The organism is Pseudomonas sp. GM79 (genome assembly GCF_000282495.1).
Taxonomy (GTDB): Bacteria; Pseudomonadota; Gammaproteobacteria; order Pseudomonadales; family Pseudomonadaceae; genus Aquipseudomonas.
In genome coordinates this window covers 1-45,762 of sequence record NZ_AKJE01000060.1, presented here as the reverse complement: position 1 = coordinate 45,762, position 45,762 = coordinate 1, and the positions used below count along the sequence as shown (strand labels likewise).

The following is a 45,762-nucleotide window of genomic DNA, read 5'->3' as shown; positions in this document are numbered from 1 at the left end:
CCTTCGGCAGCTCCTACGGGATCGCGTTTATCCCTGAGGGACGGGTGTACGCTGTCGGTGTAGGAGCCGCCGAAAACTGCGATCTTTTAAAAAGCGCCGCTTACACAGAAACCTGCCGCACCTGCTTCTCAAGCTCGGCCTTCAACCCCGGTTCCAGCTTCAACTGCCGCGCCAATTCATCGAGGTAGGACTTTTCCATGAAGCTCTCTTCGTCCACCAGCATCACACTGGCGATGTACATTTCAGCCGCCATTTCCGGCGTACTCGCAGCGCGGGCGACGTCGGTCGGGTCCAGCGGTTTGTTGAGCTCAGCGTGCAACCACTGCTGCAGTTCCTGATCGTTGTCGAGCTTGGTGAACTCGCCTTCGATCAACGCACGCTCGCGTTCATCCACATGACCATCGGCTTTGGCCGCCGCCACCAGCGCCTTGAGAATCGCCTGGCTGTGTTGCTCGACTTGCGCCGCCGGCACGCGGTCGAGGGTTTGTGGTTCGGTCTTCGGCGCGCTGCCTTGCTGGGCCTGCCAATTTCCGTAAGCCTTATAGGCAATGACCCCCAGCGCGGCGAGGCCGCCATAAGTCAGGGCCTTGCCGCCCACACTGCGAGCCTTCTTGCTGCCCAGCAACAGACCCATGGCCCCAGCCGCCAAAGCACCGCCGCCGGCGCCCGAAAGCAGGCTGCCGAGCCCGCCAGCCCCACCACTACCGCCGAGCAGGCCGCCCAGCCCACCGCCAGCCGATTTGTTCTGCGTCCCGCCAGCCTTGTTCTGCAACAGATCCTGACCGGACTTGAGTAACTGATCGAGCAATCCACGGGTGTTCATTTGCTGCCTCCACGAATTCGGGTTAACCGGATCATTAAGGCCATCAGCCTGAACCGAAAGTGCCCGGTGTCGTGGGCGAGAGTGCTTCAGGATGTTGCTTGCTACGCGTGGCTGCTGATTTCAAATAAAAAACGGGATGGATTTATAAATGAAATAAATCCATCCCGTTTATTCTTTATTGCTTTGCCTATTACAGGTTCTCTCCTTAGAACCCTTAAACTATTAGTTGCTGCTTAAGCGCCTCAAGCGCCTTTCCCTTATCAAACGGCGCAATTCCCGCAAGTTCCTCAAGAGCTTTAAGTCTTTCAAGCTCGCCTAACCCCTTAAGTTCTTCAAGCATCCCAGGCTCCACAAACCCCTCAAGTTTTTTAAGTCTCTCAGCATCCGTAAGCCCGTCGAATGCCTTAAGTCTCTCAAGCCTCTCAGTTTCCATACGATCCACAATCTCTTCAGGACTTTCAGGCGCGTCAAACCCTCTCACTGCCACCGCTTCTTCCATTGTAATATTGTTGAACCTGAAGTCATTTCCGTAGTGTTGAGCGATATGATTGTAGAATTTCAGCATGACTGAGCCGGTGGCTGATGCTGTGTATTGACCGGAACCAGACACCGGCCCGATGATGTTATAGTTCACACCGACCGGTGACCCAACTGCTGCAGCTCCGACATACAGGGTCACTGTAGTGCCATTCACGTTCGCGTTCCCGGTGCGAACAAAGCGAAGTTGATAAGTAAATTTGTATCTTTTACCAGCCTCCACCTGAATTGGACAAGCCATGATCATGCCCTGCCAAATGTTTTGTGGCGTACTAGTGTTTGATCCGACCCCCCCATGATTATTATTTAGAGTTCCTGCATAGTTACCTTGAGCAACCCAACCTTGAAATGAGCCATTAACGAAATTCCACAGAGCCTTTTGATTGAAAGTCCTAGGAGTGGATACTGAGTTATCACCATATTTCGCTTTGGCTGTAAAACTGTGCAGGCCTACCTTCACCGCCACTGATTTACTCCAGACTTTATTGGCCCCAACCGGAACTATTCCCTTCGATACGCCGTTATCAAAAAGCTCGATTTCAAGATTCTCGGTCGCGGTGCCGGTCACTGTTACCGAGGTATCGGTGCCGCCGATAACTTCAAGGGTTACGCCAACCTCCGTACTGCCGTTTTTTATCGAAGTGATTACTGGCTTAAGCAAGACAATCGACTTGATGGTATAGGTGCGCTCCGGGAAAAACAGCGGCTTGCTCACGTCCAGGCCCAAAGCAGCCTTGAACACCATTTTCAACGTACTGTCGTTTTTCAGGTTTTGCAATTCGGCGAGAGGAATACCGGTATACGCGGCAAAACCGTCGCGGACCCATGCTTGACTGACCTTACTGCCGGGTGGCGCCCACATTGGTTTGATGTAAGGCTTGCCGTCAGCTTTTGTACCCTCCAAATGCATCCACACGAACTGACCTACGGCAATCAGCGGCCAATCGCTCATTCTCATGGTGCCATTGCCCGTCAGTTTGGTAACGTCCAGTTCCGGACCTTCGCCATTGTTATCGGCTTGCGTGATCGTCGGGCGGTTCAATGCCGACTGCGGTAATGCCTGCACAGCCAACGTAAACGTCTGCGACGGTATTGGATCGCCGTTACCTCGGGTGATGGTATAGGACACCGTCACACTCAAGCCCAGGTTGAACGCCACCACACTGTTGGGGATAGGGAATTCGAAGTTTAGGCCCAACTCTCTTGGCACCGACGTATGCGAACCAGCAGCCGGGGTACCGGGCGCCCCGGTCCATTTGACGATCACTCGGTCAGTTGGTAACAAGACAGCATTGGCGGGCACGACTACCGTCAAAACGTCTTTCGCGGCAACCGGATTCAGGGTGGAACCATTGGCCTCTTTGATCGAAGGTTTCAGGAATTCGGCAATCTGCTTCACTTCCAGTCGCAGTGGTTCTGACTCACCGATCGATTTTCCGTCGCGAATCAATTGCCAGCGCAACTCGAAACCCGTGCCGTGCCGTGCCCTAAGAAACTCCGGACTAAGGGTAAAGTTGGCCCGGTTATTACTGTTGAACGGATGTTGCCGAAACGGCACTGAACCGGGCAGTGGGTTGCTTTCGATCAACTGAGCCTTATCGCCCGTCTGCGCCGACAAAAACTCGACGCGTACGATAACGCCGTTCGGATACCCCAGCGAATCAATAGGGCTGGTGGCCGGCGACACCAGAAACGGAGCCTTCAGGTCAAGTCGGGCAAGGTGAACATCGATGTAAGTGGGAGCAGATAGAACTGAGGTGTTGCTCAACTGATCAATGATCAGATATTCAAAGCGTGTTTTATCATTATCGCCGGCGGCTTCGAAGGTCGGGGTGAAAAGCGTCGTTGTAATAGGGCTTGCTTCGTTGGGTTCGACACGACGGTCGATGTAAGTCCTGCCAACATTCAAACGAATGAGGTCGTATGCCCGTCTGAAGGGGTAGTCGAATCCGACCACTACACCCCGCTCCGCCATCGCTTTATCGATGCCCTTGTTCACCACCTCGGGGGGTAACTGGACCGTACGTTGCGAATGATCGGGCTCACCAGGAGTGAAACGATGGTACAGCACCTTCAATTTCCGAGAGTCCCGAGAGGAGTTCTCGCTGGGGCGGGTAACCTTGTAGTAAATCTCGTTAACCCCCTCTCTCAGACGGTCTTTGGGTATGTGCAGTGCAATCCGCTGATCTACATCAGCCGGCTGAATGGTTTTGCCGGCCACCGCTGCTGGCCAGCTGTCGATATATAAATCAACGCGATCATTGAGGGCCAGGGGTTCGATCCCCCGGGTTCTGAACTCGATCCATGGATCAATCAAGCATTCAAGGCCTTCGGGTGCTTCGTCGTAGATCCTCTTGGGAATACCACCATCAGCAATCCCGGCAGGTTGGACCGGGGTAACCCATCCCGGAATCATCACCGGATAAAGCACAAAAACGTTGCTGTCATCTGGACTATTCGATTGACCATCCATCATCCGTCTCCTTGAGTGTGATACGCCCGTACCGAGTGTCCCGGCGCATGGGGGCTATCAAACAGCCGATCCGGTAAGCTGGCTACTGTCATAAATAACAGGTAGATGGGGCTTTAAGACGAACGGTAAGGGATTCCTGGCTCGAACATCGAAGCACTCGACGGCAGCATTTAAGCGACTTGCCGTCCCGCCCCGCACAAACCAATCCATCGATTAAAAAGATATACACTCGGGTAAATCGATAAAAACCGCCCACCCGGTAATGCCTCCATGATGACCCTGCGTCAGATCCGCCACTTCATCGCCGTGGCCGAGACCGGTTCGATCTCCGCCGCCGCGCAAACCGCCTTCATTTCTCAATCCACCCTGACCCTGGCCATCCAGCAACTGGAGCAGGAAATCGGTGTCGGCCTGTTCAATCGCCACGCCAAGGGCATGACCCTGACCCACCAGGGGCATCAATTCCTGCGTCAGGCACACCTGATTCTGGCCACGGTGGACAATGCCAAGCGCAGCCTGCAACAGAGCACCGATCAGGTTGCCGGGCAGTTGATCATCGGCGTGACCAGTCTGGTCGCCGGTTATTACCTGGCGGATTTGCTCACTCGGTTCCAGCGCGCCTACCCCAACGTTGAAATACGCGTGATGGAAGACGAGCGGCCGTACATCGAGCATTTGCTGGTCAGCGGTGAAATTGATGTGGGCGTGCTGATCCTCTCCAATCTGGAAGACCGCCACGCCTTGCAGACCGAAGTGCTGACTCACTCGCCCCACCGACTGTGGCTGCCGGCCCAGCATCCGCTGCTGGAACACGACAGCATCAACCTCGCCGATGTCGCTCGCGAGCCGCTGATTCAGCTGAACGTCGATGAAATGGACCGCAACGCCCAGCGCATGTGGTCGGCGGCCTCGCTGCAACCGCGCATCACCTTGCGAACAGCCTCGACGGAAGCGGTACGAAGCCTGGTCGCCGCGGGCTTGGGCGTTTCCATTCAGCCGGACATGACTTACCGCCCGTGGTCCCTGGAGGGCGACATCATCGAAGCGCGGCCGATCGCCGACCTGAGCCAGACCCTCGATGTCGGTCTGGCGTGGCGTCGCGGCACCGCCCGGCCCGCGCTGGTGGACCCGTTCCTGACCGTCGCTCGCGAACAACCCCACGGCGGGCGCAAGCCATCTATTTAATCGAACGCCACCTTCAGTATTTAGTATTTGTCGACCACAAGCCCGGCCACTAGTCTTGAGGCATCTATAAGACGGCCGGGCCCAGTCACAGAGAATCCCATGGCCACACAAGAAAAGAGAACCCGAAAAATGGCTGGCGCGCAGACTCCGTTGTTCACCGCGTTGTTGATCGATGGCGAGTTGGTCGCGGGCCAGGGTTTCGTCGAACCCATCCTCAACCCGGCCACCGGAGAAGTGCTGACGCACATTGCCGAAGCCAGCACCGAGCAGGTCGAAACCGCGATCCTCGCCGCCCACCGCGCCTTTGCCAGTTGGTCGCGGACCACGCCGCAGCAGCGCTCGAACCTGCTGCTGGACATCGCCAACGCCATTGAAAAAAACGCCGACCTGCTCGCCCGCCTCGAATCGCTGAACTGCGGCAAGCCGTTGCACCTGGCGCGTCAGGACGATTTGAGCGCCACGGTCGATGTGTTCCGTTTCTTCGCGGGTGCCGTGCGTTGCCAGACCGGCCAACTCAGCGGCGAATACTTGCCGGGTTACACCAGCATGGTCCGTCGCGATCCGATTGGTGTGGTCGCATCGATTGCGCCGTGGAACTACCCGATCATGATGGCCGCCTGGAAAATCGCCCCCGCCCTCGCCGCTGGCAACACGCTGGTGTTCAAACCGTCGGAACACACGCCACTGTCGATTCTGGCGTTGGCACCGGCGCTCGCCGAGATCCTGCCGCGCGGGGTGATCAACATTATTTGCGGTGGCGGTGAAGGCGTCGGCAGCCATTTGGTCAGCCACCCGAAAGTGCGCATGGTGTCGCTGACTGGCGATATCGTCACCGGGCAAAAAATCCTCCAGGCCGCGGCGAAAACCCTGAAGCGCACCCACCTCGAACTCGGCGGCAAGGCGCCGGTGATCGTCTGCAACGACGCGGATATTCAAGCGGTGGTAGAGGGTGTGCGCACCTACGGCTATTACAACGCCGGCCAGGACTGCACCGCCGCCTGCCGGATTTATGCCCAGGCCGGGATTCATGACCGCTTGGTGGCGGAACTCGGCGCAGCGGTCGGCAGCCTGCGTTTTGCCGGTAAACGTGATGCCGACAACGAGATCGGCCCGCTGATCAGCACTCGCCAACGCGACCGCGTGGCCAGTTTCGTCGAGCGTGCCCTCGGCCAGCCACATATCGAACGCGTGACCGGCGCGGCGGTGCATTCCGGTGCCGGCTTCTATTACCAGCCGACCTTGCTGGCCGGTTGCAAACAGAGCGATGAAATCGTTCAGCGCGAAGTGTTCGGGCCGGTGGTCACCGTGACCCGCTTCAATGAGCTCGAACAAGCGGTGGACTGGGCCAACGACTCGGAATACGGCCTCGCCTCCTCGGTCTGGACCCAGAATCTCGACAAAGCCATGCAGGTCGCAGCGCGTTTGCAGTACGGCTGCACCTGGATCAACAGCCATTTCATGCTGGTCAGCGAAATGCCCCATGGCGGCCTGAAGCGCTCGGGCTATGGCAAAGACTTATCCAGTGATTCGCTGCAGGACTACAGCGTGGTGCGCCACATCATGGCCCGTCACGGACAGCATTTATAAAAGCGCACTACGCTAACAATTAGCCATAACGGCATTGGCTTCACCCCGTTCAGAACTGCCCCGACCATAATTTAAAGAAGAGGGTTCACCATGCTTGTGCACAAGACCGCACTGCTCAGTGCAATCACCACGGCACTGCTGGCCAGCGCCAGCCTGCAGGCCGCCGAGCCGCTGAAAGCCGTCGGTGCCGGCGAAGGTCAGCTGGATATCGTCGCCTGGCCCGGCTATATCGAACGGGGCGAAACCGACAAGACCTACGACTGGGTGACCGGCTTCGAGAAGGAAACCGGCTGCAAGGTCAACGTCAAGACGGCCGGCACCTCCGATGAAATGGTCAGCCTGATGGCCAAGGGCGGTTATGACCTGGTGACCGCATCGGGTGATGCCTCCCTGCGGTTGATCGCTGGCAAACGTGTACAGCCGATCAACACCGCACTGATCCCCAACTGGAAGAATCTCGATCCACGCCTCAAGGATGCACCGTGGTATGTGGTCAACAACCAGACTTACGGCACCCCTTATCAATGGGGCCCGAACGTGTTGATGTACAACACCAAGGTGTTCACGCAGCCACCTACCAGTTGGGGGGTGCTGTTCGAAGAGCAGAAGCTGTCCGACGGCAAATCCAACAAGGGCCGCGTGCAAGCGTATGACGGCCCGATCTACATCGCCGACGCGGCGCTGTACCTGAAAACCGCCAAGCCGGAACTGGGCATCACGGATCCTTACCTGCTCGACGAAAAACAGTACAAGGCCGTTCTCGACCTGCTGCGCGCCCAGCAAAAGTTGATCCATCGCTACTGGCACGACACCACCGTGCAGATGAGTGACTTCAAGAACGAAGGCGTGGTGGCTGCCAGCGCCTGGCCCTATCAGGTCAACGGCCTGATGAACGAGAAACAGCCGATCGCCTCGACCATCCCCAAAGAAGGCGCCACCGGGTGGGCCGATACCACCATGCTGCACGCCGAGGCCAAGCACCCGAACTGCGCGTACAAGTGGATGGACTGGTCGCTCACGCCGAAGGTCCAGGGCGATGTGTCCGCCTGGTTCGGCTCTCTGCCGGCGGTTCCGGCGGGGTGTAAGGCAAGCGAACTGCTGGGCGCCGAGGGTTGCAAGACCAACGGTTTCGACCAGTTCGAAAAAATCGCCTTCTGGAAAACCCCGCAGGCTGAAGGCGGCAAGTTTGTGCCTTATAGCCGCTGGACCCAGGATTACATTGCGATTATGGGCGGCAGGTAACACTCGGTACATAGTTGGCGAGGAACCCTTGTGGCGAGGGAGCTTGCTCCCGCTGGGTGGCGAAGCCGCCCCAAAAACCAGTCACTGCGGTCTACCAGGTAAACCGCATTAACCCTTTTTTGGGAGTGCTGCGCACTCCAGCGGGAGCAAGCTCCCTCGCCACAAAAGCCCATCGATCACGATTCAGATTTTTCAGAAGTCCAGGCAAGGTCACTGTGACAATCCTCGCCTTTTTGGAGCACCGCACCATGACGCTTGCAGTCCAGTTCACCAACGTTTCCCGTCAGTTCGGCGAGGTGAAGGCCGTTGACCGGGTTTCCATCGATATCCAGGACGGCGAGTTCTTTTCCATGCTGGGCCCCTCCGGTTCGGGCAAAACCACCTGCCTGCGCCTGATCGCCGGTTTCGAACAACCGAGCGCTGGTTCCATCCGCATTCACGGCGCCGAAGCTGCGGGGTTACCGCCGTATCAGCGTGACGTGAATACTGTGTTCCAGGACTACGCGCTGTTCCCGCACATGAACGTACTCGACAACGTCGCCTACGGTTTGAAAGTCAAAGGTGTCGGCAAGACCGAACGCCAGAAACGCGCCGAAGAAGCCCTCGATATGGTCGCCCTCGGCGGCTACGGCGAGCGTAAACCGGTGCAACTCTCCGGTGGCCAGCGTCAGCGCGTGGCTCTGGCCCGCGCGTTGGTCAATCGCCCGCGTGTGTTGTTGCTCGACGAACCCTTGGGCGCGCTCGATTTGAAACTGCGCGAGCAAATGCAAGGCGAGCTGAAGAAGCTGCAACGCCAGCTCGGCATCACCTTCATCTTCGTTACCCACGACCAGACCGAAGCGCTGTCGATGTCCGACCGTGTGGCGGTGTTCAACAAGGGCCGCATCGAACAGGTCGACACACCGCGCAACCTGTACATGAAACCGGCAACCACGTTCGTCGCCGAATTCGTCGGCACGTCCAACGTGATTCGCGGCGATCTGGCGCAGCAGTTGAGCGGCAATCCACAGCCGTTTTCGATTCGCCCGGAACACGTGCGTTTCGCCGAAGGCCCGCTGGCCAGCCATGAAATCGAAGTCAGTGGCCTGCTGCACGACATCCAGTACCAAGGCAGCGCCACCCGCTATGAACTGAAACTGGAAAACGGCCAGACGTTGAACATCAGCCAGGCCAACGTTCAGTGGCTGGACGTCAGCACGCAACATCAGACCGGGCAACGCATCAGCGCTCGTTGGGCGCGCGAGGCGATGATCCCGTTGCACGACAATGTTGTGGGCGGGGTGTGAGATGAACAGCGTGGCCGCTCCTCAAACCCCTGCCAGCGGTTCGCCGTTGCGCCGGTTTTCGAACGTGCTGTACCGCCGGCCGAACCTGTATCTGTCGCTGCTGCTGGTACCGCCGCTGCTGTGGTTCGGTGCGATCTACCTCGGTTCGCTGTTGACGTTGCTGTGGCAAGGCTTCTACACCTTCGATGACTTCACCATGACGGTCACGCCCGACCTGACCCTGGCGAATTTCACCGCACTGTTCCAGCCGTCGAACTTCGACATCATCCTGCGCACCCTGAGCATGGCCGTCGTCGTGTCGATCGCCAGTGCGGTCGTGGCGTTCCCGATCGCCTACTACATGGCGCGCTACACCAGCGGCAAGACCAAGGCGTTTTTCTACATCGCGGTGATGATGCCAATGTGGGCCAGTTACATCGTCAAGGCCTATGCCTGGACTTTGCTGTTGGCCAAGGGCGGCGTGGCCCAGTGGTTTGTTCAGCACCTGGGGCTGGAACCGGTTTTGCAGTTCGTGCTCGGGATTCCGGGGGTCGGCGGCAGCACCTTGTCGACCTCGCACCTGGGGCGGTTCATGGTGTTCGTCTACATCTGGCTGCCGTTCATGATCCTGCCGATCCAGGCCTCACTGGAACGCCTGCCGCCGTCGCTTTTACAAGCTTCGGCCGACCTCGGTGCCAAACCGCGTCAGACCTTCATGCAAGTGATTCTGCCGCTGTCGATTCCAGGCATCGCCGCCGGTTCGATCTTCACCTTTTCGTTGACCCTGGGCGATTTCATCGTGCCGCAACTGGTGGGCCCGCCGGGCTACTTCATCGGCAGCATGGTCTACGCCCAGCAAGGAGCGATCGGCAATAGGCCGATGGCGGCGGCCTTCACGCTGGTGCCGATCGTGCTGATCGCCATTTACCTGTCCATCGTCAAACGTCTGGGGGCTTTCGATGCGCTCTGATACTTCATCTCAAGATCGGGCATCCCTGGGCCTGCGCATCGCTGCCTGGGGCGGGTTGGTGTTCTTGCACTTCCCGATCCTGATCATCTTCCTTTACGCCTTCAACACTGAAGACGCGGCGTTCAGCTTTCCGCCCAAGGGCTTTACCCTGAAGTGGATCGGCGTGGCGTTCTCCCGGCCCGACGTGCTGGAAGCGATCAAGCTGTCGTTACAAATCGCGGCCGTCGCCACATTGATTGCGCTGATCCTGGGCACCCTCGCGTCGGCGGCGTTGTACCGGCGGGACTTCTTCGGCAAGCAAGGCATCTCGCTGATGCTGATCCTGCCGATTGCCCTGCCGGGGATCATCACCGGGATCGCGCTGCTGGCGACCTTCAAGACTTTGGGGATTGAGCCGGGAATGTTCACCATCATCGTCGGCCACGCGACCTTCTGCGTGGTGATTGTCTACAACAACGTCATCGCCCGCTTGCGCCGCACTTCATACAGTTTGATTGAGGCCTCGATGGACCTCGGCGCCGACGGCTGGCAGACCTTCCGCTACATCGTCCTGCCGAACCTCGGCTCGGCGATGCTGGCCGGTGGCATGCTGGCGTTTGCGCTGTCGTTCGACGAAATCATCGTCACCACCTTCACCGCCGGCCATGAACGCACCTTGCCACTGTGGCTGCTCAACCAGCTCAGCCGCCCACGGGACGTGCCGGTAACCAACGTCGTCGCGATGCTGGTGATGATGGTGACCATGTTGCCGATCCTCGGCGCTTATTACCTGACCCGGGGCGGGGAAAGCGTTGCGGGCAGTGGCGGGAAATAACGGACAACGACCAACCCTCTGTTGGAACGGAAATCTAATGTGGGAGCGGGCTTGCTCGCGAAGGCGGTGGGTTAGCCAACATCAATGTTGAATGTGATGGCCTCTTCGCGAGCAAGCCCGCTCCCACATTAGATCCGGTTCCCATAGAGGAAATACAATCGCTTCGATGAGGACATAGCCATGCAAACAAAACTCTTGATCAACGGCCAACTCGTCAATGGCGACGGCCCCGCCCAAGCCGTGTTCAACCCGGCTCTGGGCCGTGTGATGGTAGAAATCAACGAAGCCAGCGAAGCCCAGGTCGACGCCGCCGTGCGGGCCGCCGACAACGCCTTCCAAGCCTGGTCGCAAACCACGCCGAAAGAACGCTCGTTGCTGCTGCTCAAACTCGCCGACATCATCGAAGCCCATGGCGAAGAGCTGGCCAAACTGGAGTCGGACAATTGCGGCAAACCCTACAGCGCCGCGCTGAACGACGAGATTCCGGCGATTGCCGACGTGTTCCGTTTCTTCGCCGGCGCCAACCGTTGCATGAGCGGCGCGCTGGGAGGGGAATACCTGCCCGGCCACACCTCAATGATCCGCCGCGACCCGGTGGGCGTCATTGCCTCCATCGCGCCGTGGAACTACCCGCTGATGATGGTCGCCTGGAAAATCGCCCCAGCCCTGGCCGCCGGTAATACCGTGGTGCTCAAACCGTCGGAGCAAACCCCTCTGACCGCCCTGCGCCTGGCAGAACTGGCGTCGGACATCTTCCCGGCTGGTGTACTTAATCTGGTGTACGGCCGTGGTTCTGCGGTCGGTACCGCACTGGTCAATCATCCGAAAGTGCGCATGGTGTCGCTGACCGGCTCGATCGCCACTGGCTCGAACATCATTTCCAGCACCGCCGGCAACGTCAAACGCCTGCACATGGAACTGGGCGGCAAGGCACCGGTGATCATCTTCGACGATGCGGACATCGACGCCGCCGTGGAAGGCATTCGCACCTTCGGTTTCTACAACGCTGGTCAGGATTGCACCGCCGCCTGCCGCATTTACGCGCAAGCAGGCATCTACGACCAGTTCGTCGAGAAGCTCGGTGCGGCCGTCAGCAGTATCAAGTACGGCTTGCAGGACGATCCCTCGACGGAGCTTGGCCCGTTGATCAGCGCACAACATCGCGACCGAGTGACCGCGTTGGTCGAACGTGCCATGGCGCAACCACACATCCGTTTGATCACTGGCGGCAAAGCGGTGGAAGGCAATGGCTTCTTCTTTGAGCCAACGGTGCTGGCCGACGTGCAACAGGACGACGAGATCGTGCGCCGCGAAGTATTCGGGCCGGTAGTGTCGGTCACCAGGTTCACCGATGAAGCACAGGCACTGGCCTGGGCCAACGATTCAGACTACGGCCTGGCGTCATCGGTCTGGACCACGGACGTCGGCCGCGCCCATCGCCTGTCTGCACGCTTGCAGTACGGCTGCACGTGGGTGAATACCCACTTCATGCTGGTCAGCGAAATGCCGCATGGCGGTCAGAAACTGTCTGGTTATGGGAAAGACATGTCGATGTATGGGCTGGAGGATTACACCGTTGTTCGGCATGTGATGTTCAAGCATTAAAAGTGGAAAGATCGCAGCCTGCGGCAGCTCCTACAGGATTTGCGCCTGCCGCAGTATCTGCGGCGCATGCAATCGACGTAGGAGCTGCCGCAGGCTGCGATCTTTTCCAACAGACGCACAGATGGCAAGGGATCCGACCGCAACACGGTCACGGCCGAATCCTTTAACATCAAAACCGCGAAACACTGCGCATCGCATCCACCAGATACCGCATCGCAATCCGGTCATTCTCCGACAGCTCGCGATACCGCTCCACCAGCTTCAACTCCTCCGAACTGAGCCGACGCCTTCGCCGACCGGTGGTCAGCCAGGGAAAGAGTCCTAACATTTCAGTGATGCCTTGTACTTTCGACATGGACGATGTCCTTCTATACGTCAGAGAAAACTGCAAAACCGCATCGCCCTATCACTTTCAGCGGCCGTCTTGTACGCGCTGAACCCACCGGCCTGAAGGGCCGAAACCGGTCATGCCCATAGAATAGAAATTAAATCGGCGCTGAAAAGCGGTTTTTAGAGTAATTAGTCGAAAAAAGCAGATATGCCCTATAAATCAGAAAGTGTTGTGAGAAACGTTACCTGACATGTCTTGTTTCATTGCCGCGCTGTCGCGGTGCCATCAATCATTTTTGCTCTGCAACTGAACGGTTTAAGCTTATTGGCATCTGCTCTAAAGTCCGTTGCGTTTGGCCAAGGCATGTCCGAACCGTTATTTTTGATCCAGCACGTGCCAGGAACGGCGCGGGATTGTTCACGACAGGTTGTACTTATGCACCGCAGGAATTTGCTCAAAGCCTCCATGGCCATCGCGGCTTACACTGGTCTTTCGGCCACCGGCCTATTGACCGCACGCGCCTGGGCTGGCAGCAGCGCGGCTGATGGCGACGCTGTGGCGTTCGACTTCGAAGCGCTGAAGAGCCAGGCCAAACAGCTCGCCGGCAAGCCTTATCAGGACACCAAACAGGTGCTGCCGCCGACGCTGGCGACCATGACACCGCAGAACTTCAACGCGATCCGCTACGACGGCAATCACTCGCTGTGGAAGGACTTGAAAGGTCAGCTGGACGTGCAGTTTTTCCACGTCGGCATGGGTTTCAAGCAACCGGTGCGCATGTACAGCGTCGATCCCAAGACTCGACTGGCGCGCGAGGTGCATTTCCGCCCGTCGCTGTTCAACTACGAAAAAACTACCGTCGACACTAAACAGCTCAAAGGCGACCTGGGTTTTTCCGGGTTCAAGCTGTTCAAAGCCCCGGAACTGGATAAGCACGACGTGTTGTCGTTCCTCGGCGCCAGCTATTTCCGCGCGGTAGATGCCACCGGCCAGTACGGGTTGTCGGCCCGCGGCCTGGCGATCGATACGTACGCCAAGAAGCGTGAAGAGTTTCCGGACTTCACCAAGTTCTGGTTCGAGACACCAGACAAGGACAGCACCCGTTTCGTGGTTTACGCCCTGCTCGATTCGCCGAGCGCCACTGGCGCCTACCGTTTTGACATCGATTGCCAGGCCGAGCGTGTGGTGATGGAGGTCGACGCCCACGTCAATGCCCGCACCGCCATCGAGCAATTGGGCCTCGCACCGATGACCAGCATGTTCAGCTGCGGCACTCACGAACGGCGCATGTGCGACACCATTCACCCGCAAATCCACGACTCTGATCGCCTGGCGATGTGGCGCGGTAATGGCGAATGGATCTGCCGCCCACTGAACAACCCGGCCACCCTGCAATTCAATGCCTTTGCCGACACCGACCCTAAAGGTTTCGGCCTGGTGCAGACCGATCACGAGTTTGCCAATTATCAAGACACCGTCGACTGGTACAGCAAGCGCCCGAGTCTGTGGGTAGAACCTACAACCGCGTGGGGCGAAGGCTCTATCGATTTGCTGGAAATTCCTACAACCGGCGAAACCCTGGATAACATCGTTGCATTCTGGACGCCGAAAAAACCGGTCGCGGCCGGGGACTCCCTCAATTACGGCTACAAGCTCTATTGGAGCTCCCTGCCACCGGTGAGCACGCCTCTGGCGCGGGTCAACGCGACCCGTTCGGGCATGGGCGGTTTCATTGAAGGCTGGGCGCCGGGCGAGCATTACCCGGAGGTCTGGGCACGACGCTTTGCCGTGGACTTCACCGGCGGCGGTCTGGACCGCTTGCCCGAAGGCGCGGGGATCGAGCCGGTGGTGACCTGCTCGAATGGCCAAGTGAAGGACTTCAACGTGTTGGTGCTGGATGACATCAAGGGCTACCGCATTACCTTCGACTGGTACCCGACCAATGACAGCGTGGCCCCGGTGGAGCTGCGGTTGTTCATTCGCACCAATGACCGGACGTTGAGTGAAACCTGGTTGTACCAGTATTTCCCGCCTGCGCCGCAGAAGCGTAAGTACACCTGAGAGTTAGTCGGGGTCTGAAATGGCCCCTTCGCGAGCAAGCCCGCTCCCACATTGGATCTCCATGAGACATATATTTTGTGTACGACAAAGATCAACTGTGGGAGCGGGCTTGCTCGCGAAGACGGCCGAACCGCCGACCAATATCTCGAACCAGAAATCAAAAAGCCCCGGTCAACACGACCGGGGCTTTTTGGTTTTTACAGCGGCCTTCTAGTCACGCAAATCCGATTCATGAATCGGCTGGTCACGATGGGTAGCCCGCTGGTATTGCGCCGGCCAGACAGCCTTGTGCCCGCCCAGATCGTCATCGGCATGCAGCGCCCAATACGGATCACGCAACAGTTCCCGGGCGAGAAAGATGATGTCGGCCTGACAGGTACGCAGAATGTGCTCGGCCTGAGCCGGTTCGGTGATCATTCCTACAGTGCCAGTGGCAATGCCTGACTCCTTGCGTACGCGCTCGGCGAAACGGGTCTGATAACCGGGGCCTGTAGGAATCTCGGCGTTTACCGCCGTCCCGCCCGATGAGACATCGATCAGGTCCACGCCCAGATCTTTGAGGCGTCGCGCCAGCTCCACGGTTTCGTCGGGGTTCCAGCCATCTTCCACCCAATCGGTGGCCGACACTCGCACAAACACCGGTAACTCCTCAGGCCACACCGCACGCACCGCTTCGGTGACTTGCAGCACCAGCCGAATCCGATTCTCGAACGAGCCGCCGTACTGATCGCGTCGCTGATTGCTCAGGGGCGAAAGAAACTGGTGCAACAGGTAACCGTGGGCGGCGTGTACTTCGACCACTTTGAAACCGGCGGTCAGCGCCCGTTTGGCCGAATCGACGAAGGCCTGAATGACGTCAGCGATCTCGCCCTCATCGAGCTGCTTGGGTGGTGTGTGCTGGGGGTCAAAAGCGATCGGCGAAGGGCCGACCGGGGTCCAGCCGCCGTCTTCCGGCTTGACGCTGCCATGCTTGCCGAGCCACGGCCGATGCGTACTGGCCTTGCGCCCGGCGTGCGCCAACTGGATGCCGGCAACGGCACCCTGGGCAGCGATGAAGCGCGTAATACGTTGCAAGGGTTCGATCTGTTGATCATTCCAGAGACCGAGGTCCTGGGCGGTAATCCGCCCATCAGCGGTGACCGCCGTGGCTTCGGTGAATACCAGACCAGCGCCGCCGATAGCACGGCTGCCGAGGTGGACCAGATGCCAGTCATTGGCCAGCCCATCGACGCTGGAGTACTGGCACATCGGGGATACCGCGATGCGGTTAAGCAGGGTCAATTGACGAAGAGTATAGGGTTCAAGCAGCAGACTCATGGGGCACCTCTCGAATCAGTGGGCAGGCTCCAGGGTTCTGTTTGAATAGTCGACGAGTGACAGGAAAAAGGGTGCAGCACCCGCCCCCGCGGGCAAAAAATTCGACAAGACGTCACAAGGATAATCAAGCAGTGCTTAGAGACTAGTCGACATCGGGAAGATGAGGGAGGGTTCCGGGGATAATTGGCGTCAGGGAGATCGCTATCGCGGGCAAGCCCGCTCCCACAAGGACGATATAGATCCTGTGGGAGCGGGCTTGCCCGCGATGGGGTCAACGCGGTTCGATGTGGGCAATCATCAACTGAACGGTCTCGTTCCCACGGAACTCATTGAGGTCGAGCTTGTAAGCCAGTTCAACCCACTTGATGGTCGGATTCGGCCAGATATCACGGTCGATACCGAAGGCAATGCCGTCCAGCTTCACCGAACCGCATTCACTTTTCAGCACCACTTTGAGGTGCCGCTCCCCCACGACGCGTTGCTCGACCAACTGGAACACCCCGTGAAACAGTGGCTCCGGGAAGTGTTGCCCCCACGGCCCGGCGTGGCGCAGGGCGCGGGCCAGTTCCAGGTGAAACTCTTCGACCGCCAAGGTGCCGTCCGACAGCAGACGCCCGGTCAGGTCTTCTTCGCGCATTTGCCTACGCACTTCAGCGTCAAAGGCCTCGGCAAACAACGGAAAATTCGCTTCCGGCAACGTCAGGCCTGCCGCCATGGCGTGGCCGCCGTATTTGCTGATCAGGTTCGGATGTTGCGCCGCGACCACGCTCAAGGCGTCGCGAATATGAAAGCCCTGCACCGAACGCCCCGAGCCCTTGAGCAGGCCATCGCCGGCATCGGCAAAGGCAATGGTCGGACGGAAATAGCGCTCTTTCATACGCGAGGCGAGGATTCCGATGACGCCTTGGTGCCACTCGGGATCGAACAGGCACAGGCCGAACGGCATCGATTCCACCGGCAGATCCTTGAGCTGGGCCAGCGCCTCACGCTGCATACCCTGCTCGATGGATTTGCGGTCCTGGTTCATGCCATCCAGTTGAGCGGCCATTTCACGGGCAGCGCCCGCGTCTTCGGTGAGCAGGCATTCGATGCCCAGGCTCATATCGTCCAGACGCCCTGCCGCGTTCAGACGCGGGCCGAGGATGAAACCCAGGTCAGTGGAGGTGATGCGTGAATGGTCGCGCTTGGCCACTTCAAGGATCGCCTTGATTCCCGGCCGCGCACGCCCGGCGCGAATCCGCTCCAGGCCCTGATGCACCAGAATCCGGTTGTTGGCATCCAGCGGTACCACGTCGGCGACGCTGCCCAATGCCACCAGGTCCAGCAATTCGCCAATGTTCGGCTGCGGCTTGCTCTCGTACCAGCCGAGGCTGCGCAAGCGCGCGCGCAGGGCCATCAGTACGTAGAAAATTACCCCGACACCGGCCAGGGCTTTGCTCGGAAACTCGCAACCCGGCTGATTCGGATTGACGATGGCATCGGCCAACGGCAGCTCATCGCCGGGCAAGTGGTGATCGGTGACCAGCACCTTGAGCCCGGCCTTTTTCGCCGCGGCCACGCCTTCGACGCTGGAAATGCCGTTGTCCACGGTGATCAGCAGGTGCGGTTCGCGGGTCAGCGCCACTTCGACGATCTCCGGCGTCAGGCCATAGCCGTACTCGAACCGGTTCGGCACCAGATAGTCGACGTGCGCCGCGCCCAACAGGCGCAACCCCAGCATGCCCACGGTACTGGCCGTCGCGCCGTCGGCGTCGAAGTCGCCGACAATCAGTATCCGCTGACGTTGCTCCAGAGCCGTCACCAGCAAATCCACCGCCGCATCGATGCCTTTGAGCTGCTGATACGGAATCAGCCGCGCCAGGCTCTTGTCCAGTTCAGCCTCGGACTGCACGCCACGCGCCGCGTAAAGGCGGGTCAGCAGTGGTGGAATATCACCGAGGAATGGCAGGGTGTCGGGCAACAGGCGAGGTTCGATGCGCATGGGGTGACAGGTGCTTCTCTTGAATACGTAGGATAAAACCGGGTAACGCGGTTCAGCGGCGAATAATCAGCCGCGTTCACCGCTCAGCCACTGCAACTGGACTTCGTGCTGACCACGGTCGTCGGTGACGAAAATCGTTCCTTCGCTGATCATCACATCCCACTTGATAACGCGCGGCATGTCCTTGGCCAGGGTTTCCAGCACTTCCTGAGGCACGGCGGCGATGTGAACATTTTTCAGGTTTTTAATTGCCGGGATCACTTTGGTTTCCCAGACCCGCAGGCTGCCGTAAGCCAGCAGGCTGGTGCGCTCGGTTCGGCGCGAGCACCAGGTCAGGCGATCGGCGTCTGGCTGACCGACTTCGATCCAGTGCAGGACACGATCATCCAGGCTCTTTTCCCACAGCGCTGGCTCATCCACGTCTGACAGACCGCGACCGAAGGACAGCTGTTCGTTGTACCAGAAGGCGTAGGCCAGCAGCCGCACGGTCATGCGCTCTTCGGTTTCCGAAGGGTGACGGGCGATGGTCTGCTTCACGTTCTCGTAGACGCTGCGGTCGAGGTCGGTGAGGTTCAGTTCAAACTTGTAGGTCGTGGACGGCTGGGCCATGAACGGGCTTCTTGATACGAGGAAAGGCGGCAAGTCTAACCGATGCAACAGGCAATCAACGAATTGAAGGCATCAACTTTGGGCGATGGACGTCGGCCTATGTTAAAACTCTGTATCCGCTCAGCCTTTGTCCTACAGGATTCAGCATGCCGTTTTCCAACAAACCGCTCTCCGGTCTGAAAGTCATCGAATTGGGTACGTTGATTGCCGGGCCGTTTGCCTCGCGTATTTGCGGCGAGTTCGGCGCCGAAGTGATCAAGATCGAGTCCCCGGACGGCGGCGATCCGCTGCGCAAATGGCGCAAGTTGTATGAAGGCACTTCGCTGTGGTGGTTCGTTCAGGCGCGTAACAAGAAGTCTTTGACCTTGAACCTGAAACACCCGGATGGCTTGGCGATTCTCAAACAGCTGCTCAGCGAAGCGGACATTTTGATCGAGAATTTTCGCCCCGGCGTGTTGGAAAAGCTTGGTTTGGGCTGGGAAGTCTTGCACGCACTGAACCCGAAACTGGTGATGGTGCGGCTGTCGGGCTTTGGCCAGACCGGGCCGATGAAAGATCAGCCGGGCTTCGGTGCGGTCGGTGAATCCATGGGCGGCCTGCGTTACATCACCGGGTTCGAGGACCGGCCGCCGGTGCGCACCGGGATTTCCATCGGCGATTCGATTGCCGCACTCTGGGGCGTGATCGGCGCACTGATGGCCTTGCGGCATCGCGAGGTCAACGGTGGCTTGGGGCAAGTAGTGGACGTGGCGTTGTACGAAGCGATCTTCGCCATGATGGAAAGCATGGTCCCGGAGTTCGACGTGTTCGGCTTCATCCGCGAACGCACCGGCAACATCATGCCGGGCATCACGCCCTCCTCCATTCACACCAGCGCCGATGGCAAACACGTACAGATCGGCGCCAACGGCGATGCGATCTTCAAGCGTTTCATGCTGATCATCGGTCGCGAAGACCTGGCCAACGACCCTGTGCTGGCCAGCAACGACGGACGCGATAGTCGTCGCGACGAGATCTACGGGGTGATCGATCGCTGGGTCAACTCACTGCCGCTGGACGCGGTGATCGAGCAACTGAACCAGGCCGACGTTCCCGCCAGCCGGATCTTCAGTGCCGAAGACATGTTCAGCGATCCGCAGTACCTGGCCCGGGAAATGTTCTTGCAAGCCAAGCTGCCCGACGGCAAGGACTTCAAGATGCCCGGCATTGTGCCAAAACTTTCTGAGACACCCGGCAGCTCCGAATGGGTCGGGCCGCAGCTGGGTGAACACAATGCGCAAGTACTCCACGACCTTGGCTACGACCCGGCACAGATCACACGGTTGCGTGAAGACGGGGCCATCTAAGCTGAAGCGCCTGCTTTCATCCGCAATCGATTACGCCGGCATCGGACGTGTGCTGGCGGTGCTCGGGCTGTTGGCGGGGTTGATATCCCCGGCCCTGGCGCAACCTAAAGAGCATTTGCTCTGGCTGCTGCGCGATCTGCCGCCCGTGACGATCTTCGAAGGCCCGAAAAAAGGCCAGGGGGTTATCGATCAACTGATGCCGCTGTTGATCGCCGGCATGCCGCAATACGAACATACCCTGATGCGGGTCAATCGCGCCCGCGGCATGCAAATGCTTCACGAAGAATCCTTCACCTGCGACCCCTCGCTGATCTGGAGCAAGGAGCGCGAACAATGGATCGCCTTTTCCATTCCGGCCTTCCGGGCGGTCAGCAATGGGCTGGTGATTCGACGTGAAGATCGGTCGGTGCTGGAGCCCTTTCTCTTTGGCGATGAAGTCGATCTGGCAGCACTGTTGGCCAGCCGTCGAGAGAAAGTCGGGGTAGTGGCCGAGCGCCGTTACGGTCAGTTCCTCGACACACTGCTGCAACAGGCGCCGCCCGGCGCGCTGATGCCCCACTACGGCAACAACGCCCTCGGCAGTCTGTTGCAGATGCAGCGCCTGGGTCGTTTGCAGGTGGTCTTGGGTTACTGGCCGGAAATCCGCTATCAGGCTCGTCAGGAACATATTGCCGACGATCAGTTAGAGTTTTATCCGGTCAAAGGCACGGGCAAATACTTGTCCGGGTACATCGGTTGCTCGAATACGCCCCAGGGGCGACAGGCAATCAGTGAAATCAATCAGCTATTGCGCGCCCTGCCCCGCGAGCGCCTGGACCCGCTGTACGCCGACTGGCTCGATCCGCAAAGACGCAAGGACTACCTGGAAGAAACCAAAGCCTTTTTCGAGCGTCAGGCCGCGCAGTGACAAATCGCAGACAAAAAGAAACCCCGAGAAGTGGGGAGACGACTCGGGGTTAAACGTGGCCTACATAAAGACCAGTAACAACAAGCTACAAGCACCGGAGCACAATGCTTGATCCTGCTGTTACATGGTCTGACTGACCTTGGCGCCGGAAGGTTCCCACAAAAAACGATTCAATTTCGGCTGGCCAGGATCTTGTCCTGTGCAGCATTGCGCAACGCCGCGATGACACAGGGCTCCAGGCGTCCTTCAGCGATCAGCACGTCACGGTGCAGCCCGTCGACGACATCCGTCAGCAGACGTTTATCGGTTAACTGGGCCTGATTGAACGTCCGTTCGACCACCGTAGCGCCGCTCGCACTTTTCAGTGTCACCAGGCATTCGCCATGGGCACCCGATGGGGTCAACGTGACCTGATACGGGCTTAGAGCCTCACCGAGCAATAGACTGATACTTTCCATCTCGATCACCACTCAATAGTCCGAAAACAAAGTGCCTGGGGTGTGTCCACAGTAGATGACCACAGGCCCGAGAAGAAAGTTCTGGATTCCAACGGCAGGCGCACCGGCGCCTCTGGTAACTAGAGCATGCACGGTCAAGATGACAGTAAAAAAACAGCTGACTCACGTTTAATGCCAGGTGCAGAACTTGTGGGAGCGGGCTTGCTCGCGAAGGCGGTGTGCCAGGCAATATTAATGTCGACTGATACTCCCTCTTCGCGAGCAAGCCCGCTCCCACAGGGATTGCGCCTGACTGACAGGCATTGCCACTTCACACCTGCCTTGTACGCTTGCCGATATCGCTCCATCCGCCCAGCAGTCCTCGCAATTGACCGTCCGCACTGTAGAACGGCACCGTCCACTGGTAGATATCCCTGACTCCGTCCTTGAACATCAACTGACGTTCGCTGAAGCGAGTCTTGCGAGTACCGAGCTGGGCCATAAACTCAGCGTGAAGCTGCTCGGCAGTCTCTTTGGGCAAGACATCAAGTTCGATCAGTTGTCGCCCCTGAACCTGATCGAAACGGGTCGACAAGCGCTCCTCATAGCTTTTGTTGCACATGATCAAACGCCCTTCCAGATCACGCACGAACATCGGATCGGGCATGGCGTCTATCAATGCGTGCTGGAATGCGAGCTGGTCATTGAGGTCTTTCTCGGCGTCCCGACGTTGTTCGATCAGTGCGGCGAGCCGACGGTTCCACAGCAATGAAAGCAGGCCGAACAGGCTAACGATGAACAGGCTCCAGCAGCCCCACTGGGTTACCCGCTGCCAGGCCGAGGGCGCATGTACCGGTGCAATTCCATTCAGCCATTTCAGCCGTATGGCGCGTAGCTCGGCAGGCGGGAATGCTTCGAGCGCCTTGTTGAGGATGCTCAATAAGTGCGGTTGTCCTTTGCGGACCGCCAAGTGATCAGCCTCCCACTTGCCCTCCACCGCAGGCCCTACCTTGAGCCGGTCCGAGGGATAAAGCTGCGCTCCGATTTCATTTTCTATGGTGGCGTAGGCCTCGCCACTTTCCACCAGCGCCAAGGCTTCAGCGTAGGTTTTGACCAGACGCAGCTCAATCGCCGGGTAATCACGACGAATCACACCCTCCAAGGCGTGCCGGGCCGGCAATACCAGGACTCTTCTGGAAAGTTGTTCCAGGGACTGTAACGCCGGTGTGTCGGCCAGCCCCACGAGTACCCAACCCGCCCCGCCGAATGCATGGCTGAAATCCAGGAACACCTTGCGCTCGTCATTTATTGCCAACGTCGTGCTCATGTCCGCCGCGCCGCTTTCCAGTAGTTCCAGCAGTTGATCGGTAGAAAACGACTCTTCATGGACGAACCGCAGCCCTGTCATGGCGCTGATTCGGTCGAGCACATCGTTGTTCAAACCGCTCCAGTGGCCATACTCATCCTTGAACAGGTACTGCGGGTACTGCGCCGACGCGACAACGACCTCGGGATGATCACGAACCCATTGCAGCTCCTGAGCATCCAGCTCAATGCGTGCGACGGCGGTTGGCTCCCTGGACTCATGTGTCACCCATTGCGCTGCCTTTACCCATTGCCCGAAGCCCAGGGCGCCCAGCAAAAACATCCAGCACACGGCTGGTTTAAACCCTCTGAAAAACAGCATTGCCACTTCCTTGGTAATCGTCTCGCCCGTCCTTCATGGGCGGCTCTTCTTTTACGAAACCCGGCAAGTGTGGCATGCAGAAATGAGAAAGCCCGTCAGGAGACGGGCTTCAAAATGTGACAGCTTTTACCGGTTACAGCGGCTTGCCGCGGTTGCCATGCTGACTGACAAAGGCCTGTACGGCTTTCAGGTCGTTCGGCAACACGGTGCAACGCTCATCTCGCTCAAACAAATCAGAAAGATGTGCAGGTAGTTCAAGCGCTTTTCCTACACCGGCTTTTTCCACTGCGTCCGGGAATTTGACCGGATGGGCTGTACCGAGGATCACCATCGGGATATCCAGGCTGCGACGGCATTCGCGCGCGGCCTTCACGCCGATGGCAGTGTGCGGGTCCAGCAGCTCGCCGGTTTGCTCAAAGACTTCGGCAATGGTTTCGCACGTTTGGGCGTCGTCCACGGCCAGCGAATCGAACAGTTTGCGTGCCTCGGTCCAGCGCTCCTCTTCGACGCTGAAACCGCCGCCCTGCTTGAAGGTGTCCATCAAGCCGGCTATTGCCGCGCCGTTACGACCGTGCAGGTCGAACAGCAGGCGTTCGAAGTTCGACGACACCATAATGTCCATGGAGGGCGACAGTGTGGCGTGCAGGGTTTCCTTGACGTACTGATTGCCGCTCATGAAGCGGTGCAGGATGTCGTTGCGGTTGGTGGCGACGATCAACTGGTTGATCGGCAGGCCCATGTTGCGCGCCAGGTATCCGGCGAAGATATCGCCGAAGTTGCCGGTCGGCACCGAGAACGACACCGAACGCGCCGGGCCACCCAGCTGCAGGGATGCGTGGAAGTAGTAAACGATCTGGGCCATGATCCGCGCCCAGTTGATCGAGTTCACCGCCACCAGGCGCGTACCCTTGAGGAAGCTCTGGTCGGCGAAGCTGGCCTTGACCATTTCCTGGCAGTCATCGAAGTTGCCTTCGATGGCGATGTTATGGATGTTTTCGCCGAAGATGGTGGTCATCTGGCGACGCTGCACTTCGGACACACGGTTGTGCGGGTGCAGGATGAAGATGTCGACGTTTTCGCAGTGCTTGCAGCCTTCGATGGCGGCTGAACCAGTGTCACCGGAGGTGGCGCCAACAATCACCACGCGCTCACCGCGTTTTTCCAGCACGTAGTCGAGCAAGCGACCGAGCAGTTGCAGGGCAAAGTCCTTGAACGCCAGGGTCGGGCCGTGGAACAGCTCCAGCACCCATTCGTTGCCATTGAGCTGACGCAACGGGGCCACGGCGTTGTGGGAAAACACGCCGTACGTTTCTTCAAGAATCTTTTTGAAATCGGCATCGGGAATGCTGCCGGTCACGAACGGGCGCATTACCCGGAAGGCCAGCTCGTGATACGGCAGGCCGGCCCAGGAAGCGATCTCTTCCTGAGTGAAACGTGGCAGGTTTTCCGGCACGTACAGACCGCCGTCGGTGGCGAGACCGGCCAGCAGGACATCTTCGAAGTTCAGGGCCGGTGCCTGGCCGCGGGTACTGATATAACGCATAGGGGCAAACCTTCGGTTTGGGCTTCAAGCCTCAAGCTACAAGCTACAAGCTAACGCCAGACGGCCTTAACTTGTCGCTTGAAGCTTGCAGCTTGCCGCTGCTTTAATTTAGTTCAGGTGCTCGACGCGGATTCGTACGACCGGGCCGACCACGCCTTCCAAGGCCTCCAGGGCGGTGATCGCGTCGTTCATGTGCTGCTCCAGCACACGGTGCGTCAGCAGGATCATTGGCACCAGACCGTCATGCTCTTCGACTTCTTTCTGCATGATCGATTCGATGTTGATGCCGCGCTCCGACAGGATGCTCGCCACCTGAGCCAACACGCCCGGATGGTCCTTGGCCTGAATGCGCAGGTAGTAGGCGCTTTCACAGGATTCGATCGGCAGGATCGGATGAGCCGACAGCGAATCAGGCTGGAAAGCCAGGTGCGGCACGCGGTTTTCCGGATCGGAGGTCATGGCGCGAACCACATCCACCAGGTCGGCGATCACCGACGAAGCGGTCGGCTCCATGCCGGCGCCGGCGCCGTAGAACAAGGTCGAACCGGCAGCATCGCCGTTGACCATCACCGCGTTCATCACGCCGTTGACGTTGGCGAGCAAACGATCGGCCGGGATCAGCGTCGGGTGCACACGCAACTCGATACCGGCCGCGGTGCTGCGCGCCACGCCCAGGTGCTTGATGCGATAGCCCAGCGCTTCGGCGTAGTTCACGTCAGCGGTGGTCAGCTTGGTGATGCCTTCGGTGTAAGCCTTGTCGAATTGCAGCGGGATACCGAATGCAATGGACGCCAGGATCGTCAGCTTGTGGGCTGCATCGATGCCTTCGACGTCGAAGGTCGGGTCGGCTTCGGCGTAACCCAGGGCTTGGGCCTCGGCGAGTACGTCTTCGAAGGTGCGGCCCTTCTCACGCATTTCGGTGAGGATGAAGTTGCCGGTGCCGTTGATGATCCCGGCCACCCAGTTGATGCGATTGGCGGACAAACCTTCACGGATCGCTTTGATCACCGGGATGCCGCCGGCCACGGCCGCTTCGAACGCCACGATGACGCCCTTCTCGCGAGCCTTGGCGAAAATTTCATTACCGTGAACGGCAATCAGTGCCTTGTTCGCGGTGACCACATGCTTGCCATTCTCGATGGCCTTGAGTACCAGCTCGCGGGCAACGGTGTAGCCGCCCATCAGCTCTATAACGATGTCGATCTCAGGGTTCGTGGCCACTTCGAACACATCGTTGGTAATCGCAATACCGGTCGTCTGGAACTGAGGCTTTGGCGTGCGCATGGCAATTTGTGCCACTTCGATTCCACGCCCGGCACGACGAGCAATTTCCTCGGCGTTGCGCTGAAGTACGTTGAAGGTACCGCCACCGACGGTCCCTAACCCACAGATGCCTACTTTGACCGGTTTCACTGTGAACTCCCCATAAAACGGCCGACTCAAGGCCGGCCGTGAAAACAACCGCATACTCGCGGCTCTCTATTAATGGCCCGACAATATTGCCGCCGAACCATGATCGTCAAAGGCTGACCATGACGATGCGAAATTATTTCGCGCCCAATGCCAGTTTGGCGACTTGTGGCGCAGGCTGGTAGCCCGGAATGACCTGTCCGTCGGCCAAAACGATGGCCGGTGTACCGTTCACGCCGATCGACTGACCGAGGGCGAACTGTTTGGCTACCGGGTTCTCGCACTTGGCGGCCTTGATTTCCTTGCCATCGACCATTTTGTCCATGGCCGCTTTCTTGTCCTTGGAGCACCACACGGCTTGCAGTTGCTCGTCACCCGCCGAGCCCAGGCCCTGGCGCGGGAACGCAACATAACGCACTTCGATACCCAGCTTGTTCAGCGCCGGCACTTCGGCGTGCAGCTTGTGACAATACGGGCATGTGGTGTCGGTGAACACGGTGATGTGTGATTTGGTTTCGCCGATTGCCGGGTAAACCACGGTTTCAGCCACTGGAATGTTATTGATCAGTTTGGAAATGCCCAGGCGCTCGGTCTTCTCGGTCAGGTTGACCGGTTTGCCGTCCTTGAGCTGGAACAGGTAACCCTGAACGACGTATTGGCCATCGGCGCTGGCGTAAAGCACACGGCTGCCCTTGAGTTTGACTTCGTACAGACCTGGCAGCGGGCTGGCGGTGATGCTTTCGACCGGCACGTCGAGCTCGAGGGTTTGCAGGCTTTTACGAATGGCTTTGTCGGCCGTGTCATCGGCGACGGCAAAGGTACTGACCAACGCAATGGCTGCGGCGGCGAAAATCTGGGTCAGACGCATGAGAACTCCTGAAGGCGGACAAATGGGACGATCAGAACACCCGTGCCGAAACACCGGGTCATAACCGCCCATCGTGCAAACCGGCAAAGCCTACCACATAAGGCCCCCGTGGCGATGGGGCAAGCCCACTCACTACAGGCCAGCATTCCCATGCCAGGAGCTGCGTTAGCCGCGTGGGTGATGTTTGGCGTGCAGGTCCTGCAAACGTGCGCGGGCGACGTGAGTATAGATCTGGGTGGTCGAGAGATCGCTGTGGCCGAGCAGCATTTGCACCACGCGCAGGTCGGCACCGTGGTTGAGCAGGTGCGTGGCGAAGGCATGACGCAGGGTATGCGGCGACAGCGATTTGCCGATCCCGGCGACCTTGGCCTGGTACTTGATGCGGTGCCAGAAGGTCTGGCGGGTCATCTGCTCGCCGCGCAGGCTGGGGAACAGCACATCGCTGGGACGCCCACCCAGCAACTCGCCACGGGCATCGCGCATGTAGCGCTCGACCCAGACAATCGCCTCCTCGCCCATCGGCACCAGTCGTTCCTTGCTGCCCTTGCCCATCACCCGCAGCACGCCTTGGCGCAGGTTGACCTGTTCCAGCGTCAGGCTGATCAGCTCCGTGACCCGCAAGCCACAGGCGTAAAGCACTTCGAGCATGGCGCGGTCTCGTTGACCGATGGCTTCGCTCAGGTCAGGTGCTTTTAACAAGGCCTCCACATCCGCTTCCGACAAGGACTTAGGCAATGGTCGCCCCAGTTGCGGCATATCGACGCGCAAGGTCGGATCGACTGCAATCAGCTTTTCCCGCAGCAAATAGCGATAGAAGCCACGCACGCCGGAGAGAAATCGCGCTGTCGAGCGGGGTTTGTAGTTTTGCTCCAGACGCCAGGCCAAGTGATCGAGGATCAATTCGCGGCCGGCATTGATCAGCTCCAAGCCCTTCTCCTGCAGCCAACCGTTGAACAAGGCCAGGTCGCTGCGATAGGCATCGCGGGTGTTATCGGAAAGGCCTTTTTCCAGCCACAGGGCGTCAAGGAACTGGTCTATCAGGGGATGATCAATGGCAGGCATGGGGTCTCGGACAGGCAGGCGCAAGGCCGCGAAAAATGAGGAGTCTTTCATAGCACGTTGGCGGCGAACATATAATTCAGGCACAAAAAAAGCATCCCTCTCGAGATGCTTCTTTTTGCTTGAGGCGCTCAGCTTATTGTTGAGCCGGTTCGTTCTGCCCCAGGATCAACTTGCCTTCCTTGTCGACCGGAATCTGGTTGCCCGGATCGCGATCCATCCGCACTTTGCCTTCCTTGCCATCCAGCGAATAACGAACGTCGTAGCCTACAACCTTGTCGCTGATGTCATTCACGGTGTTACAGCGGGTTTGAGTGGTGGTGTAGGTATCACGCTCCTGCATGCCTTCCTGCACCTTGTTGCCCGCATAACCACCGCCGACCGCACCGGCCACTGTGGCGATTTTCTTGCCTGTACCGCCGCCGATCTGGTTGCCCAACAGGCCACCCGCCAGCGCGCCGACCACCGTACCGGCGATCTGGTGTTGATCTTTTACCGGCGCTTGCCGGGTAACCGTAACGTCCTTGCACACTTCACGTGGAGTCTTGATTTGTGTCTTGACCGGTTCAACGGCCAGCACTTGCGCATACTCAGGGCCGCTTTTAACCAGCTTGTAGGTGGCAACAGCACCCCCGGCGGTGACACCGACAGCACCCAATACCGCACCAACCAGCAACGACTTGTTCACATGAACCTCCTGACCATCACAGACGGGACAAACCCGCGCTTCTCCCAGCCTTGGAGCATAAAAAAAGGCGCGAGTTCAACACTCGCGCCTTCTCGGCCTACAGCTGGAAAAGCGATAACCGTTATGGACGGTCGTCGACTTCCGTCTCGGCCACCGCAGCAGGAATCAGGTCCTCGCTGCTCAGGTTCAGCCAGATCAGCACCACGTTCGCGATGTAGATCGACGAGTAAGTACCCGCCAGAACACCGATGAACAGGGCGATGGAGAAGCCGAACAGGTTGTCGCCACCGAAGAACAACAAGGCCGCGATCGCCAGCAACGTGGAGATCGACGTCGCCATGGTCCGCAGCAGGGTTTGCGTGGTCGAGATGTTGATGTTCTCGATCAGGCTGGCCTTGCGCAGTACCCGGAAGTTCTCACGAACCCGGTCGAATACCACGATGGTGTCGTTGAGCGAGTAGCCGATGATCGCCAGCACCGCCGCCAGTACCGTCAGGTCGAAGGTGATCTGGAAGAACGACAGGATACCGATGGTCACGATCACGTCGTGGATCAGCGAAACGATTGCACCGACTGCAAACTTCCACTGAAAGCGGAAAGCCAGGTAGATCAAAATGCCGCCCAGCGCCATCAGCATGCCGAGGCCGCCCTGGTCACGCAGTTCTTCACCGACCTGAGGGCCGACGAATTCGACGCGCTTGACCACCGCAGGGTTGTCGCCACCGAGCTTCTGCAAGGCCTCGGCCACCTGGTGACCCAGCTGCGGGTCTTCACCTGGCATACGCACCAGCAAATCGGTAGTCGCACCGAAGCTCTGCACGATCGCCTCTTGATAACCCGACGTCACCAGCTGCTCACGCACCTTGGTGACGTCAGCCGGACGCTCGTAGGTCAGCTCGATGAGCGTACCGCCGGTGAAGTCCAGCCCCCAGTTCATGCCCTTGGTGGCGACGCTGAACAGAGCCAGGACCGTAAGGAACAATGTGACGCCGAACGCAACGTTGCGAACGCCCATGAAGTTGATTGTACGTAACATGGCAGCCCCTTAAATCCACAACTTCTTGAAGTCACGACCGCCGAAGATCAGGTTGACCATCGCGCGGGTCACCATGATGGCCGTGAACATCGAGGTAAAGATCCCGAGGGACATGGTCACTGCGAAACCCTTGACCGGGCCGGTGCCCATGGCGAAGAGAATCCCGCCGACCAACAAGGTTGTCAGGTTGGCGTCGAGAATCGCGGTAAATGCCCGGCCGAAGCCTTCGTTGATTGCCCGCTGTACGGTCATGCCAGCCGCGATCTCTTCACGTATCCGCGAGAAGATCAGTACGTTGGCGTCGACCGCCATACCCATGGTCAACACGATACCGGCGATACCTGGCAGGGTCAGCGTTGCACCCAGCAGCGACATCAAGGCCAGCAGCATCACCATGTTCACCGTCAGCGCGACGGTGGCGATGAGGCCGAAGAAGCGGTAGATGGCCATGATGAACAGCGAGACAAACAGCATGCCCCACAGCGAGGCATCGATACCTTTGGTGATGTTGTCAGCACCCAGGCTTGGGCCGATGGTACGTTCTTCAGCGAAGTACATCGGTGCCGCCAGACCACCGGCACGCAGCAGCAGCGCCAGCTCGGACGATTCGCCCTGGCCGTTCAGGCCAGTGATGCGGAACTGGGCACCCAGCGGCGACTGGATGGTCGCCAGGCTGATGATCTTCTTCTCTTCTTTAAACGTCTGAACCGGTACGTCTTTCTCGACACCGTTGACCACTTGCTTGACGTAAGTAGTGACAGGACGTTGCTCGATGAAGATCACCGCCATGCTGCGACCGACGTTGTTACGCGTCGCACGACTCATCAGCTCGCCGCCATGGCCATCCAGACGGATGTTCACTTCTGGCGTGCCTTGCTCGCCGAAGCCAGCCTTGGCGTCAGTCACCTGGTCACCGGTGATGATCAGGCCACGCTCGATCAGCGCCGCAGGACGATTGCCTTCCCGGAACTCGAACGATTCGGAAGTGGCTTTCGAAGCGCCTGGCTCAGCCGCCAGACGGAACTCAAGGTTGGCCGTCTTGCCGAGGATACGCTTGGCTTCTGCAGTGTCTTGCACGCCCGGCAGCTCAACCACGATGCGGTTGGCGCCTTGGCGCTGAACGATAGGTTCGGCAACACCCAGCTCGTTGACGCGGTTACGTACCGTGGTCAAGTTCTGCTTGATGGAGTATTCGCGGATTTCCGCCAGCTTGGCCGGGGTCATCGCCAGACGCAGTACCGGTTGGCCATTGAGGTCGGCCGGAACAATATCGAAATCGTTGAAGTTCTTGCGAATCAGCGCACGCGCCTCTTCACGGGCTGCTTCATCAGTGAAGCCCAGCTGAATGGCACCGCCCAGTTGCGGCAGGCTGCGATAGCGCAGACGCTCTTTACGCAACAGGCTCTTGACGTCGCCTTCGTAGACTTTCAGGCGTGCATCGAGGGCTTTGTCCATGTCCACTTCCAGCAGGAAGTGCACACCACCGGACAAGTCCAGACCCAGCTTCATCGGGTGCGCGCCAAGGCTGCGCAGCCATTGCGGGGTGGTTTGTGCCAGGTTCAGTGCAACGACGTAGTCATCACCCAATGCCTTGCGTACGACGTCTTTGGCTGGCAGCTGATCTTCAGCCTTGGTCAGACGGATCAGACCGCCCTTGCCGCCCGCAGCCAGGGTGGCCGCCTTGACGTTGATCCCGGAATCCTTGAGCGCGGTGCTCACACGATCCAGATCAGCCTGAGTAACCTGCAGCGCAGTGCTTGCACCGCTGACCTGAATGGCCGGGTCATCAGGGTATAGATTGGGAGCGGAATAAATCAGACCGATCGCCAGCACCGCCAGGATCAGAATGTATTTCCACAGAGGGTATTTGTTCAGCATCACGCCGCCCGCTTATGACGCGGGGCGCCTTGCGCGCCCCGTCGATTGAGTAGAAGTTGAAACTTAGATCGCTTTGAGCGTGCCTTTTGGCAGCGTGGCGGCGATGGCGCCTTTCTGGAATTTCATTTCGACGGTGTCGGAGACTTCCAGAACAACGAAGTCGTCGGACACTTTGGTGATCTTGCCGGCGATACCACCGGTGGTCACAACTTCGTCACCTTTTTGCAGGCTGCCCAGCAGGTTTTTCTGCTCTTTGGCACGTTTGGCCTGTGGACGCCAGATCATCAGGTAGAAGATGACCAGGAAACCGACCAGGAAAATCCACTCAAAGCCGCCGCCCATTGGGCCTGCCGCAGGTGCAGCAGCGTCAGCCATGGCATTAGAGATAAAAAAGCTCATTTAGCACTCCAGTTGCAAATGTTGAATCTTGGGGTCAGAAAACTCAGTCCAAAGGCGGAACAGGTAACCCGCGTTTGGCGTAGAAGGCATCGACAAAGGCGGCCAATGTACCCTGTTGAATAGCCTCGCGCAAACCAGCCATAAGCACCTGGTAATGGCGCAAATTGTGGATGGTATTCAACATGCTACCCAGCATTTCGCCGCACTTGTCCAGATGGTGCAGATAAGCACGGGAGAAGTTCTGGCAGGTATAGCAATCGCAGGTCGGATCCAGCGGCGAATCATCATGGCGATGGAACGCGTTACGGATCTTCAGCACGCCTGTATCAATGAACAGATGCCCGTTGCGGGCATTACGGGTTGGCATCACGCAATCGAACATGTCCACACCGCGGCGCACACCCTCAACCAGATCTTCCGGTTTGCCAACGCCCATAAGGTAACGAGGTTTGTCAGCCGGCATCTGGCCCGGCAGGTAATCCAGCACCTTGATCATCTCGTGCTTGGGCTCGCCCACCGACAGACCGCCAATGGCCAGGCCGTCGAAGCCGATCTTGTCGAGGCCTTCCAGGGAGCGCATGCGCAAATCCTGGTGCATACCGCCCTGAACGATGCCGAACAGCGCCGCGGTGTTATCACCATGGGCGTTTTTCGAACGCTGGGCCCAGCGCAACGACAGCTCCATCGATACGCGAGCGACGTCTTCATCGGCCGGGTACGGGGTGCATTCGTCGAAAATCATCACGATGTCCGAGCCCAGATCGCGCTGGACCTGCATCGACTCTTCCGGACCCATGAACACTTTGGCGCCGTCGACCGGAGAGGCGAAGGTCACGCCCTCCTCCTTGATCTTGCGCATCGCGCCCAGGCTGAACACCTGAAAACCGCCGGAGTCGGTCAGAATCGGGCCTTTCCACTGCATGAAATCGTGCAGGTCGCCGTGCTTCTTGATCACTTCGGTACCAGGACGCAGCCACAAGTGGAAGGTGTTACCCAGAATGATTTCCGCGCCAGTGGCGGTGATATCCCGCGGCAACATGCCCTTGACCGTGCCGTACGTGCCCACCGGCATGAAGGCCGGGGTCTCGACGGTACCGCGCGGGAAGGTCAAACGACCGCGACGAGCCTTGCCGTCTGTGGCAAGGAGCTCAAAAGACATGCGACTGGTGCGACTCATTCTGTTTCCTCTGGGCCACGTGGTGCGGGATTACGGGTGATAAACATCGCATCACCGTAGCTGAAAAAGCGGTATTCGTTGTCGACGGCGGCTTTATAGGCGGCCATGGTCTCGGGATAACCGGCGAACGCCGAAACCAGCATCAACAGCGTGGACTCGGGCAAATGGAAGTTGGTAACCAGGGCATCGACCACATGAAACGGCCGGCCCGGGTAGATAAAGATGTCGGTATCGCCACTGAACGGCTTGAGCACGCCATCGCGCGCGGCACTTTCCAGAGAACGCACGCTGGTGGTCCCCACCGCCACCACGCGACCACCGCGAGCGCGGCAGGCCGCAACGGCATCGACCACGTCCTGGCCGACTTCCAGCCACTCGCTGTGCATGTGGTGATCTTCAATCTTCTCGACGCGCACCGGCTGAAAGGTGCCGGCGCCGACATGCAAGGTCACGAACGCAGTCTCGATACCCTTGGCGGCAATCGCCTCCATCAGCGGCTGGTCGAAATGCAGCCCCGCCGTCGGCGCTGCCACCGCGCCCAGGCGCTCGGCGTACACCGTCTGATAACGCTCGCGGTCCGAGCCTTCATCCGGGCGGTCTATATAAGGAGGCAACGGCATGTGCCCGACACGGTCGAGCAGCGGCAACACCTCTTCGGCAAACCCCAGCTCGAACAACGCATCGTGACGCGCCAGCATCTCGGCCTCGCCACCGCCGTCGATCAGGATCTTCGAACCCGGTTTCGGCGACTTGCTGGAACGCACATGGGCCAGCACGCGATGACTGTCGAGCACCCGCTCCACCAGGATTTCCAGCTTGCCGCCGGAAGCCTTCTGGCCAAACAGGCGCGCTGGAATCACCCGGGTATTGTTGAACACCATCAAATCGCCCGGGCGCAAATGCTCGAGCAAATCAGTGAATTGACGGTGTACCAGGGCGCCGCTGACCCCATCAAGGGTCAACAGGCGACTACCGCGACGCTCAGCCAAAGGATGGCGAGCAATCAGCGAATCAGGGAGCTCAAAAGTAAAGTCAGCAACGCGCATGATGGGGTTCGTCTAGCAGGGCCGGGAAGTCTAGCGGAAATATCAAAAATTCTCCATGTACCTGATTGACCAACGGTTATCTCATCTCTATACTTCGCCGCCATTGAGCCCTGATGGCGGAATTGGTAGACGCGGCGGATTCAAAATCCGTTTTCGAAAGGAGTGGGAGTTCGAGTCTCCCTCGGGGCACCAAAATTAAGAAAGGTCTTGCTTTGCAAGGCCTTTTTTTTCGCCTATAGAAAAGTGACCTCGCCCCGTAGGAGCTGCCGAAGGCTGCGATCTTTTGATCTTGCTCTCCAACGCCAAACCCGAAACCGCTCAGCTAACGAATCAAGGATTCACACAATGGAATTGCCACTGGAAACCGTTGCCCTTTTCGCCTTCAAGCTGGCTTATGAGACGGAAGGTGAAAGTCCGATTTTGCGGGATGATCCGATCATGAGCGATTACGAGCGGGAGGTGTTTGGGTTGTTGGTGCGTAGGGGTGATTTCGAGGGTATCCAGTTTAGAGTGGCGCATTGTGTGGATTTGGCGCTGGAGGCCATAGGCGGAGTTAATACAGTTCTCGGTCGCGAGCTGCATCGATTGGCGGCAGATTTCAGCGCTGCCCAGACGATCCCACAGCTGGATGTCCCGCTCATCGCTCTTATGGACTACTTGAAAGACATTCAATGAAAAAAGAGGCCTGCCTAAAATGGGGACGCCCGATAGGAGCTCCCACGCGAGGAGCCACGTCTTGTTGAAATCAATCTTCTATCTTCTCCTGTTTTTCAAATGAACATCATGAGCGTGACTTCATAGCGCATTTCCCCCTACGCCGCCGCTTCTCCTACTCCACCTGATCTGTCGTCCGCACCGCAATCTCAATCGCCCGAATACTGATCGCCGCAAATATCGCCGTCATCAGCACCCCGTTAAATCCCAGCAAAATCGCCAATATCCGCGAGACGGCCAGTTTGGGGACGAGTTCTCCATAACCGATGGTCAGGCCGGTCACGAACGCGAAGTAGATACCGTCAAATGGATCCCATCCTTCCAGAAAGCCGATGATCAGGCCGAACAACACAATCAAAAACAGCAGGATGGAAAAAATTGGCCAGACAACGTGAAAGTAGAACCTGACTGCTTTGTAGAACTCGCGACGGACGTGCGATGCATGAGTGGTGTTCATGTCATGGACCTCTTGGGGTTAGCCTGACCGGCAATTGAATGCACGGCGTTTCAATACCCTTTCAGCTTGGCACAAGCGGGCACGATGCCTCGCTCATCGCGCTCAAGGATTATCCGAAAGATGTTCAGTGAGTGAACGCCTCGGGCTGCGCTCTTCTAGACTTAACAGGGAGTCGTAGACAGAATCGAACACGTCGCTTTGGTGCAGATGAATCAAAGGCAGCATGGCAAGCTGCCTGTTATGCCCTGAAGAGGTGCGGCAAAGACCGCACCGGGCCCAACAAGATGCCCGCTCAGGGTGCCTGGCCAACGGCCTGAAAATGCCACGATACCGTGACGTGGTGTGACTGCCGCAGCCGACACTTTCGGACAACTGACAACCGCCTGGTTTGTCCGTGATCGTGAGGAATGCTGTATGCCTGATGAGATGTTGCACCTGCCTATGGTCAACAGCCTGCTGGAGCGCCACAAACGCTCCCCCGGCGCACTGTTGCCCATCCTTCATGAGATTCAGGAGGGCATCGGTTACATCCCCGATGCCGCCATCCCCGAGATTGCCCACGCCCTCAACCTGAGTCAGGCCGAGGTTCGCGGGGTGATCAGCTTCTACCATGACTTCCGCACCGCGCCGCCGGCCCGGCATATTCTGCGTCTGTGCCGGGCCGAGTCCTGCCAGAGTCGCGGCGCCGAGCAGCTCGCGGCGCAGTTGCGCGAACGTCTGCAACTGGACGACCACGGCAGCAGCGCCGATGGCAGCATCAGTTTGCGTCCGGTGTATTGCCTCGGCGCCTGCGCCTGCTCACCGGCTCTGGAGCTGGATGGTCAGCTGCATGCGCGGCTCAACCCCGAGCGTCTGGATGCCCTGCTCGATGCTTGCCGGGAGGACGCATGATGCCACGCCTCTATCTGCCCTGTGACTCCCTGGCCCGCGCCGTGGGCGCCGATGAGGTGGCCGTGGCCCTTGCCACTCAGGCCCGGGAACGCAATTTGCCGCTGGACCTGCAACGCACCAGTTCTCGCGGCCTGTACTGGCTGGAACCGCTGCTGGAAGTGGACAGCCCGCAAGGCCGTATCGGCTTCGGCCCGCTGACCGCGGCTGATGTGCCGTCGGTGCTCGATGCGCTGCAAGGCGAGTCGTCCGACCATCCGCTGGCCTTGGGGCTGGTGGAAGAGTTGCCGTATCTGAAGACACAACAACGCCTGCTGTTCGCCCGCGCCGGTATTACCCAGCCGCTGTCGCTGGAGGATTACCGGGCTCATGGCGGATTTGAGGGCTTGACCCAGGCCATCGCCCTGGGCGGCGAGCAGACCGCGACCGCCGTGTTCGATTCGGGGTTGCGTGGCCGTGGCGGCGCAGCCTTCCCGGCCGGGATCAAATGGCGCACGGTGCGCGCCACCCAGGCTGCGCAGAAATACATTGTGTGCAACGCCGACGAAGGAGATTCCGGCACCTTTGCCGATCGCATGTTGATGGAAGGCGACCCCTTCCTGCTGATCGAAGGCATGGCCATTGCCGGCATCACCGTCGGCGCCAGTTACGGCTACATCTACGTGCGCTCGGAATATCCACAAGCTGTGGCGACTCTGCGCGCAGCATTGAACATCGCCCGATCTGCCGGTTACCTGGGCGCCAATGTCGGCGGCAGCGGCCAGGCCTTCGATATGGAAGTGCGCGTCGGTGCCGGCGCTTACATCTGCGGTGAAGAAACCGCGCTGCTGGACTCTCTCGAAGGCAAGCGCGGGATTGTTCGCGCCAAGCCACCGATCCCCGCCTTGCAAGGTCTGTTCGGCCTGCCGACCCTGGTGCACAACGTGCTGACCCTGGCCTCGGTGCCGCTGATTCTGGCCAAAGGCGCGCAGTTCTATCGCGATTACGGCATGGGCCGCTCTCTGGGCACCATGCCCTTCCAGCTGGCGGGTAATATTCGTCACGGCGGCCTGGTGGAACGGGCCTTTGGCCTGACCCTGCGGGAACTGGTGGAAGACTACGGCGGCGGTACCGCCAGTGGCCGGTCGCTGAAAGCCGCCCAGGTGGGTGGCCCGCTCGGCGCCTGGGTGCCGCCCGCGCAATTCGACACGCCCCTGGATTACGAAGCCTTCGCCGCCATTGGCGCCATGCTCGGACACGGCGGTGTGGTGGTGGCTGACGACACCCTGGACATGGCCCACATGGCACGCTTCGCCATGCAGTTCTGCGCCGAGGAATCCTGTGGCAAATGCACCCCCTGCCGCATCGGCTCGACCCGGGGCGTGGAGGTAATCGACCGCCTGCTGGCCGCGCCCGATCAGAACAGTCGTGATGAGCAGGTGATCATCCTCAAGGACCTGTGCGACACCCTGCAATACGGTTCGCTGTGCGCGTTGGGCGGCATGACCTCCTATCCGGTGGCCAGCGCCCTCAAGTACTTCCCCGCCGACTTCGGTCTGCAGTCCTCGGAGGCCGACCAATGATCACTCTCTTCGACCCGAAAACCGATATCGACCTGGGTACCCCTGCCCGCGACAGTCAGGTGCAAGTCACCCTCAACATCGATGGCCGCAGCATCAGCGTGCCCGAAGGCACCTCGGTGATGCGCGCCGCCGCGCTGCTGGGCACCACCATTCCCAAACTGTGCGCCACCGACAGCCTGGAAGCCTTCGGCTCCTGCCGCATGTGCCTGGTGGAGATCGACGGCATGCGCGGTTACCCCGCGTCCTGTACCACGCCGGTCAGCGAAGGCATGAGCGTGCACACCCAGACACCGAAGCTTGCCACCCTGCGCCGCAACGTCATGGAGCTGTACATCTCCGACCACCCGCTGGACTGCCTGACCTGCTCGGCCAACGGTAACTGCGAGCTGCAAACCGTCGCCGGTCAGGTCGGCCTGCGGGAAGTGCGCTACGGCTATGAAGGCGACAACCATCTGGCGGATGTGAAGGACACCTCCAACCCCTACTTCGACTACGACCCGAGCAAGTGCATCGTCTGCAACCGTTGCGTGCGCGCCTGCGAAGAAACCCAGGGCACCTTTGCCCTGACCATTACCGGGCGCGGTTTCGAATCCCGGGTCGCGGCCGCCGGTGGCGACAACTTCCTGGAGTCGGAATGCGTGTCCTGCGGTGCTTGTGTGCAAGCCTGCCCGACCGCGACGCTGATGGAAAAAAGCGTGGTCGAACTGGGTCAGCCCGAACGCAGCGTGATCACCACTTGCGCCTATTGCGGTGTGGGCTGTTCGTTCCGCGCCGAGATGAAAGGCGACCAACTGGTGCGCATGGTTCCAGACAAGAATGGCCAAGCCAACCACGGTCACTCCTGCGTCAAAGGGCGCTTTGCCTGGGGCTACGCCACCCACCCGGATCGCATCACCAAGCCGATGATCCGCAAGCACATCAATGACCCTTGGCAGGAAGTCAGCTGGGATGAAGCGGTGACCTACGCCGCCAGCGAATTCCGCCGGCTGCAGCAAAAGTACGGCCGCGACTCCATTGGTGGCATCACCTCCAGCCGCTGCACCAATGAAGAAACCTATCTGGTGCAAAAACTGATACGCGCCGCCTTCGGCAACAACAACGTCGACACCTGTGCGCGGGTCTGCCACTCGCCGACCGGTTATGGCCTGAAACAAACCCTGGGCGAGTCCGCCGGTACCCAGAGTTTCGACTCGGTGATGCAGGCCGACGTGATTCTGGTGATGGGCGCCAACCCCAGCGACGCCCACCCGGTGTTCGCCTCCCAGCTCAAACGCCGTCTGCGTGAAGGCGCGCGACTGATCGTCATCGACCCACGACGCATTGATCTGGTGGACTCGGTGCATGCCCGCGCCGAACTGCACCTGGCCCTGCGCCCGGGCACCAACGTCGCCATGCTCAATGCCCTGGCCCACGTCATCGTCACCGACGGCCTGCTCAATCAAACCTTTATCGACGCCCGTTGCGAGGGCAGCGATTTCGCCCGCTGGAGCGAGTTCGTCAGCCGCCCGGAAAACTCGCCGGAAACCCTTGGCGCCATCTGCGGCGTAGACCCTGCCGACATCCGCGCCGCCGCCCGTCTGTATGCCACCGGCGGCAACGCGGCGATCTACTACGGCCTGGGCGTCACCGAGCACAGCCAGGGCAGCACCGCCGTCATGGGCATCGCCAACCTGGCCATGGCCACTGGCAACATCGGCCGCGAAGGTGTGGGCGTGAACCCGCTGCGTGGGCAGAACAACGTTCAGGGCTCCTGCGACATGGGCTCCTTCCCCCACGAGCTGCCTGGCTACCGCCACATCTCCAACGAAGTGGTTCGGGCGCAGTTCGAACAGGCCTGGAATGTCACTCTGCAACCCGACCCGGGCCTGCGCATTCCCAACATGTTCGAGGCGGCCTTGGGCGGCAGCTTTAAGGGCCTGTATTGCCAGGGCGAAGACATCGCCCAGAGCGATCCGAATACCCAGCACGTTACCGCGGCGCTGTCGGCCATGGAATGTGTGGTGGTGCAGGACATCTTCCTCAACGAAACCGCCAAGTTCGCCCACGTGTTCCTGCCGGGCAGCTCGTTCCTGGAAAAAGACGGCACCTTCACCAACGCCGAACGGCGCATCTCCCGGGTGCGCAAAGTCATGGAGCCGCTGGGCGGCAAGGCCGACTGGGAAGGCACGGTGGCCCTGGCCAACGCTCTGGGCTACCCGATGAACTACCAGCATCCATCAGAAATCATGGATGAAATCGCCAGCCTGACGCCGACCTTCACCAACGTCAGCTACACCGAACTGGATCGCCACGGCAGCCTGCAATGGCCGTGCAACGCCGCGGCACCGGACGGCACGCCGACCATGCACATCGAGGAGTTCGTGCGCGGCAAGGGGCGCTTCATGCTCACCGGCTACGTGCCCACCGAGGAAAAGGTCAACAGTCGCTACCCTCTTCTGCTGACTACCGGGCGCATCCTCAGCCAGTACAACGTCGGCGCCCAGACCCGGCGTACCGACAACGTCGCCTGGCACGACGAAGACCGCCTGGAAATCCACCCGACCGACGCCGAGAGCCGTGGCATCAACGAAGGTGACTGGGTCGGCATCGGCAGCCGCGCCGGCCAGACCGTACTGCGTGCGCGGGTCAGCGAACGGGTAGCTCCGGGCGTGGTGTACACCACGTTCCACTTCCCTGAATCGGGGGCCAACGTCATCACCACCGACAACTCCGACTGGGCCACCAACTGTCCGGAGTACAAGGTCACCGCCGTGGAAGTCAGCCGCGTCTACCACCCTTCCGAGTGGCAAAAACGCTACCAGGAGTTCAGCGACGAACAACAACGTTTGCTCGACGAACGCCGTCAGGCGCGTGGCGCTAAAGCGGAGGTACGCCGATGAGTACCGACAACCTGATCAAAATGGTCAACCAGATTGCCCAGTATTTCGCCAGCGAGCCGGACCAGAATCAGGCCGTGCTCGGCGTACGCAATCACCTGCAGATGTACTGGACGCCCGGCATGCGCAAGGAGTTGCTGGCCTGGCAGACAGCGCATCAGGGGGCAGACTTGCACCCACTGGCGCAGGCGGCGGTCAGTGGGGCGGGCTGGGAGGCTTAGGTTCACACGATCTTAAGCCTGACCGAAAAACCTGTGGGAGCGGGCTTGCTCGCGAATGCGATATACCAGTCACCACCATCGTTGACTGACACACCGCTTTCGCGAGCAAGCCCGCTCCCACAGGAGTTGTGTGTAACTGGCTCGCATCTGGATTAGCCCCAATTTTTTGGGTCGTTTAATCGCTCAGTTCAAAGCAAATGCTGAGAGATCAGCTCTGAACTTGAATGCACCGGCAATACCACCAACGCCTCCAATCCGCCCGTCGACCGATTACGCAGTGTCAGGTTGCCTCCGTGCTCGAGCACAATCGCCCGCGCCGCCGACAACCCCAGACCAACACCCCCCGTGCTTTTGTTGCGCGAGCCTTCCATCCGGAAGAACGGCACAAACACTTGTTCAAGGCAGGCATCTGGTATGCCCGGCCCACGATCCAGTACTTTGATCCGCACCTGGCCAGCGCTCGGAGTCAGTTCAATTCCCGGCTCACTGGCGTACTTGATCGCGTTATCAAGCAGATTGGTCATCACCCGCTTAAGCCCCAACGGGCGCCCGAAATACACTAACCGCAACGTCCCGCTAAACGTAATGTCGACTCCCTGATCCCGGTAATCATCAAGCAACGTTTGCAGCAGTTCCGCCAGATCAAACTGGGTCGCCGGTTCAAGCCGCGCATCATCACGAAAGAACTCCAGCGCCGAGTTGATCATTGCCTGCATTTCATCCACGTCACGAAACAGCCGTTGCTGTTGCTCGCTGTCTTCGATGAATTCGCCTCGCAAGCGCATCCGCGTCAGGGGCGCGCGCAGGTCATGGGAGATGGCGGCGAGCATTTGCGTACGGTCGCGGATGAAGTGCTGTAGCTGGGCCTGCATGGCATTGAACGCGAGAATGGCCTGGCGGATTTCGTGGGGACCGAGCGGCTCGATCGGCGGTGCGCGGAAGTCCACGCCGAAGCGGCGGGCGCCTTCGGCGAAACGCTGCAAAGGTGTGGCGAGGCGTCGGGTAGCGATCAGCGCGACCACTGCGGTGGAGATCAGCACCAGCAGGATGACGATCAGGTAGCGTGGCGCTTCGTCGAGCCCCCAACTGCGCGAGGGCGCGGAGAACATCAGCCATGATGAATCCGATAGCTCGATCAACAGCGCGTAATGCGCGTCCTCCGTGTGCTCCGTCCAGTCGGCCGGTTCATAGGCTTCGATGCGCCGGTCAGGGGCTCTGAGCATCGGCTGCAGGATGGTCGAGCCAATGTCAGACTTCGGATCGTCCACTGCAGGCAGATTGAGATCGTGCCGATCAGGGTGCCACGTGACAGTGAAGCCGTTCTCGTTGGCGGCTTGTGCCAATCGGTTGCGCAATGGCGCCGGGGCGGCCTCGATGACGCGGGTGATGGCAGCGGCTTTTTCCAGCAAACCGATCTCGGTCAAGGGCGGGCGCGCCCATACACCGGCCAACTGGATAAACAACCCGTTGAGCGCCAGGGAAATGAGCATGGCCAGGATGATCGTCAACGCAATCCAGCGCGCCACCGTATCTTGCGGCCAGTCTCGCGCACGAATCCGCTTGAGCCAGTTCATCGCCGCGTCACGCTGGGAGTAAACAGGTAACCGCCATTGCGCACGGTGCGGATCATTGCCGGCCGTTTGGTGTCGGACTCGAGTTTGCGCCGCAGGCGGCTGACCTGAACGTCGATGCTGCGATCGAACGCCTCATGGCAATGCCCGCGCGCCAGGTCCAGCAACTGCTCACGGGTGAGGATGCGCTGGGGGTGTTCGACGAAGACCAGCAGCAGGTCAAACTCACCGGCCGACAGCGGGATCATCACGTTGTCCGGCGAGCGAAGTTCACGGCGGGTGACGTCCAGATGCCAGTCGGCAAAATCAATCAGTGGCCGTGGCCGCTCTTGCGGAACCGGACGACGCTCGTCCACGCGACGCAGCACAGCACGCACTCGGGCCAGCAGTTCACGGGCGTCGAAGGGTTTGGTCAGATAATCATCGGCACCCAGTTCCAGGCCGACCACCCGGTCACTGAGTTCACCCATGGCCGTCAGCATGATCACCGGTATTGCGTGTCGAATCCGCAGTTGCTGACACAGGATCAGCCCGCTGTCTCCGGGCAACATCACGTCCAGAATGATCAGGTCCGGCGCCTGGCGCTCTATGGCCGCCCACAGCGACGCACCGTCTGTGGCGACCTCGACGCTGTAGCCGTGTTGCACGAAGAATTTTTTCAGTAGATCAAGGACTTCAAGGTCGTCGTCGACAATTAAAAGGCTGTTCACCGAAGGTCACTTAAGGGGCGAATGGAACCGCTATCTAAAACCATTCATGGCGGCGCGTCATATATTTCAACTCTGCAACAAAGCGTCAACAGCGCAATAAACCAGACATCTTGGCGCAAGGATTGGAGCTCAGCATCACGGCGAATTTCTCCTGAGAATTGCGTCCATGTTGCCTTTTAAGTGTGCTCCCTGGTTGACCCGCAACACCTCAATTGCCGTGTTGGCCGCAGGGCTGACGGGTTGCAGCAGCCAGTCGCCGACCACCACCGACGTGGCCTGCGCTGACATCGCCTATTCGGTGTATGACCCGGCGGAACCGTTCAATCGTGGCGTCTTCGCGTTTAACCGGGTGGTTGATGATTACGCCCTGGCGCCGGTCGCGCGCGGCTACCGCTACACGCCGGATTTTTTCCAGACCGGTGTGCATAACTTTGTGGCGAACTTCGGCGAGCCGAAGGTCTTTATCAATGATCTGCTGCAAGGCAACCCGATGCGCTCGGTCAATACCCTGGGACGTTTCGCGCTCAACACCACGGTAGGGGTGGTGGGCTTGATCGATGTCTCCGGCATGGCCGGTATCCCGCGCCACGACTCGGACTTCGGCCAGACCTTTGGCGTGTGGGGCATCGGCAATGGTCCGATCATCGAGCTGCCGTTACTCGGGACCTCCAACAGTCGCGACGCCGCCGGCCGCGTGCTTGGTTTTGTGGTCGATCCGTTCGGCAGCAATAGCGATACCGTGGAGACGCTGTCCACTATCAGCACTGTCGGCGGCATCGTCGATGGCCGGGCAGAAGCCTTACCGCTGACCGACAGCCTGCAAAAACTGCCGGACTATTACAGCGCATTGCGCAATGTGGTCGCCGAGCATCGTGCCGCTTACGTGGCCGATGGCAAACAAGGCTCGCCAGAGAACACCACCTCTCAATGCACAGGAGCACCGGCTGATGGGTTCTGAAAACAATAGCCTGGTTCTGCAGCAACGGGTGACGCGGGACGACTCGGCCAATCTGCACTGTCGCGAAATTACCCTGCGTTTGTCAGCGGACTGTCGCCAACTGGTGCTCAGCCGATACACCGAACACTACGGGCCGGCACTAGTGCGCTGGATAGAACGTAGCCATACCGTGTCGGTTGCCGAAATGATTCGCTGGCTTGTGGCCAATGGTGAGGCACAGATCATGAGAACGGACAGCCAGTCGCTGCCTTGATTTCAGAATGGTGATGCGGAGGATGGAGGCCTTCCGGTCGTCATCCCGCCGCTTATGTCAGGCCAAGTGCAACGCAAACCTCTTCACCATAATTGGTGGTTCCACAGTAACCGTCCGCGCATCCCACCTTGCATGGAGATATGTGCGATTTTTTACTCATCATTCCGATCTGATGAATCCCTTGATTCCTGCAAGCATGACGATTTCTTTGCCGCTACAGCGATGGGTCCATGCTAAATTCAGGTCAGTTATTAATGGATCTTTCAGTTATGGAGAACGCATCATGCTCGCAGTCGGCGTCTCACTACTTGCAGTAGGCTTAGGCACCGGAAATCCTGGCTTTTGGATACCAGGCTGTGTCTTCATGGCTATAGGGTGTTCTCAAAGAGTTAATCGTCGAGACTGACCGTATGCGGTCAGTGTACGCCTGACTCATCTCGCGGTACCCACTGATGCGGTAGCAGTAGCCCGATTTCGCTGGCCCGCTGTGTCGACAATCGCTTCAGCATATCTTTCAGATAGGCATACGGATCGTGTCCGTTTATGCGCGCAGACTGGATCAAATTCATGATCGCTGCCCCCCCGTTTGCCGCTACGTAGCGACCCTGCGAAGAGCCAGTTCTTGCGTCCAAGAGCCCACGGCCGAATCTGGTTCTCTGCCCAGTTATTGTCAATCGTGACAGCCCCGTCATCGAGGTAGCGCGACAGCGCTGCCCAGCGTTTCAGGCTGTAATCCAGTGCTCTGCTGATAGCCGAACCTTTGGCACGAGATCGCGCTGGGCGAGCATCCAGGCATGCAGCATATCCATCACCGGTACGGCTTTTTCTTGCCGTATTCGGTGCCGTAAATCCGGCTTTGGTGACGCCGAGTTTCCTCGGTATGGATAACCTGCTGCCTGAGCACTACGTCGCGCAGCGCATCGACCAGAGGCTACAACTGCACGCCGGTAACGCCAATCCATTGAGCCGAGGTTGAACGTGGAATGACCAAGCAGGCACGACCGAAAATCGATTCCTGACGATAAAGAGGCAGATGGTCAGCAAATTTCGCGATCATGACGTGGGCTAGTAGTCCGGCTGTTAGGGATGCCCTTATCGATGACCTGCGCCGGTACGGGTGCCTGCTGATCACGGTAAAACGGTATCCCACAATCGTCCTTATCGGCCTGCCTCGGAAGGTGTGTTCGCCGCCGCCCCCCTTACAATCAACATCGATAAACACTAACGACAGCATCGCAATCAGACAGGAGCGGCCCGATAATGCTGTACGA

General features: G+C 59.2%; 38 protein-coding genes, 1 tRNA gene and 1 pseudogene. 18 read left to right on the top strand and 22 right to left on the bottom strand.

Annotation, left to right across the window (positions count from 1 at the left end):
* Positions 1-100: 100 nt before the first annotated feature.
* Both PMI36_RS12130 and PMI36_RS30095 read right to left on the bottom strand, forming a co-directional pair.
* Positions 101-823: a tellurite resistance TerB family protein gene (locus PMI36_RS12130; RefSeq protein ID WP_008072901.1), complete on the bottom strand. Its 723-nt coding sequence runs from the start codon at positions 821-823 to the stop codon at positions 101-103.
* Between the two features lie 214 nt (positions 824-1,037).
* Positions 1,038-3,836, bottom strand: coding sequence for a hypothetical protein (locus PMI36_RS30095; protein WP_157214959.1), 2,799 nt, complete (start codon positions 3,834-3,836; stop codon positions 1,038-1,040).
* A 267-nt stretch (positions 3,837-4,103) separates the two neighbouring features.
* Here PMI36_RS30095 and PMI36_RS12135 point away from each other — a divergent pair, with 267 nt between their 5' ends.
* From PMI36_RS12135 to PMI36_RS12165, 7 genes are all read left to right on the top strand, one after another.
* Positions 4,104-5,018, top strand: a complete 915-nt coding sequence (locus PMI36_RS12135) for a LysR family transcriptional regulator (protein ID WP_008072897.1) — start codon at positions 4,104-4,106, stop codon at positions 5,016-5,018.
* 129 nt (positions 5,019-5,147) lie between these two features.
* Positions 5,148-6,605 carry a gamma-aminobutyraldehyde dehydrogenase gene (locus PMI36_RS12140; protein WP_008072895.1) on the top strand — a complete coding sequence of 486 codons (1,458 nt, stop codon included), beginning with the start codon at positions 5,148-5,150 and terminating at the stop codon, positions 6,603-6,605.
* Positions 6,606-6,695: 90 nt separating this feature from the next.
* On the top strand, positions 6,696-7,847 hold the full coding sequence (gene ydcS / locus PMI36_RS12145; protein WP_008072892.1) for a putative ABC transporter substrate-binding protein YdcS: 1,152 nt from the start codon (positions 6,696-6,698) through the stop codon (positions 7,845-7,847).
* 248 nt (positions 7,848-8,095) lie between these two features.
* Positions 8,096-9,133, top strand: a complete 1,038-nt coding sequence (locus PMI36_RS12150; protein ID WP_008072891.1) for an ABC transporter ATP-binding protein — start codon at positions 8,096-8,098, stop codon at positions 9,131-9,133.
* Between the two features lies 1 nt (position 9,134).
* A complete protein-coding gene (locus PMI36_RS12155) occupies positions 9,135-10,082 on the top strand; it encodes an ABC transporter permease (protein ID WP_008072888.1) in 948 nt (315 codons plus the stop codon).
* The gene (locus PMI36_RS12160; protein ID WP_008072886.1) at positions 10,072-10,896 is read left to right on the top strand and encodes an ABC transporter permease; all 825 of its coding nucleotides are present in this window, start codon (positions 10,072-10,074) and stop codon (positions 10,894-10,896) included. Before PMI36_RS12155 ends, PMI36_RS12160 begins: the two co-directional genes overlap by 11 nt.
* Positions 10,897-11,076: 180 nt before the next feature.
* Positions 11,077-12,501, top strand: coding sequence for a gamma-aminobutyraldehyde dehydrogenase (locus PMI36_RS12165; RefSeq protein ID WP_008072884.1), 1,425 nt, complete (start codon positions 11,077-11,079; stop codon positions 12,499-12,501).
* 169 nt (positions 12,502-12,670) lie between these two features.
* Here PMI36_RS12165 and PMI36_RS12170 read toward each other — a convergent pair whose 3' ends face one another.
* Positions 12,671-12,856: a hypothetical protein gene (locus PMI36_RS12170; protein ID WP_008072883.1), complete on the bottom strand. Its 186-nt coding sequence runs from the start codon at positions 12,854-12,856 to the stop codon at positions 12,671-12,673.
* A gap of 411 nt (positions 12,857-13,267) precedes the next feature.
* Here PMI36_RS12170 and PMI36_RS12175 point away from each other — a divergent pair, with 411 nt between their 5' ends.
* Entirely contained in the window at positions 13,268-14,893 is a 1,626-nt protein-coding gene (locus PMI36_RS12175; RefSeq protein WP_008072880.1) for a glucan biosynthesis protein D, read from the top strand.
* Positions 14,894-15,103: 210 nt separating this feature from the next.
* Here PMI36_RS12175 and PMI36_RS12180 read toward each other — a convergent pair whose 3' ends face one another.
* The 3 genes from PMI36_RS12180 to PMI36_RS12190 all read right to left on the bottom strand — a co-directional run bounded on the left by PMI36_RS12180 (position 15,104) and on the right by PMI36_RS12190 (position 18,800).
* On the bottom strand, positions 15,104-16,210 hold the full coding sequence (locus tag PMI36_RS12180; protein WP_008072878.1) for an NADH:flavin oxidoreductase/NADH oxidase: 1,107 nt from the start codon (positions 16,208-16,210) through the stop codon (positions 15,104-15,106).
* Positions 16,211-16,481: 271 nt separating this feature from the next.
* Entirely contained in the window at positions 16,482-18,191 is a 1,710-nt protein-coding gene (gene recJ / locus PMI36_RS12185) for a single-stranded-DNA-specific exonuclease RecJ (protein ID WP_008072876.1), read from the bottom strand.
* A gap of 66 nt (positions 18,192-18,257) precedes the next feature.
* Positions 18,258-18,800 carry a YaeQ family protein gene (locus PMI36_RS12190; RefSeq protein ID WP_008072874.1) on the bottom strand — a complete coding sequence of 181 codons (543 nt, stop codon included), beginning with the start codon at positions 18,798-18,800 and terminating at the stop codon, positions 18,258-18,260.
* Positions 18,801-18,946: 146 nt separating this feature from the next.
* Here PMI36_RS12190 and PMI36_RS12195 point away from each other — a divergent pair, with 146 nt between their 5' ends.
* Both PMI36_RS12195 and PMI36_RS12200 read left to right on the top strand, forming a co-directional pair.
* Entirely contained in the window at positions 18,947-20,146 is a 1,200-nt protein-coding gene (locus PMI36_RS12195; protein WP_008072872.1) for a CaiB/BaiF CoA transferase family protein, read from the top strand.
* Positions 20,127-21,053: a TIGR02285 family protein gene (locus tag PMI36_RS12200; protein WP_008072870.1), complete on the top strand. Its 927-nt coding sequence runs from the start codon at positions 20,127-20,129 to the stop codon at positions 21,051-21,053. The genes PMI36_RS12195 and PMI36_RS12200 overlap by 20 nt, the downstream gene beginning before the upstream one ends.
* Before the next feature lie 170 nt (positions 21,054-21,223).
* Here the strand turns inward: PMI36_RS12200 and PMI36_RS12205 are convergent, their stop codons facing one another.
* From PMI36_RS12205 to queA, 12 genes are all read right to left on the bottom strand, one after another.
* Entirely contained in the window at positions 21,224-21,511 is a 288-nt protein-coding gene (locus tag PMI36_RS12205) for a DUF3509 domain-containing protein (RefSeq protein WP_007897606.1), read from the bottom strand.
* A 310-nt stretch (positions 21,512-21,821) separates the two neighbouring features.
* Positions 21,822-23,177 carry a transporter substrate-binding domain-containing protein gene (locus PMI36_RS12210; protein WP_008072868.1) on the bottom strand — a complete coding sequence of 452 codons (1,356 nt, stop codon included), beginning with the start codon at positions 23,175-23,177 and terminating at the stop codon, positions 21,822-21,824.
* Positions 23,178-23,310: 133 nt separating this feature from the next.
* Positions 23,311-24,720 (bottom strand): threonine synthase, encoded by a 1,410-nt coding sequence (gene thrC, locus PMI36_RS12215; RefSeq protein WP_008072866.1) that lies wholly within the window; start codon positions 24,718-24,720, stop codon positions 23,311-23,313.
* A 108-nt stretch (positions 24,721-24,828) separates the two neighbouring features.
* Entirely contained in the window at positions 24,829-26,133 is a 1,305-nt protein-coding gene (locus PMI36_RS12220; RefSeq protein WP_032830508.1) for a homoserine dehydrogenase, read from the bottom strand.
* Between the two features lie 133 nt (positions 26,134-26,266).
* Positions 26,267-26,998 carry a bifunctional protein-disulfide isomerase/oxidoreductase DsbC gene (gene dsbC, locus PMI36_RS12225; protein WP_008072863.1) on the bottom strand — a complete coding sequence of 244 codons (732 nt, stop codon included), beginning with the start codon at positions 26,996-26,998 and terminating at the stop codon, positions 26,267-26,269.
* A gap of 165 nt (positions 26,999-27,163) precedes the next feature.
* Positions 27,164-28,060 (bottom strand): site-specific tyrosine recombinase XerD, encoded by an 897-nt coding sequence (gene xerD, locus PMI36_RS12230; RefSeq protein WP_008072861.1) that lies wholly within the window; start codon positions 28,058-28,060, stop codon positions 27,164-27,166.
* A gap of 133 nt (positions 28,061-28,193) precedes the next feature.
* The gene (locus PMI36_RS12235; protein WP_008072859.1) at positions 28,194-28,745 is read right to left on the bottom strand and encodes a glycine zipper 2TM domain-containing protein; all 552 of its coding nucleotides are present in this window, start codon (positions 28,743-28,745) and stop codon (positions 28,194-28,196) included.
* A 121-nt stretch (positions 28,746-28,866) separates the two neighbouring features.
* The gene (secF, locus tag PMI36_RS12240) at positions 28,867-29,781 is read right to left on the bottom strand and encodes a protein translocase subunit SecF (RefSeq protein ID WP_008072858.1); all 915 of its coding nucleotides are present in this window, start codon (positions 29,779-29,781) and stop codon (positions 28,867-28,869) included.
* A 9-nt stretch (positions 29,782-29,790) separates the two neighbouring features.
* Positions 29,791-31,659: a protein translocase subunit SecD gene (secD, locus tag PMI36_RS12245; protein WP_008072856.1), complete on the bottom strand. Its 1,869-nt coding sequence runs from the start codon at positions 31,657-31,659 to the stop codon at positions 29,791-29,793.
* Positions 31,660-31,722: 63 nt separating this feature from the next.
* On the bottom strand, positions 31,723-32,058 hold the full coding sequence (gene yajC / locus PMI36_RS12250; RefSeq protein ID WP_008014002.1) for a preprotein translocase subunit YajC: 336 nt from the start codon (positions 32,056-32,058) through the stop codon (positions 31,723-31,725).
* A 43-nt stretch (positions 32,059-32,101) separates the two neighbouring features.
* Entirely contained in the window at positions 32,102-33,217 is a 1,116-nt protein-coding gene (gene tgt / locus PMI36_RS12255) for a tRNA guanosine(34) transglycosylase Tgt (RefSeq protein WP_162130630.1), read from the bottom strand.
* Between the two features lie 14 nt (positions 33,218-33,231).
* On the bottom strand, positions 33,232-34,281 hold the full coding sequence (gene queA, locus PMI36_RS12260) for a tRNA preQ1(34) S-adenosylmethionine ribosyltransferase-isomerase QueA (RefSeq protein ID WP_008072853.1): 1,050 nt from the start codon (positions 34,279-34,281) through the stop codon (positions 33,232-33,234).
* Between the two features lie 107 nt (positions 34,282-34,388).
* On the opposite strand from queA, the gene PMI36_RS12265 reads away from it, so the two are divergent.
* Positions 34,389-34,473, top strand: a tRNA-Leu gene (locus PMI36_RS12265).
* Between the two features lie 153 nt (positions 34,474-34,626).
* On the top strand, positions 34,627-34,956 hold the full coding sequence (locus tag PMI36_RS12270) for a hypothetical protein (RefSeq protein WP_008072851.1): 330 nt from the start codon (positions 34,627-34,629) through the stop codon (positions 34,954-34,956).
* A gap of 154 nt (positions 34,957-35,110) precedes the next feature.
* Here PMI36_RS12270 and PMI36_RS12275 read toward each other — a convergent pair whose 3' ends face one another.
* The gene (locus tag PMI36_RS12275) at positions 35,111-35,452 is read right to left on the bottom strand and encodes a potassium channel family protein (RefSeq protein WP_008072849.1); all 342 of its coding nucleotides are present in this window, start codon (positions 35,450-35,452) and stop codon (positions 35,111-35,113) included.
* Between the two features lie 414 nt (positions 35,453-35,866).
* On the opposite strand from PMI36_RS12275, the gene PMI36_RS12280 reads away from it, so the two are divergent.
* From PMI36_RS12280 to PMI36_RS12295, 4 genes are read left to right on the top strand one after another with little or no spacing between them, the layout of a single operon-like run.
* Positions 35,867-36,343 (top strand): formate dehydrogenase subunit gamma, encoded by a 477-nt coding sequence (locus PMI36_RS12280; RefSeq protein ID WP_008072836.1) that lies wholly within the window; start codon positions 35,867-35,869, stop codon positions 36,341-36,343.
* Positions 36,340-37,902, top strand: a complete 1,563-nt coding sequence (locus PMI36_RS12285) for a formate dehydrogenase beta subunit (protein WP_008072835.1) — start codon at positions 36,340-36,342, stop codon at positions 37,900-37,902. The genes PMI36_RS12280 and PMI36_RS12285 overlap by 4 nt, the downstream gene beginning before the upstream one ends.
* Positions 37,899-40,781 carry a formate dehydrogenase subunit alpha gene (gene fdhF / locus PMI36_RS12290; RefSeq protein WP_008072834.1) on the top strand — a complete coding sequence of 961 codons (2,883 nt, stop codon included), beginning with the start codon at positions 37,899-37,901 and terminating at the stop codon, positions 40,779-40,781. Before PMI36_RS12285 ends, fdhF begins: the two co-directional genes overlap by 4 nt.
* Entirely contained in the window at positions 40,778-40,999 is a 222-nt protein-coding gene (locus PMI36_RS12295; protein ID WP_008072833.1) for a formate dehydrogenase subunit delta, read from the top strand. The genes fdhF and PMI36_RS12295 overlap by 4 nt, the downstream gene beginning before the upstream one ends.
* Positions 41,000-41,187: 188 nt before the next feature.
* Here the strand turns inward: PMI36_RS12295 and PMI36_RS12300 are convergent, their stop codons facing one another.
* Together PMI36_RS12300 and PMI36_RS12305 are read right to left on the bottom strand one after the other, a co-directional pair.
* On the bottom strand, positions 41,188-42,573 hold the full coding sequence (locus PMI36_RS12300) for a sensor histidine kinase (RefSeq protein WP_008072832.1): 1,386 nt from the start codon (positions 42,571-42,573) through the stop codon (positions 41,188-41,190).
* Positions 42,570-43,280, bottom strand: a complete 711-nt coding sequence (locus tag PMI36_RS12305) for a response regulator (protein ID WP_008072831.1) — start codon at positions 43,278-43,280, stop codon at positions 42,570-42,572. The genes PMI36_RS12300 and PMI36_RS12305 overlap by 4 nt, the downstream gene beginning before the upstream one ends.
* Before the next feature lie 166 nt (positions 43,281-43,446).
* On the opposite strand from PMI36_RS12305, the gene PMI36_RS12310 reads away from it, so the two are divergent.
* Both PMI36_RS12310 and PMI36_RS12315 read left to right on the top strand, forming a co-directional pair.
* Positions 43,447-44,238 (top strand): MlaA family lipoprotein, encoded by a 792-nt coding sequence (locus PMI36_RS12310; RefSeq protein WP_008072829.1) that lies wholly within the window; start codon positions 43,447-43,449, stop codon positions 44,236-44,238.
* On the top strand, positions 44,228-44,491 hold the full coding sequence (locus PMI36_RS12315) for a hypothetical protein (RefSeq protein WP_008072820.1): 264 nt from the start codon (positions 44,228-44,230) through the stop codon (positions 44,489-44,491). The genes PMI36_RS12310 and PMI36_RS12315 overlap by 11 nt, the downstream gene beginning before the upstream one ends.
* A gap of 416 nt (positions 44,492-44,907) precedes the next feature.
* Here the strand turns inward: PMI36_RS12315 and PMI36_RS30740 are convergent.
* Positions 44,908-45,615: pseudogene (locus tag PMI36_RS30740) on the bottom strand (IS66 family transposase); the annotation flags it as partial.
* Positions 45,616-45,762 lie beyond the last annotated feature (147 nt).

Bases quoted from the DNA above. Each gene is read 5' to 3' on its own strand.
- PMI36_RS12130 (WP_008072901.1), bottom strand. From the start codon at position 823: ATGAACACCCGTGGATTGCTCGATCAGTTACTCAAGTCCGGTCAGGAT.
- PMI36_RS30095 (WP_157214959.1), bottom strand. From the start codon at position 3,836: ATGATGGATGGTCAATCGAATAGTCCAGATGACAGCAACGTTTTTGTG.
- PMI36_RS12135 (WP_008072897.1), top strand. From the start codon at position 4,104: ATGATGACCCTGCGTCAGATCCGCCACTTCATCGCCGTGGCCGAGACC.
- PMI36_RS12140 (WP_008072895.1), top strand. From the start codon at position 5,148: ATGGCTGGCGCGCAGACTCCGTTGTTCACCGCGTTGTTGATCGATGGC.
- ydcS (WP_008072892.1), top strand. From the start codon at position 6,696: ATGCTTGTGCACAAGACCGCACTGCTCAGTGCAATCACCACGGCACTG.
- PMI36_RS12150 (WP_008072891.1), top strand. From the start codon at position 8,096: ATGACGCTTGCAGTCCAGTTCACCAACGTTTCCCGTCAGTTCGGCGAG.
- PMI36_RS12155 (WP_008072888.1), top strand. From the start codon at position 9,135: ATGAACAGCGTGGCCGCTCCTCAAACCCCTGCCAGCGGTTCGCCGTTG.
- PMI36_RS12160 (WP_008072886.1), top strand. From the start codon at position 10,072: ATGCGCTCTGATACTTCATCTCAAGATCGGGCATCCCTGGGCCTGCGC.
- PMI36_RS12165 (WP_008072884.1), top strand. From the start codon at position 11,077: ATGCAAACAAAACTCTTGATCAACGGCCAACTCGTCAATGGCGACGGC.
- PMI36_RS12170 (WP_008072883.1), bottom strand. From the start codon at position 12,856: ATGTCGAAAGTACAAGGCATCACTGAAATGTTAGGACTCTTTCCCTGG.
- PMI36_RS12175 (WP_008072880.1), top strand. From the start codon at position 13,268: ATGCACCGCAGGAATTTGCTCAAAGCCTCCATGGCCATCGCGGCTTAC.
- PMI36_RS12180 (WP_008072878.1), bottom strand. From the start codon at position 16,210: ATGAGTCTGCTGCTTGAACCCTATACTCTTCGTCAATTGACCCTGCTT.
- recJ (WP_008072876.1), bottom strand. From the start codon at position 18,191: ATGCGCATCGAACCTCGCCTGTTGCCCGACACCCTGCCATTCCTCGGT.
- PMI36_RS12190 (WP_008072874.1), bottom strand. From the start codon at position 18,800: ATGGCCCAGCCGTCCACGACCTACAAGTTTGAACTGAACCTCACCGAC.
- PMI36_RS12195 (WP_008072872.1), top strand. From the start codon at position 18,947: ATGCCGTTTTCCAACAAACCGCTCTCCGGTCTGAAAGTCATCGAATTG.
- PMI36_RS12205 (WP_007897606.1), bottom strand. From the start codon at position 21,511: ATGGAAAGTATCAGTCTATTGCTCGGTGAGGCTCTAAGCCCGTATCAG.
- PMI36_RS12210 (WP_008072868.1), bottom strand. From the start codon at position 23,177: ATGCTGTTTTTCAGAGGGTTTAAACCAGCCGTGTGCTGGATGTTTTTG.
- thrC (WP_008072866.1), bottom strand. From the start codon at position 24,720: ATGCGTTATATCAGTACCCGCGGCCAGGCACCGGCCCTGAACTTCGAA.
- dsbC (WP_008072863.1), bottom strand. From the start codon at position 26,998: ATGCGTCTGACCCAGATTTTCGCCGCCGCAGCCATTGCGTTGGTCAGT.
- xerD (WP_008072861.1), bottom strand. From the start codon at position 28,060: ATGCCTGCCATTGATCATCCCCTGATAGACCAGTTCCTTGACGCCCTG.
- secF (WP_008072858.1), bottom strand. From the start codon at position 29,781: ATGTTACGTACAATCAACTTCATGGGCGTTCGCAACGTTGCGTTCGGC.
- secD (WP_008072856.1), bottom strand. From the start codon at position 31,659: ATGCTGAACAAATACCCTCTGTGGAAATACATTCTGATCCTGGCGGTG.
- yajC (WP_008014002.1), bottom strand. From the start codon at position 32,058: ATGAGCTTTTTTATCTCTAATGCCATGGCTGACGCTGCTGCACCTGCG.
- tgt (WP_162130630.1), bottom strand. From the start codon at position 33,217: ATGTCTTTTGAGCTCCTTGCCACAGACGGCAAGGCTCGTCGCGGTCGT.
- queA (WP_008072853.1), bottom strand. From the start codon at position 34,281: ATGCGCGTTGCTGACTTTACTTTTGAGCTCCCTGATTCGCTGATTGCT.
- PMI36_RS12270 (WP_008072851.1), top strand. From the start codon at position 34,627: ATGGAATTGCCACTGGAAACCGTTGCCCTTTTCGCCTTCAAGCTGGCT.
- PMI36_RS12275 (WP_008072849.1), bottom strand. From the start codon at position 35,452: ATGAACACCACTCATGCATCGCACGTCCGTCGCGAGTTCTACAAAGCA.
- PMI36_RS12280 (WP_008072836.1), top strand. From the start codon at position 35,867: ATGCCTGATGAGATGTTGCACCTGCCTATGGTCAACAGCCTGCTGGAG.
- PMI36_RS12285 (WP_008072835.1), top strand. From the start codon at position 36,340: ATGATGCCACGCCTCTATCTGCCCTGTGACTCCCTGGCCCGCGCCGTG.
- fdhF (WP_008072834.1), top strand. From the start codon at position 37,899: ATGATCACTCTCTTCGACCCGAAAACCGATATCGACCTGGGTACCCCT.
- PMI36_RS12295 (WP_008072833.1), top strand. From the start codon at position 40,778: ATGAGTACCGACAACCTGATCAAAATGGTCAACCAGATTGCCCAGTAT.
- PMI36_RS12300 (WP_008072832.1), bottom strand. From the start codon at position 42,573: ATGAACTGGCTCAAGCGGATTCGTGCGCGAGACTGGCCGCAAGATACG.
- PMI36_RS12310 (WP_008072829.1), top strand. From the start codon at position 43,447: ATGTTGCCTTTTAAGTGTGCTCCCTGGTTGACCCGCAACACCTCAATT.
- PMI36_RS12315 (WP_008072820.1), top strand. From the start codon at position 44,228: ATGGGTTCTGAAAACAATAGCCTGGTTCTGCAGCAACGGGTGACGCGG.